The sequence below is a fragment of the Campylobacter sp. genome (assembly GCF_052170435.1).
Classification (GTDB): Bacteria; Campylobacterota; Campylobacteria; order Campylobacterales; family Campylobacteraceae; genus Campylobacter_A.
The window spans coordinates 1-57,671 of the sequence record NZ_JBQNAN010000007.1; the positions used below are offsets into that span (position 1 = coordinate 1).

Here is a 57,671-nt window from a genome sequence, read left to right on the forward strand (position 1 = left end):
TGCGCTTGCCCACTAGCGAGTTGTAGACCGAGATGACGATGAGCGCGAGAACGGCAATGATGCCTAGGACGATGTACATTTTACTCCTTTGATTTAACTTTTATTTTGATTATATCAAAAAACCGCTGAAGCCGGAAAATTATACTCGTTTTTGCCGCGCTAGATGCTAGGTCGCTCGGGGTTTGCTACCAAAATGCTAAATTTCTCTTGTCTTTGCAAAAGCCGCTTTGCGAGCAAATCTCGGATACAAGGGCCAGTTGCCGTAAAATAAAGACTTGCGGCCGATTTTTTCGCTTAAATTTAGGCTTAAAAACGCAAAATACGCTTTTAGCTTTGCGTTACGGGCTGTTAGACCTTATTTTAAACAAAAACCAAAGCAGGTACGCGTAGGCAAAACGGCTCGCAAGCCCTTGCCGAGCGGCGGGTAAAATCTAGCCTATAAATTTCGCCTGCACGGGCGACACGGCCTTTTGCCGCGGTAAATTCGTATCTTTTGAGGGCGATTTTACGCGGCCTAACGGCTAAATCATCGCAAATTTAGCGTCGTTTAAGTCGCAAGAGCAAAACTGGCTTTAAACGGCAAAATCGCCGAGCCACCAAATCCGTCCCGCGCGTTTTGCGTTTAGGCGAGGAAATTTACCGCTCGCGCCCTACGCGAAATTTAGCTATTTTGCCGATTTTGCCGGCCGCAAGTAGGCAAATTTACGCCCGCTAGCAAACCTAGAGGGCAAAGGCGCGGATTTGCGCCGCGCGCAAACGCTAAATTTGCGATTTTGCGCCGTAAGGCAAAAAACCAAAACCAGCCAAAAGGCGCAAATTTAGGGCGCGTATAAAAACTAAACCAAAGCGCTTTAGCCTTTTAAAGCTCGCAAATTTTGCCGCAAAAGCGCTTTTGCCGCGTCTTGCGCGGTAAATTTCGGGATAAATCCCGGCAAATCACCACTTCATACCCGCTTCCAGCCAAAAGTTGCGGCCAAGGCCGTATTCGTAGTAGTTGCCCTCGTTTGAGGCGATAAATTTTTTGTTTAAAAGATTATTTATATCAAGATTTACAAACGCTCGAAAATCGCCGGCCAGCCGCCTTTCGTAACCTATACGCATATCCCAAGTTGCGTATGCGGGTAGCTTTTGGCGCTCGTAGACGTACATCCCGCGCGTCCTATTCCAGCCGCCTAGTAGCGCGTCCGTTTTGCTCGTATAGTTTATGAAATTTGAAACGCTAAAGCCGCTAAATTTAGCCGAGTGGCGAAATTTGGCGGTAAAAGGCACATGGTAATCAACGACGGGCAGTTCGCTTTTTTTGATGGTTTTGCCGTTATACGAGACGTCGTCGTTCATCTCATCGTCTTCGTAATCCTCAAAACTCTTGCTTTGCTTCGTAAAGCTTAGCGAGCCTTCAAAATCGTTTTTTACACCCCAAATTTCGATCGGAGCGATGTTTGCCGCGCTTAAGGTTACGATGTCGCGCTTACTTTGCCCCTCGTTGGTAAATATATAATACCCGTTTCCGTAGCCTGATAGTGGCTCTCTTACGTATTTCATCGCTACTTCGTCGCGGCCTTGGCGTCTTACGTATTTGAGATTTAGCCTCGCGTTGCCGACGTCGCCGCGATAATACGCGCTAAATTCGTCGTCGTAAGGCGTCTTTAGCTCCCTGATAGGACGGCGGTTATTAGCCAGTCCGCCGCACGTATACGCCCCGCCGTACGAGCTTCTCTCGCAAGTCTCATACATCCTGTACACGCCGTTATACATCTTGTAAGCGAAAAAGTTTCGTCCGTAGTAGCGGTTTAGTCCGATTCCTACGAAGTTTTTATCCGCGAATTCATACTCGGCTAGCAGCCTCGGGGCTAAATTTACGTCGTTGTTATCGCCGTTTCGCTCGATGCGAAGTCCTGGACGAAATTTAAACGCACCAAACCTCATCTCGTCTTCGAGATAAAGGGCGAGATTGGTTTGCGTAGCCTTGGTTTTTACGGCGTAGTAGTAGGTTTTTTTCGATAGATATTGACCGACCGCGCCCTGGGAGGCGAAGCTGTCGTCTATGACGCATGTTTTATCGCCGGCGACGCACGTTCCGCTCATCAAAGGCTTTGGCGTGCCGTAGGATACGCGGGTGCGCGGTATCTCGTAGCTGCCGCTTTGTCTAGCTATCTCAAAGCCAGATTTTACCAGATGCGATGCGCCCAGAGCTTCAAATTCCTTCACGCTTGCGTCGAATTTATACGTTAGCTTGTTTTGGCGTTGTTCAAAATCGTTTAGTCCTCCTATGCCCGAGCCGAAATTCGGGCTAGGATTGGTTCCCCAGTTTTTGATGTTTGAGGGTTTGTAGCCGTAGTACTCGGTATCATGCTCATAGTCGCGGCTGTTTTGCGAGGCGGAGTAGCTAAGCGTCTGCTCTAAAAATACCCCCTCAAGATCGGCCTGCGCCTCGAGAGTCGCGACGTAACCGCCGTATTTTAGCGTAAGCTGGGAGTCTAGGTAGCGCTTGGCGGAGGTGTAGTTATCTAGCCTAGAGTACAAAAAGCTCGGCTTTAGCGTAAATTTATCGCTCACGCCCCAAACGCCTTTTACGAAAAGGTTATCATTAGTCTGCCTGTCGTTTGGAAACGAGTATAAATTTTGATTTATCTGTTTTTTGTTGTAGTGGTTTTCTATGACGGATCGGTGCCTCGAGTAGTCTAGCAAAAGGCCGAAATTGCGCGTCAGATACCCCTCGGCGCCGACTCTATACCTGCGCTTTTTAAAGTCGCTCATATCGGCTAGATCGCCGTCGTCGTATCTTTGCTCGGCGGAGGCGTCTTTATAAATTTTGCTCCAATCCCCGCCCGTATAAGAGTAGCTAAGCACGCCGTGAAAGCCGCTTTTGGGGTCTCTGGTTTTAGCGTTTACGGCGCCTCCTTGAAAGCCGCCGTATCTAGCCGAGACCGCGCTATCTAGCACCTCGACGCTACCTAGCAGATCCGTATCTACACTCATAGCCTGCGAGCCTATCGTGCTGTCGCTCCAGATGTTGTTGTGGTTATTCCACGTGCGTTTTTTAGGGTCTAGGTCGTTATTTATGCTTGCGCCGTCTAGGGTAAAGTTATTTTGATAGTAGCTCGCGCCGTTTATGCTGATATCTTGCGGAGCCAGCTCGCCCGCGCGCACGCTTTTGGCGTTTTTCGCGCTAAAGGCGACGTTTGGATTGCCTTTTAAAAGCTCGGTTATGCCGTGATTTTTAGACGTTATCAGATCCATATCCTCGCGCGTTAGTTTTCCGGGTTCTTTCGTAGCGTTGGCGTCGGCGCTGACCTCGACTTTATCTAGCACAACCTCCGCTGCGTTTAGCGTACTAAAATTTAACGCCTTTAAAGCGGTTAAATTTAAAAAGCCCTGATGAGCGTCGCGACTCGCGGCCCAATGCGAAAGCGGCAAATTTAACGCCGCGGCAGCTACCAAAAGACTAGCCGTTTTTTTCATAATTATCCTTAGTTAAATTTATTAGTCGGTTTTGGGCGTTTGCGTCAAAACCGCGCATTTTAGGCGGCAATAAATTTTACTCGCCTTACGTTTTAGCTTTAAAAAGTCGCTAAATTCGGCTAAATTTACGCCGCAAAATTTGTAAAAAGGCGGCTATCTGCGATTTACCCTCGCAGCGATTAAGCTTTGTTTTTAAACGCGCGTTTAAACCGCGAATTTAAACAAAAAACGCCGCCTAAATTTAGTCGCCGATTAAAAAAGCTACGCAAAGCCGCTTTTGCTAAAAATCCAAAAGCCGCGCTAAGAGTTAAATTTATCCCGCGCGGACGCTATTTTTCAGACTTTAAAACAGCTTGATAGCCCTGTTTTTTGAGCGCCTCTATGACCGTATTTTCCGCAAAATCGTCCTGAACGACGATGTCGGCCGTTTTAGCCTCCAAATTTACCTCGAATTTCTTAACGCCGTTAAGCGTATTTAGCGTCTGCGTGATGACCTCGTAGCAGCTCACGCAGGCCATATTGGGGATCTCGTAAACCAAAGTCTTGTCCGCAAATGCCGCCGCGCAAAGCGTCAACGCTAGAGCTAGCTTTTTCATTCTTTGATACCGACTTTGTATTTTTTGGCTTGGATCGCATGCACGATGTCCATCACGTTCACGCCGCTATCTGCGGTGATGTTTACGTCTTTGCTTTTTAGATCAAAGCTCACTCCGGTGACGCCCTTGACGCCCTTTGCGGCATCTTCGATTTTCTTAGCGCAGCCGCCGCAGTTCATATTCGGCACGTTTAGTTCGTAGGTTTGCTCTGCAAAAACAGCGCCGCAAATCGCCGCCAAAAGTAAAATTTTCTTCATCGTCGCTCCTTGAAAATAATATTTGATATGAAATTGTACCAATATATTTCTTATATATTTATTATTTTTATTTATATTAAAATGTAATATAATTTACTTTTTTCTTATATTTAAAACTAAAATTTGACGTCAAATTTGAGCTGATTTAAAGCGGACGTAAAAATATTGCAGGGAAATTAAGAGGGGAATTTAGCCCGCAAAAAGCGCAAATTTGCAGGCTAAATTTATAAAATTTATTCTTTTGTTTTTGCCATTCTGCGGCGCATAGTCGGATCGAGATAGCGTTTGCGCACGCGTATGTTTGACGGCGTGACTTCGACTAGCTCGTCCTCCTCGATCCACTCCAGAGCGCGCTCTAGGCTGAGCTTTCTAGGTGGTACGAGCTTGATAGCGTCGTCAGAGCCGCTAGCGCGTACGTTGGTTAGGTTTTTGCCTTTGATCGGGTTTACGTCCAGATCGTTTGGACGGCTGTGCTCGCCGATGATCATACCCACGTAGGTTTTGGTCTGCGGATCGACGAAAAGGATACCGCGATCTTGCAGGTTCCAGAGGCTATACGCTAGCGTCACGCCGTTTTCCATCGACACTAGAGCGCCGTTACTGCGGTGCTCGACGCTACCGATGAGCGGGCGAAACTCAAGGAAGCTGTGGTTCATGATGCCCTCGCCCTTCGTATCGGTCAAAAACTGGCTTCTAAAGCCGATGAGACCGCGCGCAGGGATCTCAAACTCGATCCTCGTCTGTCCGTCGCCGGTCGGGTTCATCGAGACCATCTCAGCCTTTCTGCGTCCGAGCTTTTCGATCACGGTGCCGCTAAACTCGTCCGGTACGTCGCATACTAGCAGCTCAAACGGCTCGCAGCGCACGCCCTCGATCTCCTTAACGATAACCTCCGGACGTCCGAGACAAAACTCAAAGCCCTCGCGGCGCATATTTTCGGCCAAAATCGTGATTTGTAGCTCGCCGCGGCCGCTAACCTTAAATTTACCCTCGCCAATGTTTTCGTAGCGCATCGCGATGTTTGTTTTCATCTCGCCGGATAGCCGCTCGTCGATCTTGTTCGAGGTTACGTGCTTGCCCTCTGTACCGGCTAGCGGACTGTCGTTTACGCTAAATACGACGCTAAGCGTAGGCTCCTCGATTTTTAGCGGATCAAGCGGCATAGGAGAGTTTGGATCTACGACGCTATCGCCGACATCTAGCGCCTCAAAGCCCGCTATCGCCACGATATCGCCCACCTGCGCCTCGTCTATATCGCGGCGCTCAAGACCCAAAAAGCCGATGAGTTTTGAAATCCTACCTGTCGTTTTCGTTCCGTCGGCTTTAGCGAGCATCACGTTTTGGTTTTTAGAAATTTTACCGTTAAAGATGCGCGCGATGCCGATTTTACCGACGTAGTTGTCGTAATCAAGCGTGAAAACCTGAAGCTGCAAAGGGTTGTTTATATCGCCGCTAGGAGCCGGAACGTGAGACAAAATCGTCTCGAAAAGCGGCTGCATATTTACGTTTTCGTCGGCCAAATTTAGCTTCGCGTAGCCGTTTCTAGCCGCTGCGTAAACTACGGGAAACTCCAGCTGCTCGTCGTTTGCCTCAAGCGCTACGAAAAGGTCGAAAATCTCGTTTATCACGCGGTCCGGATCGGCTGCGGGTTTGTCGATTTTATTTACGACGACGATCGGGCGAAGGCCGAGCGAGAGCGCCTTTTTCACGACGAATTTAGTCTGCGGCATTACGCCTTCTTGCGCGTCTACGAGCAGCAAAACGCCGTCGACCATCTTTAGCACGCGCTCTACCTCGCCGCCAAAATCGGCGTGACCCGGGGTGTCGATGATGTTGATTTTGGTGTCTTTGTAGCGGATCGCGGTGTTTTTCGAGAGGATCGTGATGCCGCGCTCGCGCTCGATGTCGTTGCTGTCCATCACGCGTTCGCCGACGGTTTGGTGCTCGTTAAAAGTACCCGATTGTTTCAAAAGCTCGTCAACCATCGTAGTTTTGCCGTGATCGACGTGAGCGATGACGGCGATGTTTCGTATCTTTTCCAAAATTTTTCTCCGTTATTAAAATAGGGCTGATTTTAGCCAAATTTTCCTTATAAAAATAATAAAGTTATTTTGGAACGTTTCTTGCATGGCTCATGAAAGTTAAATTTAAAGGGTTTTTATGCAGACTACTCAAAACGATATTTTATCATTTGACGCGAGCATCAAAGGCGGCGTGAAAAAACAGAGTAAAAACGCGCAAAAAGGCGGTAAAGAGGACGGCGAGTTTCTCTCTATGGTGCTAGATGCGACCGCTAAAAAAGGCGAAAATTTAAGCGAAAAAGATCTAAAAGAGATGGCAAAAGCCGTAAATTTATCCGCCCAAATGGCTCAAAATCAGCAAACCAAAGCGCCCATCCAAAGCACGGACGTAAAAGAAATTTTAGGCGAGGAAGCGGCGGAAAATTTATTTGAAAATGCGACCTTTATGCAGCTCTTGCAAATTTTAGAGATGCTTAGCGGCGGCGAGAAAATCAGCAAATTTCCAAATTTTGAAAACCGTCTTGCTAAAGCGCTATCAAACGAAGCTACGCTAAACGAGCTAAGGGGAGCTAAAAATCTAAACGAGCTCATTGAGATCGCAAACAAGCTAAATTTGGGTCTAGAAAATATCGAAGTGACGCAGGTTCAGGCCGACGAACTAGGCGAGAAATTTCCAAGTTTGGCGAAAAAAGATTTCTTTGAGCCCGTAACTCCTAAGAAAAATTTTGCATTTAGCGAGCTAAAAAACAAGGTCGAAGAGACGATAAACGCAAACGAACCAGAGCCTAAAGATACGCTAAATAAGCTACTAGTCGCCGTGCAAGAAGAGCAAACAAAACCGCAAAATAAGCCTGAAGCCGCGCCTACGAAAGCGGAAAACAATACACAAAATTTAGCCCAAAACGCCAAAATTTTACGCGATGCGGTAAAAAACACAAACGAAAGCACAGATGAAAACAAGCCGATTTCGCAAGATGAAAATGAGCAAAAGCCAAGCCCCAAAGCCGAAAGCGAGCTAAATTTAACCGCTACAAAAAGCGAAAAATCAGGGCTCGGCCAAGACTCTAAAAAGATAAATTTGCAAAATTTGCTATTTCCGGAGCGCAAGAGCGCCGAGGAGCAAGTTTTGACCGAGCCGCAAAGCGAAGGTAGCGAAAATAGCGAACTAAACGCGATGGTAAAAGACGTAATCTCAAATGCCAAAGCTCAAAGCAGGAATTTCCAAGCCGTACGCGAAACGTTTGATAACTTTAGCTCAAATTTAAAAGAGCAGGTCGCGGCCTACAAATCGCCTTTCATGCGCTTTAACATCACGCTAAATCCTCTAAATTTAGGCGAAGTCGAGATCACGATGGTAAATCGCGGCAACAATCTGCACATAAATTTTAGCTCCAACACGCAGACGATGAACCTCTTTTTACAAAATCAGGCCGAGTTTAAAAACAGCCTCGTAAATATGGGTTTTACCGAGCTTGAGATGAACTTTAGCGATCAAAATCAGCAAAAAAAAGAGCAAGGGCAAAAGAGTTACAAAGGCTCTAAATTTAATGCTGGCGGCACAGAGCAAGTCGAAGCGGCAGCGCCTCGTTTAGAGCTCGTCGTTCCGCGATACGTGTAAATTTGGAATCAAATTTGCTTGAGATATAAAAATTTAAAGGATAAAAGATGGCAAACGGACTAGAAACCAATAACTTCACGGTAAACAACCAAGCCGCTAAAAAATCGGCGGACGCCCTACAAAAAGCCGCAGGCACCAACCCAAACGCCCAGCTAGACAAGGACGCTTTTATGAAACTTCTTTTAACCGAGCTTCAGTATCAAGACCCGACAAGCCCGATGGATACGGAAAAAATGCTAACTCAAACTAGCCAGCTAGCCTCGCTCGAGATGCAAGAAAATACGAACAAAATGATGCAAAAGCTAGCCGATCAGCTAAAAAATAGCACCAATATGTATGCCGTCGGAGTGCTCGGCAAGATGGCTAAAATCGGCGATAGCGGCATCGTAAAAGAAGAGGGCTCGGGCGTCAAATTTGCGGGATTTTTAGAAAGCGCGGCAAAAGGCGGCATGATAAATATCAAAGACGGCACCGGCAAACTCGTAAGAAAGCTAGAATTCGGCCAAGCTAGCGCCGGAGCCAATACCTTCGAGTGGGACGGCAAGGATAGCGCCGGCAACGATGCTAGAGCCGGCTCATACACAGTCGAGATCAGCTACACCGATGCAGCGGGCAACGTTAAAAACGGCGGCGTAGGCAACTATCTCGTAGAAGGCGTCAAATTTATCGACGGTATCGCGCAGGTAAAGGTCGGCGGACAATACGTCAGCATCGACAAAGTAAAAGAATTTACCGAGCCGAAAAAAGGATAGGACGATGGTAAGAAGCCTGTATAACGGCGTTAGCGGCGTCAGAACCCAGGGGTTTAGTATGGACGTGTGGGCGAACAATATCGCCAACATAAATAACGTCGGCTTTACCGCTTCGATACCGGAATTTAAGAGCATTTTTTACCAAACCTCCTTTGCTGCGGGCAACAACCCGACCCAAGACCAAATCGGCCTCGGCGCCACCGGCATGACGACGGCGCTTAGCTTTTACAAGCAAGGCCCGTTTATGAAAACCGATAACGTCCTGGATATGGCGATCGGTGGCAAGGGATTTTTCGGCGTAACGAACGGCTCTGGCACCTACTACACGCGCGCCGGTAGCTTTGGCGTCGATAAAGAAAGATATCTCGTAACAAATCAAGGCAACTACGTCATAGGTACGCAAAATACGCTAACACAGGTAACTCCAAGCCAGGGCGCGATAGAGGCTTTCGGTAGAGTAAACGGACGAGCCGCCGTCACGCAGGCCTACACTTTAGGATCAGACACCACAGACCTTGACGTCGGCGACATCGGCTCTCAGGGCAAGATTCGCCTACCGGAGTTTTTGTATCTGCCGACCAAACCGACGTCGAAGGTGACTTTTAAAGGCAATCTCGACTCGTCTTTTAAAACCGAGCCTGCTACTTTGCCCGTAGACGCCGCAACCTATACGAGCAACATAGATAACGCCTCTAGAACTATAAATTTACGCGGACGAGTTACGCCTGACGCCGCAATAACTCGCCCTAGAAAAGGCGATCTCGTCACCGTAACGGCAACCGACGCAAACGGCAAAACGGCTGAATTTAGCGCTCCGATCGACGAAAACGGCAACTGGAGCATAAGCAGGAGCTTTGAGAGAGATTTTGATCTAACGACGGCGCCGAATTTGACCGCTAAGATAAATACGACCAAAGAAGCGGCGAATCAGGAAAAATTCGTAACCGAGCTTTTAAACGCGGACGGCACGAAAAATACTCTAGAACTAACGCTAACAAAACGCGTCCCCCAGGGCGCTAACGGCACGGTTTGGGAAGCGGCGGCAACCGTAAAAGACGCGAGCGGCGCAACGATCTCAAACGCTAACGGAGAGTTAAATTTCGACCACGAAGGCAGGCTTGTTAGCTCTACCTTAAGCACTCTAGATAATAACGGCTCGCAAGTCGAGCTAGACTTCGGTACCCCTGCGGCTGCGGGTCAAATTTACTCGGGCGTTACCAGTACGTCGCAAGCAAAAAGCATCTCGATCGCTCAAGACGGCGTGCGTGAAGGAATTTTAAAAGATTATTACACTAACGACTCGGGCAATATCTTGGCGCAATTTACAAACGGTCAAGTCCGCTCCGTCGGCAAGGTCGCGCTCTATCACTTCCAAAACGAGCAAGGCCTTGCAAAAATGGGCGATAATATCTATTCGCAAAGCGCGAATTCCGGTGCGGCCTTTTTCTACAAAGACGCGGGCGGCAAAAGTATCTACGGCGCCCAAATCGCCAGTCGTACGCTCGAGCAGTCAAACGTCGATCTAGCGCAGGCTTTAACGGAGATAATCGTCACGCAAAAGGCCTACGATGCTAATGCCAAGAGCATAACGACTAGCAACGAAATGCTCCAGCGCGCGATCGAGCTAAAACGCTAAATTTAACCCGCAAATTTAACGCGGGTTTTTAAATTTAGCCGCAACGGTAAAAGCCAAATTTAACGCGTTTAAATAGCTTGCTTCAAGATATCTAAATAAATTTTTAGCTAAAATCAGCCCCAAATTTTATAAATTAAAGAAAAAATTATGAACCGAAAACGAATCTACAACCCGAGCTCAAACGAAAATTTGACCGATCGCCGCGTATTTAACGGCAATCCGCACGGCATCTTAAATTTCACCAAGGCAAAATACCAGTGGGCGCTCAAGCTCTGGGACCTGATGGAAGCTAACACGTGGTTTCCAAAAGAGGTCGACACCACGGACGACGTACGCGACTACGCCTACAACCTCACGCAGGCCGAAAAGCGCATGTACGATCTAGTTTGGAGTCAGCTCATCTCGATGGATAGCTTCCAGACCAACAACCTAGCCGACAACATCAACCCGTACATCACCGCGCCCGAGATCAACGCCTGCCTAGCGCGCCAAGCCTACGAGGAAGCCAACCACTCCAAGTCCTACGCCGTCATGGTCGAGGCTATCTGCGACAACACCGATCTGATCTACGAGATGGAAAAGCACGACGAGGTTTTGCGCGAGAAAAACGACTACATTTCAAGCGTTTACGAGGAGCTGGCGGGCGAAGTGACGGACGAAAAGCTACTGCTAGCCATGGTGGCGAATCAAATTTTAGAGGGCATTTATTTTTATAGCGGTTTTACGGCGATTTATGCGCTGGCGCGTGCGGGCAAGATGCTAGGCAGCGCGCAGATGATACGCTTTATCCAGCGCGACGAGATCACGCATCTGCTGCTATTTCAAAACATGATAAACAGCGTCCGCGCCGAGCGTCCCGATCTTTTCACGCCTGAGACCGAGGCTAAAATTTACGACATGTTTGAGCGCGCGGGCGAGCTTGAGATCAAATGGGGCAAATACATCACGCAAAACCAGATCATGGGCTTTACCGACGACATCATCGAGCAATACATCCGCTACCTCATCGACCAGCGCCTAGTCGCCATCGGGCTAAAGCGCCGCTACAACGTCCCTCACCCGATCAAATGGGTCGATGATTTTGCTAAATTTAACGACCAGAAGTCAAATTTCTTTGAAGCAAAGGTGACGAATTACAGCAAAGGAAGCATCAGTTTTGACGACTTTTAGTCCAAATTTATGCCCTATCGTCCTAACTGCGCCCACTTGCCGGCAAAGACAAGACGAACTGCTAGAAAAAATCGCCGCCGCGCCCAGAAACTCGGTCATATTAGCCAGCGAGCTATGCGTGAGCGGGTATGATTTTGACGGATTTTTTAGCGGCGCAAACCGCGCGATGCTGGGCGGCTCGATCGGCAGCTTTGACGCCATACTTTTTGAAGCGCTACAAGAAGCGCTAAGCCCGGATAAATTCCTCGGGCTCACGCATCTAACGAGCCTAAACCGCGCCAAAGGTTTAGCGCAAATTTCAATCACGCAGGCGCAAAAAAACGAAATTTACAACGAATTTATCCTACTAAACAGTCAAAACGTCTTTTATACGCAAAATAAATCAAAGTTTTTTCGCCCAAATTTAGAGCACGAAATTTTCGCCGCAGGCGACGAGTCGGCGATAAAACCTTTTGATTTTAAAGGGCTAAAAATCGGCGTTCTCATTTGCTTTGAGCTTAGATTTGCCCATCTTTGGCAGCAGCTAAAGGGCTGCGACGTCATCCTAGTACCCGCCATGTGGGGCGAGGCGCGAGAGGACGCATATCTTACGCTTTGCAAGGCTCTAGCGCTTGCTAACAGCTGCTACGTCGTAGCCGCAAGCTCGCTTGATTTAGAGTTTTCGGGCGTATTTTTGCCGAGCGGCGAATTTGCGAAAGAGGCTAAATTCGACGCAAATTTGATTCTTGAAACCAAACGAAATTTGGGGCTTTTATGACCGCTCTTGAAAAATCAAAATGCGCAAACATGGCCGATGAGATCGGCGACATACTCACCCTGACGCCCTCGCTTTATAAGGCGCTTTGCGACACTCCGCGCGAGATCTTTGCGCCCGTCACTCGCCACGCGTACAGCCTAGACGCTCAGCCTATCGGCGGCAATCAATGGATCAGCTCGCCTCTAACGGTCGCCAAAATGACGCTAGCGCTCGAAGCCGAAGATATCGACAATGCCCTAGAGATCGGCTGCGGTAGCGGCTATCAGGCGGCGATTTTATCGCATTTGGCGCACAGGGTTTTTAGCGTCGAGCGCATCGAAAAGCTCGCAAGCGAAGCCAAAAAACGCTTTGAGGCGCTTAAAATTCACAACATCCACGTGCGCTTTGACGATGGAAACGTCGGCTGGAAAAGCTACGCGCCATACGACAGGATCTTGCTCTCGGCAGCTGCGCAACAGGTACCGCAGACGCTTTTTAATCAGCTAAAAAACGGCGGCATTTTAGTAGCTCCTATCAAAAAAGACGGCAAGCAGTTTATCGTCAAATTTACAAAGGACGCTCGCGGCGAGATAACGCAAAAAGCGCTTGACGAGTGCTTATTCGTACCGCTTTTAGGCGGGATAGAGTAGCGCGGACCGTCAAATTTGACGCCGTTAAATTTAACTATGCAAACTCGTTTATCACGTAAATTTAGCCATACGTTAAACCTAAAACTGTATAATCGTCATACAAATTCTTAGCAAAGGAGCTAAAATGGCAACAGATCGCGAGTTGGTTAATTTCTCAGAGGAACACGAGCTAAACACAGTGCTAGCAAGACACGGCAAGGCCCAAAGCATCGCAAACCGCGAGGTGCTTTGCGAGCTCGGTAAAGAGTGCAAGGAAAAACTAGGCAAAAGAGTGCTGACGCAAGATGAATTTGACGAGTTTTTAAAACCCGTTTTAAATCGCTTGGAGAATAAAAGAGCTTAAATTTCGGGGGACTTTCCCCGAAATTTCTATCCAAATTTCCCGCTTTTTAAATACTTATACTATTCTTTCGTTTTCAAATTTACGTTCTCGTCGTCGTTTATAGCCGTCAATTTTAGACTATTTTGCGATAAGTACCGCGCGGCAAGCTCGCCTCGTTTAAATTTGACTTCAAATTTAAACGCCAAGCGGCAAAAACGTACTCAAATTTACAAACCCAAAAACGGGCAAGATCCATAAAAGCCTGGCGCGTCAAATTTGACGTTAGTATAAATTCGGAGCGGCTTAAAAACAAAGCACAAAGCTAAAACCGCGCCGAATTTAACCGAGCTACGCCCTAAAAATGCACTTTAAATTTCGCCCAAAAGCTTCTGCCGGGCTCATAAAGCCTCGTGCCGTTTGGAATAGTCTCATAACCTGCGATACCGCCGCCGTAGCCGCCTTTTGAGTTATGATAGGCATATTTGGCGTCGTTTAGGTTTTCCGCCGCTAGCAAGAATTGATAATTTTTATATTTATAGCCCGCGCTTAGCCCCAGCGTCCAAAAGCTATCGCTCTTGCCCAGGTCCATGCCGCCCACGTCGCCGTAGCCTTTTTGCGCGCGGTTTTGCGACGCGTTAGCGTAGAAGTCGGCCTTGACGAACCAGTCGGGCTTTTCTAAACCGGCGCTTAGTTTAAACGCTAGAGGCGAAACCTTAGGCAGCGCGTCGCCGTCTTTTAGGCCGCCCGCGTTTTTAGTCACCTTGCCGTAGACGTAGGATACTCCCGCCCCTAGCCTAAACATATCGTCTAGCAGCGTAGTGCCCTCTATCTCGCCGCCGTATAGCAGGGCGTCGGTATTAAAGGCGTCTGAGGACATGCCCATAGTATTATACTTTAGCATGATATAATCATCCATCTTTGAGACGAAGAAATTCGCGTTTAGTTCGTAGTTTTTATCTTTTAGCACTGCGCCAAAATCCAGCTGCGTGTTTCTTTCTTTATGCAGCGCTAAGTTCGCGTCCTTATTTGTTTCCCAGTGATCGGGCATCCTTTGAGCGTGCCCTAACCCAGCATAAAGCGTTAAATTTTGCAGATATTTTTCGTATCTAAAAAAGCCTGAGAATAAATTTTCTTTCCTGCTCTTATGCGTTTTTAGCAGTTTTCTCTCGCCCGCGTCCAGCCTAAGTCCGCCAAAAAGCCCGTAGTCGTTTTCAAGGACGTATTCGTTTTGAGTGTATATCGTTTTATACGTTACCTTGCGCTCTTTTACGTGCGGCTTTGATACGGCGGCATCCATTTCGGCTTTAGATACGCCGGCTCCGCCCGTTCCGGCACCCCGCCATTTAAAGGAGTCTTGCGAATAACCGGCACCGATGAAGCTGGTTAGATTATCGAAATTTAACTCGCCTTCTAGCTTAAAGCCGTACATATCGCGTATCGGGTGACTGATGCTATATCCCTTGCCGCGCCCCGTGCCAGGCACCACCGGACGCATGGTGAAGTTGTCCATTATATGGTCGATTTGATGATAATACGAGCTTAGCCTGATCTTGTGCTCGCCGACGTCTTGTTCAAATTTGAGCCCGAAAGATTTACGGTCAAACTGTATGCCGTCCCTCATCCTATCGGCATACGCCGCTTCGCCCTCGCCCAGATCCGCGCTTAACTGCAAGGCGGTAGTTTCCGTGGGCGTTAGCGTACCTACGAGCGAGACGCTGTTGCGTTTATAGTGCGTATGCATTTTCTGTCCGTCGCCGCTTTTATAATCGCCGCTCTCGTAGTGTCCGCCGGAAACCTCTATGCTGCCCAGCTCGTTGCCCGCCGCTACGTCCGCGGTGGTTTCAAACCGCTTAAAACTACCGCCCAGCACGCTTACGTTTCCTCCGAAGCTCGGTTTTGACAGCCTTTCTATCTCTCTATCGAAAAATATACCGCCGCTAATGAGCGCGCCGTATCTGACGTCTTGCGGACCTTTTACGATACGAACCGAACTATAATTTTGCGCCGAGATGTAGGTGATTGGCGTATCCATTCGCATGCCGCAGCCACCGTTTAGCGTGCTACCGTCGATCAGCACCGGTAGCCTAGCCGCCGTCTGCGAACGATAATAAACCTCGCTGCCGCCTCCGCCCTTACGCTCCATCGTAAAGCCGTTCAAATTTGAAAGAGATTTGGCGATATCGCTGTTTTCCAGTATCGCTCCCTTGCCGACTATTTGGGCGTTGGTCGGCTCGTCGAGGGCTGATTTTTGCATTTTTGACGAGACGGTAACGGGACTCAAGCTTATCGCTTCCTCGGCGCTAAGCATCAAATTTGACGCCATGGCCAGCGCCAAAACGTAAGAAATTTTCATTTTAGCTCCTGCAAAATTAATATTTAATATTGAAATTAAAGCAAAAATCAACTTAAATAAAGTATGAATATTTATGTAATGTTAATTATTTTGTGTGAAATTTAGCTCAAACTCTGATATTTCGGTCGCTTGCGTTAAGTGTGTAGAAAAGTAACTTTAACGGATTAGAATTATAAATTTAAGTAATCTCGGTTTCATCAAATTTGAGTTTAACGAAACCGAGATTAAATTTACAAAATCTCTTTTACCAGTAGCTGCGGCGTGACGAGTCCTCGAAACGAGTTTTTCGATACCGAAAAAACTAGGTCTATGCTCTCGCCCGCATGCGGCTCGCGAGTGAAGTTAAAAAACAGCGCTTCAAGGCACTTGCCGTCTTTTTGCAGGATTAGTTTTAGGTGATTTTGCTCCCTGCCGATTAGTTTTTTGTTTTTGACGACGGCGGATTTGATCTCAAAGAGCGGGCGCGGATTTTTCTGTCCGTAGGGCTCGAAATGCTCCAAAATTTCAAGCAGCTCAAAGTCCACCTCGCCCGCCTCTATCTCACCCAAAGGCTCGTCAAACGCGCTAAATTCGTGCAAATCCATCAGCATACACGAGCTATTTATCGCGTTTTTAAACGCTTCTAAATTTGCCGGATCTATCACGATGCCGGCAGCCCCCTTGTGTCCGCCGTAGCCCGCGAGTAAATTTTCGTGGCTAGCGATGAGCGAGAGGATGTCTAGCTTGCCCACGCTTCTAGCGCTGCCTTTGGCGCGGTTTTCGTCGATACTAAAGACGATGGCGGGCTTTTTAAACTGCTTTGCCAGACGCGATGCGACGATGCCGATGACGCCCTCGTGCCAGCCCCTGCCCCACGTCACGATGATATGCTCGTCCTCGCGCACGTCCTTTAGCGAGCACTCAAAAAGCGTGCGCTCCTCCTCCTTGCGCGAGTTGTTAAAGCTCACGATGGTGTCGAGGCACTCACAAGCTCGGTCTAAATTTTTGGCGCGCAAAAACTCAAAAGACACGCTCGCATCGTCCATACGGCCCGAGGAGTTGATGAGCGGCGCGATGAGAAAACTGATGTCGTCGCACTCAAATTTATCCTTGCCGTAAAGCTGTTTTATCGCCGTAAATGCGGGCCTGCGCGAGCTGTTTAGGCGGTTTACGCCAAGCTTAACCAGGATGCGGTTTAGGTCGCGAAGCTCCATCATATCGGCGATTATCGCGATGGCTAGGAGGTCGAGAAATTTACCCATATCGTAGTTGATACGGCACACGTCTTTTAGCGCGCCCACTAGATACCACGCGACCTGAGCGCCGCAAATTTCGACGTTTGGAAAGTGACAATCCTTTTGCTTCGGGTTTATGATCGCATAGGCCTCGGGCAGGACGTCTGGAGGCATGTGGTGATCGGTGATGATGAGATCGATGCCTTTTTGTTTGCAAATTTGAGCCGCATCGTTTGCCGAGATGCCGTTATCTACGGTCACGATGAGCCCTGCGTCTGCTATCTCCTCGACGATTTGCGGATTTAGCCCATATCCGTCGCTAAAGCGATTTGGGATACGCACGAAATACTCGCTAACGCCCAAATCGTCGAAAAACTCGGCCATTATGACGCTAGCGATCACGCCGTCCACGTCGTAGTCGCCGACTATGACGATCTTTTCGTTTTGCTCGATCGCGCGCTTTATGCGCTCGGCACCCTTAAATACATCCTTTAACGCATCAGGCGTAGGAATTTCTGAAAGTTTTTTGTGGATATCCTTTTCAAATCTTTGGCTCAGTAATTCCTTTATCTTTTCCTTATTTAACATCGTTTTGACGGGCTTTTGCGTAAGCCTCGCCGTCAAATTTCGCCGCCTTGCCACCGTTTTTGCCTAAATTTTCGCTCGCCTCTGGAGTTAAATTTACCCCCGCCGCGCCGCAAAAAAGGCTAAATTTTGGTTCAAATTTCATCTTTTTCCTTCTTTTTTATTTTCTAATGCGCAAATTATAGCTTTTTGAAATTTAATTTCTTATAATTGTAAATAAAGCGGCGAATTTACGGGTCTAATGCGGGTTTAAGAGCTCTGCAGAATTGATACTCTTTACAAATTTAACGTTTTAAAATAATAAACGCGGCGTAAATTTTTAAATTTAAAGGAAAGAAATTTAGAGCCGAGCGGCTCTAAATTTGATTATTTCGATTTTTCTAGGCTAGCCTTGATAAAGCCCAAAACTACGGGATTTGGATTCGTCAGACGGCTGGTAAATTCCGGATGAAACTGCACGCCGACAAACCACGGATGCGAGTTTTTAGCGCCCGTCGCAGGCGAGCTAAGCTCGACGGCCTCGATCAGTCCGTCGCTCTCGCCGCTAACTATCAGGCCGTTTGCTTCAAATTCGGCTCTATATTTCGGATTTGCCTCGTAGCGGTGGCGGTGGCGTTCTTTGACGCATTTTGCGCCGCCGTAAATTTGGCTTAGTAGCGAGCCCGGCTTCACGTCGCAAGTATACGCGCCAAGCCTCATCGTGCCGCCGACCGGGCTTTGGTGCGTGCGGATCTGGGTCTGGCCGTGCGCGTCGATGAAACTATCGATGAGATAGATGATAGGATTTACGCACTCTGGCTTAAATTCGACCGAATTTGCGTCCTCGAGCTTTAGCACGTTGCGAGCAAACTCGATGAGCGCTAGCTGCATGCCTAGGCAGATACCAAGATACGGCACGCCGTTTTCGCGGGCGTATTTTATCGCCTCGATCTTGCCGCTCACGCCGCGCTCGCCAAAACCTCCGGCGACAAGCACGCCGCCCACGTCTTTAAGTAGCTCATCGACGTTTGAAGGCTCGATTTTCTCGCTATCTATCCACTTTAAATTTACCCTCGCATCAAGGCTCGCGCCCGCGTGTATGATGCTCTCGGTTAGGCTCTTGTAGCTCTCTTTTAGATCGACGTATTTGCCCACAAATGCTATCGTGGTCTCTTTCGTCGGCGCGATGATGCGCTTAACTAGGCTGTCCCAGTTGCGCATATCAAGCTTTAGCTCGCCCAAATTTAAAATTTCGGCGATCGGGGTTAAGACGTCTTGGTTATAAAACGCGAGCGGCACCTGATAGATGCTGGCCGAGTCGATGCTCTCGATGACGCAGTTGCGCTCTACGCCGCAGCTGGCGGCTATTTTATCCTTTAGCTCGCGGTTTAGCGGCTGCTCGGCGCGGCAGATGATCATATCGGGGCTAATGCCGATACGGCGCAGCTCGCCGACGCTGTGCTGAGTAGGCTTGGTTTTTAGCTCGCCTGCAACCTTGATAAACGGAACGAGAGTTAGGTGGATATTCATCGCGCGTTTGCGGCCTACCTCGACGCGAAGGGCGCGTATAGCCTCCAAAAACGGCAAGCCCTCGATGTCGCCTACCGTGCCGCCGATTTCAACGATCAGTATGTCGCGACCCTCGCCCGCCTTTTTGATGCGGTCAACAATCTCGCCTACGATGTGCGGGATGACTTGGATCGTTTTGCCCAGATAGTCGCCTCTGCGCTCTTTTTCGATAACGGAGCTATAAACGCGGCCCGTGGTGAAGTTGTTATCTTGGCTTAGGCTCTCGTCTAAAAATCTCTCGTAGTGTCCGAGATCCAGATCCGTCTCCGCACCGTCGTCGGTGACGAAAACCTCTCCGTGCTCGAGCGGACTCATGGTGCCGGGATCCACGTTAATGTACGGATCTGCTTTTAGCATGCTTACTTTTAGGCCGGTATTTTTAAGAAGCGTGGCGATAGAAGCCGCCGCGATGCCCTTGCCCAGCGAGCTTAGCACGCCGCCGGTTATAAAAATATACTTTGTTTCGTTTGGATTTTTTTGCATATCGCGCCTTTTAAATTTTTAGCGAGATTATACCTTATTTAAAATTTATAAACGCTTGTGAACATAAATAATTTTACAAGTCTAAAACTTTAAAATGATATTTTAAGTTAAATTTCTGTAGTATGTTAAGTTATGATTAAAAAATATATTAAAAACATCTCGTCTTTATATGTCGACGGCTTTAGGAACATGAAGCTCGGAAAGAGCCTGTGGCTGGTGATAGCCATCAAGCTGCTTATCATGTTCGGGATTTTAAAAGTATTTATCTTTGATGAAAGTTTAAATTCAAAATTTGAGAGCGACGAGGCTAAAGCGAACTTCGTCATTTCAAATTTGATAAAGGAATAAAATGTCTGAAATCGCTTCGGTCGATTGGTCGCGCGCGCAGTTTGCGCTCACCGCGATTTACCACTTTTTGTTTGTTCCGCTCACGCTGGGACTTAGTTTTATTATCGCCATTATGGAGAGCATTTACGTCAAAACCGGCAGCGACCAGTGGCTAAAAATCACTAAATTTTGGCTAAAACTCTTCGGTATAAATTTTGCCATCGGCGTAGCTACGGGCATCATAATGGAATTTGAGTTCGGCACCAACTGGGCGAACTACAGCTGGTTTGTCGGCGACATCTTCGGCGCGCCGCTAGCTATCGAGGGCTTGCTCGCATTCTTTATGGAGGCGACGTTTTTTGCCGTTATGTTTTTTGGCTGGGATAAGGTTAGCAAGAAATTTCACCTCATCTCGACCTGGCTCGTGGCTATCGGTTCAAATTTGAGCGCGCTTTGGATCCTCATCGCAAACGGCTGGATGCAGTATCCGATAGGTATGAAATTTAACCCCGCAACCGCCAGAATGGAAATGGAAAATTTCTTTGAAGTAGCGCTTAGCCCGGTAGGTATCATCAAATTTTTACACACCGTAACTAGCGGCTACGTCGCTAGCGCGCTTTTCGTGATAGGAATTTCGGCGTGGTTTATCCTAAAAGGACGCCACCTAATCATGGCTAAAAAATCCATCATCGTAGCGGGAAGCTTTGGCCTCGTTACGTCGCTATTTTTGATGTTTAGCGGCGACGAGAGCGCATATCAGGTCGCACGCACTCAGCCGATGAAACTAGCTGCGATGGAAGGCCTTTATAAAGGCGAAACAAACGCCGGCCTAGTCGCGATGGGCGTGCTAGATCCGTCTAAAAAAGTAGGCGACGACAAAGATCCGTTTTTATTCGAGATAAAATTTCCTTACGCGCTCGGAGTTATGGCTACGAGAGGGTTTAATAACTTTACGCCCGGTATCGACGACCTAGTGAACGGCAATGAAACTCACGGTATAGAAGGCGTCGCAAGCAAGATGGCCAAAGGCTCGTTAGCCGTTAGCGCGCTAACAACCTATAACGCCGCTAAAAAATCAGGCGATAAAGCCGCGATGGAGCAAGCCGAGCAAACTCTAGCTCAAAATATGAAATTTCTAGGCTACGGCTATCTTGAAAAGCCTGCCGACGCCGTGCCGCCCGTTGGCCTAACGTTTTATAGCTTCCACGTGATGGTTGCGCTTGGCACCTACTTTTTAGCGCTATTTTTCGTCGTACTTTATCTTTGCATGGCGAACAATATCGAAAATTTCAAAAAGTTGCTCTGGCTTTGCGTATTTACGATACCGCTTGGCTACGTAGCTATCGAGGCGGGCTGGATAGTAGCCGAGGTCGGTCGTCAGCCTTGGGTCGTGCAAGATCTCATGACCGTAGGCGTGGGAGCGACGAATTTATCTAGCACAAACGTCAAAATTTCGTTTATATTATTTGCGGTTCTTTTCACGGCTCTGCTCATAGCCGAGATAAAAATCATGCTAAAACAAATAAAAATAGGATTTGAAAACCATGCTTAGTTTAGAATTTTTACAAATTTACTGGTGGTGCGTAGTTAGCTTGCTAGGCGGTTTGCTAGTGTTTATGATGTTCGTTCAGGGCGGGCAGACGCTACTTTTTGGGCTTTGCAAAAACGAGCTTCAAAAGGACATGGTGATAAATTCTATCGGGCGCAAATGGGAGCTTACTTTTACCACGCTCGTAATGTTCGGCGGCGCGTGCTTTGCGGCATTTCCGCTATTTTACGCGACAAGCTTCGGCGGCGCGTACTGGGTGTGGTTGGCGATTTTGTTTTGCTTTATCCTCCAAGCCGTGAGCTACGAATACCGCAAAAAACCGGACAACTTTCTAGGTCAAAAAACCTATGAAATTTTCCTTTTCATCAACGGCTCTTTAGGCGTTATACTGATCGGTATGGCGGTTAGCACGTTTTTTTCGGGTAGCGACTTTTTACTAAACGAGCACAACTTCGTACAGTGGCAAACGCCGTTTCGCGGACTTGAAGCGCTGGGCAACATCATGCTCTATCCGCTAGGCATCGCGATGTTTTTCCTAGCTCGCGTGGGCGGAGCGCTCTACCTCATCAACAACATCGACGATGCGGAGATAAGAGCCAACGCTAGAAAAGCGGCGCTAAAAAATACGATTTTCTTTTTGCCGTTCTTTTTGATCTTCATCGCTTGGATATTTACCAAAGCCGGTTTTGCCTACGACGAGAGCGGCGTAGTGAGCCTAGTTGGCTTTAAATACGCTCTAAATTTACTCCAGATGCCGCTTGTGGCCGCGATGATAGTTATAGGCGTCGGACTCGTGCTTTTTGGTATATTTAAGGGTGCGTTTACGACTAGTATCTACGGCGTAGTGCCTTACGGCGCGGGCGTAGTGCTAACGGTTACGGGGCTATTTTTGATAGCCGGACTTGCTGACACGGCGTTTTATCCGTCGTTTTCAAATTTACAAAGCTCGCTCACGATCAAAAACGCAAGCTCCAGCCACTACACGCTAAACGTCATGGCCTACGTGAGCCTGCTAGTGCCGTTTGTTTTAGGTTATATTTTCGTCGTTTGGCGCGCGATGGATAGCAAAAAGATCACGGCCGACGAGATCAAGCACGATCATCACGCATATTAAGGATAAAAATGATAGAAGCGATAGTTTTTCTTTTTCTTTGGGTTTTGGCGCTTTTTGGCGGATATAAATTCGTCCATTTTAACATCAAGCACGTCGAGAAAAACGACGACAAATACTTTGGAAATTTGCGCGAATAAGCGCTGATCCGCAAATCTCGTTCTACTTAAATTTTAGCTTTTGTCGCTATAATGAAGCTAAAATTTTAAGGAGAACGAGATGTTTGACTTCACTTTTCACAATCCCACAAAAATACGATTCGGCAGAGGTAAAGAGCGAAATATCGGGCTTTATATGTGCGAATTTGACGCTAAAAGAACCCTACTGATCTACGGCAGCGATCGCATCAAAAAAGACGGACTCTTTGACGCAGTAGTAGCAAGCCTAAAAGAAAACGGCATAGAGTTTATAGAGCTTGGCGGCGTAGTTAGCAACCCCGTGCTAAGCAAAGTTTACGAAGGAATCGAACTAGCTAGGAAATTTAACGCCGATAGCGTGCTAAGCGTAGGCGGAGGCTCCTGTCTAGATAGCGCCAAAGCCATCGCTGCGGGCGCGCTATACGAAGGCGACGTGTGGGACTTTTTCACGGGCAAGGATCCAAGCCGCGCGCTAAAAATCTTTGACATTATAACCCTTGCGGCGACGGGCAGCGAGATGAACTCGGGCGCGGTCGTGACAAACGAAGCAACGAAGCAAAAATTCTCCATCCACGGCGACGTGCTATATCCGCTAGTCTCAGTGATAAATCCGCAGCTACAAGCCAGCGTGAGCCGCGAGTATCTGGCCTACTCCGCCGCCGACGTCATCGCGCACAGCATAGAGGGGTACTTCACAGCAAGCGTGCAGCCTAGCATCATCAACCTCTACGTCGAAGCCAATATCAAAACCGTGATGAAAACGACCGAAATTTTACTAGCTGACCCTGACAACTACGACGCCAGAGCCGAGTTTGCCTGGGCGGCGACGATGGCGCTAAACGGCCTAACCTACGTCGGCACGCACGGCTACTCCTACCCAAACCACATGCTAGAGCACGCCATGAGCGCTGTCGTAAACTGCGCGCACGGAGCGGGTCTAGCGGTCATAATGCCAGCGTGGATGAAGTGGTATAGGAGCCGAAATTTGGGCGCATTCGAGCGTTTTGCGCGGGAAATTTTCGGCGTAAACTCAGCTGACGAAGGTATCGCCGCCTTTAAAGCGTGGCTTAGCAAAATCGGCGCCCCGGTTAGCCTAAAAGCCATCGGCATAGAGGGCGAGACGCTAGATGAGGCCATAAATTTAGCCCACGACTACGCGGCAAACTGGCGCAAAGATAAGCTCTATACGAAAGAAAATATCAAAGAGATTTTTGAGCTGGCGAAGTAAATTTGCGGCTAAATTTAGCGCTAGCAAGATAATAAAATTTAAGGCTTATGCACCGATTTAAATTTAACCGCCGCGAGATAAATTGGGAAATTTGAGGTTTCAAATTTTGCGCTTTAAATTTGCTCCGAGTTTTTCCGGGTTGCAAATTCAAACGTAAAAATACGAAATACGTGCGCGGCGGGTAAATTTTCGGTATGACGAAAACGGCAACGCAAAACGCCGCACGAATAGCAAATTTAACCGCGTAAGATAAGCAAAAAGCGGCCGCGGCCGGGTAAGCAAAATTTGCTTTGTAAGCGGCAAACTTACCCGCCCGCCGTAGCAAAATAGAGCAGGGCGCGTCAAAATCCTGCGCCGCGCCGAAATTTAAACTAAGGCTTTTTGATGATAAATCTAAGCGTCGGGCCGTCTTGCTCGATTTTAAGCACCTCAAAGCCCCTATTTCTCGCGTCGTAAGGGATCGAGTTTATCGCCTGAGGGCAGTCGCAAAGTACTTCTAGCACCTCGCCGCTTTTCATTTTCGGCAGGATTTCTAGCGTCGCGACGGCTGGCATCGGGCAAGCCTCGCCTAAGATATCGAGCGTATAGCTTATTTCAAAATCGTCTTCATGCATCTTAGTAGCCTCCTTTGGCGAAGAAATTTCGTTTGTAGATAAACACCAGCAGTAGCGCCGAAACGAATAAACATAAATTTACCGCTAAGCCGCCCAGCGGACCGAATACCTCTAAAAGCTGGATTTTCGGGCCGTCTTTGATCCACGCGGGTATCGCGTCGTAGCTAAGGGCTAGCACCATGGTTCCTACGACGTTTGCGACGCCCACGATCATAAAGTGCAGCTGCCCCTCGGTGGCTCTATACGTCCAGCCGCACTCGCAGCCGCCCGCAAATACGATACCGAAACCGAACAAAAACGCTCCGATCGCGACCGCCGGCGAGAAATTCGTAACCTTGCCGACGTAGCCGTTTAGCATCAGTACGAAAACGATGAGCGTAGCGATGATCATACCGTAAAACGCGCCCTTCGTCGCGACGTCTCTGCCGAATAAAAACAGGTCGCGAAAGCACGAAGTAAAGCAAATTTGACCCTTTGAGATGATAAAGCCGAAAACTAGTCCAAAAAGTAGTCCAAGCGGCAAGATACTGGCTTTGACTTTTAGATCAAGTGCTGGCGCCTGCATCAAAAGATACGCAAACCAGATAATCGCTAAAATCGCGATAATCACGCCGATGGCGAAATTTCGGTCGGCGCGGCCTTTGTCGTGCGTCGTACCTTTGCCTTTCGGGCCGAAGTTTTTAAGCTCGGTTTTAGGCATAAAGACGGGCAGCATGCCGACCTTGACGGCGACGTAGATGCCAAGCACCATAAACACGGCAAAAAGCCACGTATGCAGCGAAAAATACGGCAGTCCGGTGAAAAAATCAAGCAAGTTGCAGCCAAAGGCTAGACGCGCGCCAAATCCCGAAAGCAAGCCGCCGACGATAGCCTGAAAAACGCGAATTTTGCTTGCAGGTAGGCGAAATTTGACTTTATTTGCCATAAATGCCGCGATCGTAGCGCCCACGAACATGCCTATTAGCATAAGCCCTTCAAAGCGCGTGAGCGGGTTACCGTCAAGGTTCGTGATCTTGTAGTAGGAATAGCCGCTAAGATCCATCCCGAAAAGCTCCAAAAACTCGCCGCCCCAGCGCGTCATCTCGCCGGTTACCGCCCATCCGCCGCCAAAAATCCCAAAATACACGGTCGCGACGATGGCTAAGATAATCATCGCCTGCCCGACGTTCCAGAAATTCGTTAGATATTTCGTTCTAAATTCTTTAAACATAAATTTTCTTTGTATTAATTTCCTCGCCCCGCGAGACTAAATTTGAGATTAAACGCGTATCTATGAGGTAGTCATCTAAATATCCTAAAAACGTGGTCGTCAAACTTGACGCTAAAAAGTAAGAATTGTAGCTAAAATATTATTAAATAAAATTAAAATGTAGCTAGATTAATTTGCGATATTTTTATCTAAAATATAAAATCTATAACCATCTTTCTTGTTTTCGTTTAGATCTTTTACCGCGACTTTCGGCCGGTATCTGCCGCCTGATTTTGCTTTTACGAGATGTTTTAAACGGTTCTCTTTAGTCGCTACCGCTTTGCGTGCATTTAGACCAAAGAGAACCTAGCGTTTTGACCAAAATATCTTAAATATAAAGTCCTACGCCTCCAAAATCGCTCCGTTGCTAGCGTTTGTTACCAGCTTGCGATACATTCGCAGCCAGCGATACGGCAGCGGTTTTTCGATCGGCTTAAATTTAGCTCTGCGCGCGGCGATCTCGGCTTCGCTTAGCCGCACGTTGATCGCGTATGTATCTACGTCGATGTCGATGATATCGCCGTCCTCTAGCAGTCCGATCATGCCGCCCTCGGCAGCTTCGGGGCTCACGTGCCCGACGCTTAGTCCTCTCGTAGCGCCGCTAAACCTGCCGTCCGTGATCAGCGCTACGTCCGCGCCCAGCCCTCGCCCCATGATGAGCGATGTCGGGCTTAGCATCTCCTGCATGCCCGGGCCTCCGCGCGGCCCTTCGTAGCGGATGACGACTACGTCGCCTTTGTTTACCTTGCCGCTTGAGATGCCTTCTATCGCCTCGTCTTGGCTGTTAAAGCACACGGCCTTGCCGCTAAATTTGCGCTCGCCGATGATGCCCGCAGTCTTGATGACGCAGCCCTGCTCGGCTAAATTTCCAAACAAAATCGCCAGTCCGCCCACGTCCGAATAGGCGTTTTCGACCTTATGGATGACCTCTTCGTCTTTTATGACGCTAGCTCCGACGCGCTCGCCTAGGCTCTCGCCCGTGACGGTCGGCGCACCTAGGTCCAGCAGGCCGTTGTCGCGGCGCGAAATCTCGTTTATCACGGCGCTTAGGCCGCCCGCGCGGTCGATGTCTTCCATGTGGATATTTGGCAAGCTCGGGCTGATTTTGGCGATGTGAGCGATCTTGCGGCTGATCTCATTGAGCCCCGCGATCTGTAAATTTACCCCCGCTTCGCGCGCTATAGCTAGGATATGCAGCACGGTGTTACTGCTGCCGCCCATCGCCATATCGACGACTAGGGCGTTTTGGATCGATTTTTCGTTCACGATGTTGCGGATTTTGTATTTTTCATCCAGCGCTATCTGGCAAATTCGTCGCCCCGCCTGCCTGATAAGCTCCTCACGCTCAGGCGTAAGCGCAGGCACCGTGCCGTTGCCTTTTAGCGCGATACCCATCGCTTCGCATAGCGTATTCATCGAGTTTGCCGTAAACATCCCCGAGCAGCTGCCCCCGCTCGGACAGGCGGCGCACTCGATCTCTTTTAACTCCTCGGCGCTGATCTCTTTGGTTTCAAATTTACCCACCGCCTCAAACGCAGTCGCAAGGTCGATAGGCTCGCCTTTTTTAGTGTAGCCTTTTTTCATCGGGCCGCCGCTAACAAAAACCGTCGGCACATTCACACGAAGTGCGCCCATCACCATACCGGGCACGATTTTATCGCAGTTTGGCATGCAGACGAGAGCGTCCAGGGCGTGCGCATTCATCACCGTTTCGATCGAGTTTGCGATGAGCTCGCGGCTAGGCAGGCTGTAAAGCATCCCGCTGTGTCCCATCGCGATGCCGTCGTCCACGCCGATACAGTTAAACTCAAAGGGTACGCAGCCGTTTTTGCGGATCTCGTCTTTTAAAATTTCGGAGTATTTGTTGAGGAAAAAGTGCCCCGGGATGATCTCGATGAAGCTGTTTGCCACGCCGATAAACGGCTTTTCAAAGTCCTCGTCCTTTAGCCCCGTCGCTCTTAGCAAGCTTCTGTGCGGCGCACGCGTATAGCCTTTTTTGATGATGTCGCTTCTCAAATTTGATCCTTTTAGTGGAATTTAGTCGATTTTATCAATTATTTAATTACATAAGTATAAAAATTTGAAAGGGTGTGCAAGACACGGCAATCATATGTACAATATCTAAAATTTACGTTTTATCGTGAAAAATTTGAGCCCGAAGGCTCAAATTTAAGCGCAAAGCGGAGCTTGCCTCGCGCTTATAAAACCTAGAGCGATTTTAGTCGCTCTAGCCTAGCGAAGATAAAATCAATCCGCTACTTTCATCGCGCCGCCCGCGCCAAGACCGCCTTTTACGGTTTGCATTTTGTAGTTTCTGACCGCGTCGATTAGGTTATTCATCGAGTCGGTGAAGGCCGCGACGATGACTTTGCCCTCAGGAGTGTTTGCATAGGCTCCTAGCGATCCGCCGGCTTTGCTGCCAAACAGGCTTCCAAGACCCGCAAAGTCCATATTTCTAGCGCTTCCCTCGGCTGCCGCTAACTGTACGCCAGAGCGGTTTTCGATGAGAGTTAGCATCGTGCTCACGTCGCTCGTGCTAAAACTGCCTGCGACCGAACCCGCAACCGAACCAAATAGCGCGCCCACGACGCCGCCTAGGCCGCTAGTGTTGCTCTCGCTAAAGGTTATCGTAGGAGTTAAGGTGTAGTCCGCAGCGACCATCTGACCTTTTTTGAAATTCGAGTTCTTTCTAAGCTCGCCCGACTCCATCAGCGCACGCTCTTCTAGCATTTGGTTAAATGCCTTGCTACGCTCGACGACGACGAAGCAGTTTGACTGCTGAGCCAAAAGTCTAAGAACCGGAACGGTGGATGTTAGCTTATACTGTTTAGTTACGACGGAGTACCAGTCGCTGTTTCTGTCCTCGTAAATCGTAAGCGTACCCATAGACTCGGTGCATCTGGTTAGTCCAGGATTTGCATTTTGGACGTTTGAGCCCGCAGCCGCGCCCGTAGCTGCCGTCTTAGCACCTGGCGAACCCATACTCATAGACGACATGCAACCCGTCAAAAGAAAAGGCAAAGCCAAAACCGCGATCTTCGATGCGCTAAAAAGCGATTTTTTCATTAATAACTCCTTGGGGAAATTTACAAAATTGTAATATATTTGCGCTAAAAATTTACTTTATTTTAAATTTGATGTTATAAAATGATTTAGAAATAACCAGAAAGGATTTGACATGAAAAAACTTGTTTTAATCGCTATTTTTTCAGCGCTTTGTTTAAATTTTGCAAACGCTTACGACAATTATTCAAACGAATCTTTAATAGTAATCCCGGATAACGGCTACAAATACAAAAAACGCCGCCACCGAGATAGATACGACGACGATGTAGTGATATATATGAACCCTCCGTACGGCCGCTACAAACAAACCGACCGAGGCAGAGACTACCGCGACAAGCTAGTCGATCAATATATCAAAAACAACAACATAAAAAAAGGCGGTTCGAGCAAATCCGACGACCGAAGCTACGAGAGAGGCTACGACGACGGATATGACGACGGATACCGCGACAGACGAGATGATTATTACTATTCGCCTCGCCCGCAAATAGGCATCCGCGTTAGATAAATTTGACGCCCGTTCGCGGCTAGTCGTCAAATTTGGCCTGCGGCAAAATTTGATTTACGAATTTGATTTACAAAAAGGAAAATAATGCTAACCAACCCCGTCGTGATCAGTATCCTCGTGATGACCGCGCTTTGTTTGCTGCGATTTAACATCCTGCTTTCCATCCTCGTCTCCGCCCTAGTCGCGGGACTCATCTATCACGGCGGATTTGCCGGCGTAGGGGCCTTTTTCGACGCGCTAACGGCCACCACCTCTACGCTGATAACGGGCATGAAGGGCAACCTAGAAACCTCGCTCAGCTACATCCTGCTCGGCGCGCTCGCAGCCGCGATAGCCAATACAAACCTAACCGCGATCCTCATAAACGCCGTTAGCAAGGCTCTAGCGAAAACCAGCACGTATTTTGCTCTGATAATCGCTTCTATCGCGTGCTTTTCGCAAAATTTGATCCCGGTTCACATCGCTTTCATCCCGATTCTCATCCCGCCGCTTTTGCCGCTGATGAACCGCCTAGGCATCGACCGCCGAGCCGTCGCGTGCGCTCTTACTTTCGGACTAAAGGCGCCGTACGTGAGCCTTAGCGTGGGCTTTGGACTTATCTTTCACGGCATCATCAAAAAAGAGCTCGCAAACAACGGCGTAGAGGTGCAGATGAGTGAAATCTCAAGCGTGATGTGGATCGGCGGCCTTTCTATGCTAGTGGGCTTACTTTTAGCGGTTTTCGTATTTTACCGCAAAAAACGCGACTACGCGCATACTAAATTTGAAACGAGCGAGGAACAAGAGGCGCAGATGGCCGCAAGCCTAAAAATGACGAAAAAAGAGTGGGCGGTGCTAGGCGGCGCGGTAGCGGCGTTTGGAGTGCAAATTTACACAGAAAGCATGCCGCTTGGAGCGCTTTTAGGACTGCTAGTTATGGTAGTTTTCGGCGGTATCGAGTACCGCAAAATCGACAAAATCATGGACAGCGGCCTAGCGATGATGGGCTTTATCGCATTTATCATGCTTGTTGCGGCAGGCTTTGGCTCGGTTTTGCGCGAGAGCGGCGGTATCGAACAGCTAGTGAGCTTTGCTAGCGCGGTCGCCGGCGGCAAAATGGGCGGCGCGATACTGATGTTAGCCATCGGTTTGCTAGTTACTATGGGCATCGGCACGAGCTTTGGCACGATACCGATCATCGCGGCGATTTACGTGCCGTTTTCGCTATCGCTGGGTTTTTCTCCGGCGGCGATCATCTTGCTAGTTGGTATCGCAGCAGCTCTAGGCGATGCGGGTAGTCCCGCTAGCGATAGCACGCTAGGGCCTACGAGCGGTCTAAATGCCGACGGACAGCACAATCATATTTACGATACGTGCGTGCCTACGTTTATATTCTTTAATATACCGCTGTTAATCGGCGGCGTTATAGGCGCGATGATTTTGTAAATTTTATGGCTTGTCTTTTTCCTTTATACGTCGTTGCAAATTTCGCCGAGGCTCGGTTACATACTACTTATATGCGCCCTCGCTCGGCTCATTTCCGCCTCGTCTAAAAAGGAGAAATTTTGAAGTCAAATTTTATAAATTTGAGTTGCCGAGACCCCCATCTTAAAATTTCTAAAAACCATTAATCTTTGCTCATATACACTTTTTCGCTACTACCTTCACAAATACTAAACCAAATTTAAAATTTGGAACGTCTTTTGCTTAAGTGATCTCAAAAATTTACTTTTCAAAAAGGATAAAGCTATGATGAGATCACTTTGGGCAGGCGTTACCGGGCTGCAAGCCCACCAGATCGCTATGGACGTCGAGGGCAACAACATCGCCAACGTCAACACAGTCGGATTTAAATACAGCCGCGCAAATTTCGACGACATTATATATCAAAATTCGCGTATCGCTACCGGCCCGCAAAATCGCCACGGCGGCGTAAATAGCATGCAAGTTGGCCTTGGCACGCAGATAAACTCGACGACTAAAATTTTTAAGCAAGGCTCTTTGCAAACTACCGACAAACAAACCGACATCGCGCTTCAGGGCGACGGATTTTTCATGGTTAGCCCGGACGGCGGCAAGACTACTTACTACACAAGAAACGGCGACTTTTCAAGAGATAGCGTAGGAAATTTCGTCGATAACGGCGGAAACATCGTACAAGGATGGATGAGAGACGAAGAAACCGGCGAGATAGATCCGACTAGACCTATCAGCGATATAAATATCCCTGCAGGTCTAACCGTCCCGGCTCGTGCCACGACAAATATTACGTTAAAAGGAAATTTAGACAGCGGTAACGACGTGGGCGCTAAAAAAATCCCTATCTACCAACTCGATCAATACCACAACTGGACCGATACGGGCAAAGACGGTATCAAAGTAGACGCTGAAAAACACGAAGAAAATAACGTCGGCGAAAATAGATTTTACGTCAACAAAAACGGCGAACAAAGGATGACAGAGCGCGGCGCAGACCTTGGAGTGCTATTTAACAACAACGGCGACGCGTATAATCTCCGCACCGGTCAAGGTATATGGGTCAGCTATGCAGACGCTAAAACTCAAGCTCTAAACGTAGGCGCTCAGCCGGACGGAAGATTTGGCGCTACAAAGCAGCTAGATATCACGCTAAACGGCGAAAAGATAGTTGCAAGCGTAACTAGCGTCAGCGAACTAGCGTCAGCTATAAATGAGAGATACACCAAAACCGGCGTAGAAGCAAGCGTTATCAACGGTAATCAGCTCGTTTTAACGAATAGAAATAATCTAGGCACGACTGTCAATACAAAAAATATAAAAATGACCGTAAATGGCGCAAACAACATAGGAAGTGATTTTGTAACGACCAACATCATCACGGCATATCAGTATATTTATAATAGCACTCAAGTTAATGCCACTCATATTAACGATGACTCTATGGCTAGAGAAGTAACAACTACTGAAGATTTGCGTGAAGCTATGCAAAAAGATGCAAGGCTATTTACAAACTATGGAGGAAGGAGTGTAGATAATGCTATCGCTGTAGCGAAAGCAACTAGAGAATCAGCGGCAGCGGCAGCGGCAGCGGCAGCAGATCCTGGTAATACAGGACTTGCGGCAGCGGCAGCTAAAGCGGCAGCAACTCTTGCTAATATTACTGCAGCTAAAGCGGCAAAAGACGCCCTTGATACGGCTAAAGGAAATCTAGACACGGCAATAGCGGGTGGTAACGCAGCTGCGATAGGTGCAGCACAAACAGCTTACGATACTGCTTTTGCGGATCATAAAGAAAAATTTGAAAAAGCTTTTAAAGGCTACAATAAAAATGATGGAGTAGAGATAACAGTCAACGAACATGGGCAGTTTCAGGTGAAAAATCCTAGCGGAGACGCCGTAAACAGCGACGACGGAGATCTAACTGATAATACGATAGAAACAGATCCTGGGTCTCCAAATTTTGGTAAACCTAGACCTATAAATTTGACCGTAGATACGTATGATGACGACCACAATATGAATTTAACAATCACTGGTCTTAGCAACGCGGCAAACAACATAACCGAAAACGTCAAATTTACGGCATCTATGGCGCCGCTTTCAGGCTCTATAAGCCCGGGTAACGCCGCAAGGGTAACAGATAGCCTAAACATGGCCGCTCACAGCTCTAGTACCGATCTTTTCGATAGCTTAGGCACTAAGCACAACATCAAAATGGACTTCGTAAAACGCGGCTACACGCCAAACGGCGGAACCGAGTGGACGATGGTTATCCAAGTAGCCGAGCCAAATCGCATCAATCAAAACGGCGAGCCTGCAAACGTGATAACGGGCTACGTGAGATTTAACCCGGACGGCTCGCTAGCGACATATAGCCCGGCTAGCATAACCTTCGGCGCACAAAACGGCTCGGCCGACGGCCAACATATCGAGCTAAAGCTAGGAACTACGGCTCAGATGGACGGTCTAGCCAGCACCGATAACGACTCAAGCACCGCCGACATCAGCCAGGACGGCTACGCTAGCGGCGAGCTAAACGGCATCAGGATAGATCAAAGCGGAACCCTAGTGGGCTCGTTTACGAACGGCCGAAGCCTAGGACTAGCGCAAGTGGGCGTGGCTAAATTTGCCAACAACGAGGGATTGGCTAGCGAGGGCGGAAATTTATTTTCTCGCACGGCAAACTCCGGCGATCCGATCATCGGCGCGGCTCAGACGGCTGGACGCGGCAAGATCTCAGCCTCGAGCCTCGAGATGAGTAACGTCGATCTATCTCGCTCGCTAACTCAGCTCATCGTCGTACAGCGCGGCTTCCAAGCTAACTCAAAGACGATCACGACTAGCGACGAAATGCTAAACACGCTGCTTCAACTAAAATAATTTATTTCTTCGGGCTTTAGTTTCGTCTAAAGCCCTTTTTATTCATTTTTAGCTAAATTTAGCGCTAAATTTAACTAAAAGAGTCAAAAATGCAAGTAACGCTTCTAAATTACACTCCGCTAAACATCTGCTCGCATGCGATCCGCACGTGTTGGCAAAGCTTTGAAAAAGGCGACAACGGCGGCGAAAAAGACATCGAGCTCATCGAGCGCGTCGGCAATAAATTTAAACACGCCAGTACGCTAGAGCACCTCTCCTACAACTTCTACATCCAAGGCATCTCGCGCGCCCTGCTGCAAGAGCTAGCCCGTCACCGCGTGGCGAGCCTCAGCGTCAAATCAACGCGATACACGCTAAAAGAGCTAAAAAAAGAGGCTAAATTTGAGCTTGGCGACTTTGAGCGGGCGGAGAGATTTATAGTATTGACGGGCGACGAAACGGTCGATAACGCAAGCGTCAAAGCGCTAGAAAACCTGCGCGAAATCCTCGCAAACACCACAAAAAGCCTCGACATCGTCAAGTACTGCCTACCCGAGTGCTACAAAACCGAGCTCACGTGGAGCGTAAACGCGCGCAGTTTGCAAAATTTCCTCTCGCTTCGCAGCTCAAAATCGGCGCTTTGGGAGATCAGAAATCTCTCGCTAAAGCTTTACGAGTCGCTGCCGCAGGAGCATAAATTTATATTTGAGGATCACGTAAATCAGGAATAATAGAGCGCTTTGTGCCGCCTGCAAGCTACAAACAAATGCCGTGTGTAAATTTTACGTGTTTTTGGAAAATTTAAGGCAAAACTAGGAGCGATAAATGGGACTGTTTGACATTTTTAAAAATCAAAGAATTGACATTGACGTGCGCCCAGACGGCGTTTTCATCGGCGGCGTAAACTGCGGGTTTGATCTAGCTAAATTTAACAAAGCCCTAGGTCAGCCGCGCGTGATTGATGACGGTGAGGGCAAAAGCCGTTATTTTTGGGATGAGGCGGGGATTTTCGCCTTCGTGCGCACAAATGAGCTCGCAGAGCCGAAGCTTGCTGAGATAAACTTGATGCTTGAGGTCGCAAAGGGCGTGCAGCACGAGGTTCCGCGCAAGCTCTACGGCGGCGCATTCGCGCTTGAGGGCAGGCCGCCGCTTGAGGCCGTGCCGGAGCAGGAGCTGCGCGGCGCATATATATTTTTGGAGCTTAGCCTAGGTAAATTCGAAGTCTCGCTAGCTCTAGCCGAGGCCGTGCAGGAGCGCATAGGCGCGATGGACTTCGCCGAGCGCTTCGCTAAGCGCGACACCGACGAGATCGCAGACATCGTGCGAGCTGCGAAAATGCCGATAGGGCGCGTCTGCATCAATCAAAAAGAGAAAAAGGTAAAGCGCAGGCCGAGCGATAAATTTAAGCTTCCGCGCGTGGCCGACGAGACGCTAGCGTTTAAAAATTTCAATTTCAAAAATCGCCGTGATGAACGAGCTGATGTATAAAAAAGCCCTGCTACAGCCCAAATTTGACGTGTTTGAGTACTGCTAGGAGCGCGGCATCGATCCGTACGCGGATTTCGGCGCGCTGCCGCAAGCCAAAAAGTGGTTTAAGGACTATCCGGTTCCTGCAAATCTGGCGGAGCAGGTGAGCGAGCTCTATCTTGACGGCGGAAACGAAATTTACCTGCAAATCGCGCCTGATTGGGACGGCGAGGACGAGCTTTTTGACATCAAAAACATCGATGCTGCCGAGCTTGCACCCTTCAAAAATCTTAAAAAAATCGAAACGACCGGCATCAGTATATCGAAAAAGGCGCGAAAAGTTTGCGCTGATGAGGGGATCGAGGTAGTTGATTGAGCGCGGAGATAAATTTTAAGCAATCAAATTTTACGCTCAAAAATGGCAAAATTTGAAGTCAAATTTTACTAAAAAATAAGCAAAATTTGAGCTTATTTTAAACGTAGATTATTCGCATGCGTTAGCGCGATAGCGATGGCATCGGTGATATCAAGCGGTTTGATCTCCTTTGTGATACCGAGAATTTTTTTAACCATAAAGGCCACTTGCTCTTTATCGGCCTTGGCTTTGCCCGTGACGGTTTTTTTGACCTGAAGCGGCGTATACTCGGCAAAATCGCCGTGAAGCTGCAAAATTTTAAGACTGAGCGCCCCTCGAAACTGCGCGAGTTTCAAAACCGTTTTTGGATTATAAGCGAAAAATATGTCCTCGATCGCCACTTCGTCAAATTTATGATTTTTAAAAATCAGGTCAAGTCCCTCGCAAAGTTCGGTGATTTGATACTGCAAAGAATTCGGTTTTATTTTGATTAGTCCCGCCTCGATCAAAACAGTTTTCACGGGCGTTTTTTCGACGATCGCATAGCCGCAATTTCGCGATCCCGGATCGATTCCTAAAATTTTCATCTTGTCCTTTTCAACGGTTTTTCACGCTTTTTTCACGGCGTGAAAAACGAATTTCAACGCCATTTTAACAAATTTAAGATAAAATCTAGCGAATTAATCTTAAAGGCAAAAATTTGGTCGCAAACGAGGTTTTGGAGCTACTTTCCAAAGAAATTTTACCGTCGGAATTTGAATGCTACATCAAGCAGCTTAAATTTAACGAAAAAAGCTCAAATTCGACGAACGTCGTATTTAACGCGCCAAACGAGATTATCGCCAAATTTATCCAGACCAAATACGCCTCAAAAATCGCTCATCTTTTTGAAGTAAAAACCGGACAAAAGCCCGTAATCAACGTCCTAGCCGCGACCAAAACGCAAAGCAAACCGGCTAAAAAAGTGGACGTCAAAGAGATAAAAGCGCAAAGCAGCCTGCTAAATCCAAGCTACACGTTTGAAAATTTCGTCGTCGGCGACTCAAATCAATTTGCATTTTTAAGCGCGAAAGCCGTATCCGAGCAGCTGGGTAAAATTTACAATCCGCTTTTTATCTACGGCCCGACGGGACTTGGCAAAACTCACCTTTTGCAATCAGTCGGAAATTTTTGCCTAAACGGCGGCAAAATGGTTATTTGCGTCACGAGCGAGCAGTTTATCACGGACTTTACTTATAATCTCAACAACCACTCGATGGAGCGATTTCGCGAAAAGTACCGAAACTGCGATGTTTTACTCATCGATGACGTACAGTTTTTAGGTAAAACGGATAAAATCCAAGAGGAGTTTTTCCATACGTTTAACGAACTTCACGCTAAAAACGGACAGATCGTGATGACTTCAGACCGTCAACCAAAGCTACTAAAAGGCTTTGAAGATAGGCTAAGAACGCGTTTTGAGTGGGGTATCATCGCCGATATCACGCCGCCCGAGCTTGATACTAAAATCGCAATCATCAAGAAAAAGTGCGAATTTGATAAAATTTATCTTGGTACCGACGTCATAAACTACATCGCTACAAACATGGGCGACAACATCCGAGAAATCGAAAGCGCGATAATTAATTTAAACGCTTACGCAAGGCTGATGAGGCAGGAAATCACTCTAGAATTTGCCAAAAATATCCTGCGCGATCAGATAAAAGAGAAACGTGAAAATATAAACCTAGAAAATATCGTTGAAATCGTAAGCAAAGAACTAAACGTCAAACCAAGCGAGATGAAAAGCAAATCACGCTCGAAAAATATCGTCGAGGCTAGACGCATCGTGATATATCTGGCTAAAAATTTGACGCCAAACTCGATGCCGCAGATCGCGCAGTTTTTTAACATGAAAGATCACTCCGCCGTAAGCCACAGTATAAAAAAAATAAACGAACTAATTGAAACGAATGAATATTTTAAAGTTCGCGTCGAAGAACTAAAGAATAAAATTTTAACCAAAGAGTAAAAACGTGAATAAAAGTGAAAAAATAAACCGTTTTTTTAACGCCGCAAACGTCCTATTTAAAGAAAATAAAAGCTATTTTAAACTTTTCACGCCCCCTACTAATGCTACTAAAAGAAATTTAAAAACAAAGGAAAAAAATGAAAGTCGCAATTAACAAAAATGCTTTAGAGAGCATCGTAACAAATACCAATCCTTACCTAGAAAAAAAGGATCTAAGCGCTATAACTTCGCATATATTTATCAGCGCTAAAGACGGTATCCTAAATATTAAAGCAACTGACCACGAGATCGGCCTAGCATATAAACTCTCAAACGTCAAAATCATGGACGAAGGAAATGCTACTGCTAACGGTAAAAAACTGCTTGACATCATAAGAAGCCTAAAAGACGAGGAAGTAACGCTAGAGACGCTAAATAACTATCTCTACATAAAGCAAAAAAACTCAAAATATAAACTTCCAATGTATAAATTTGAGGATTTTCCAAATTTTCCGACCATAAAAAATAAAAATAAATTTGAAATCGACGCAGTAATGCTTGGAAGAAGTTTAAAGAAAATTTTTCCAAGCATTGATAACAACAACCCTAAATTTGAGCTAAACGGCGCATTTATCGACATCAAGCAAAACTACATAAACATAGTCGGTACCGATACTAAAAGGCTTAGCGTATTTAGATTTGAAACGCCTACTCAGAGCGAATTTTCGCTAATAATACCAAAAAAAGCCATTAGCGAGATACAAAAACTATTTTTTGACAAGATCGAAATTTACTACGATGAAACGACTCTGATCGCTCAAAGCGCAAATTTCGAGTTTTTCACAAAGCTAATAAACGGCAGATTCCCCGACTACAACAGAGTAATCCCGCAAGAGATAAAACGAAGACTAAGACTAAGCAGAGATAAGATGATAGAAGGCATCAAAACCGTCTCAATCATCTCCGAGAGCACGAAAATCGTATTTGCGCCTCAGACCATAAGCTTTGAAAGTATCGTAGAAGATAACTCGGAGGCCAAAACTACGATAGAATTTGCAACGGGACTAGAAGAAGAAATCTACGTCGGCGTGAAAAATAGATACTTGCTTGATTTCCTACAAAGCATCGAAGAGGAACATTTCGAATTTGGATTTAACGACTCGAATTTAGCCTTTACGGTGAGCTCAAACGAGCTAAAAACGGTAATCATGCCGATAAATTTATAAAAATAAAAAAGGTAAATAATGCAGCAAAATTACGGCGCGGAAAATATTAAAGTTTTAAAAGGGCTCGAAGCGGTTAGAAAACGCCCCGGCATGTATATCGGCGATACTAACATAAGCGGCCTACATCACATGATCTACGAGGTCGTCGATAACTCCATAGACGAGGCGATGGCGGGTTACTGCGATACGATCGATATCGAGCTAACCCGCGAAGGCTCGGCGATCATCAGCGATAACGGACGCGGTATACCGGTCGATATGCACCCAACGGAGAAAATTTCAGCCGCAACGGTCGTTTTAACCGTACTTCACGCAGGCGGTAAATTTGACAAAGATACTTATAAGGTCTCAGGCGGTCTGCACGGCGTCGGCGTTAGCGTAGTAAACGCCCTTTCTAAAAAACTGGTCGTAAATATCAAACGCGACGGTAAACTACATAGACAAGAGTTTTCAAAAGGTATCCCGCAAAGCGACCTTGAGATCATAAAAACTACGAATAGAACGGGAACTCAGGTAGAGTTTTGGCCGGATGACAGCATTTTTGAAGTTACGGAATTTGACGATGAAATTTTAACCAAACGCTTTAGAGAACTAGCATATCTAAATCCGAAAATTACGATAAATTTTAAAGATCAAAGAAACGGTAGAAACGAGAGTTTTCACTACGAGGGCGGACTTGAAAGCTTCGTAACTGATTTAAATAAAAACGAGGCCGTAAGTAAAGCCATATCGTTTAGCGGCGGCGAAGAGGACGTTTTGGTCGATTTTGCCTTGATGTACAACGATACTTATAGCGAAAATTTACTAAGCTTCGTAAATAACATCAAAACCCCTGACGGCGGTACGCATGAAGCTGGATTTCGCGCGGGTTTAACTCGCGTGATAACAAACTACATAGCCGCAAACGCAGCAGCCCGCGAAAAAGACACGAAAATCACGGGCGAAGATATCCGCGAAGGACTCATCGCAGTTATCAGCGTCAAAGTACCGGAACCGCAGTTTGAAGGTCAAACGAAAGGAAAGCTAGGCTCAAGCTACGTAAAACCGATTGTTCAAAAGATGGTTTTTGAGGTACTTAGCAAGTATTTTGAAGAAAACCCGATCGAAGCTCGCGCGATAATGGAAAAAGCGCTGATGGCGGCGCGCGGACGCGAAGCGGCTAAAAAAGCTCGTGATCTAACTCGTAAAAAAGAGGGTCTAAGCATAGGAACGCTACCTGGCAAACTAGCCGACTGCCAGAGTAAAGATCCTACCATCAGCGAGCTTTATCTGGTGGAGGGCGACTCAGCTGGCGGCTCGGCCAAACAAGGACGCGATAGAGTATTTCAGGCGATTTTACCGTTAAAAGGTAAAATTTTAAACGTCGAGAAATCGCGCTTAGATAAAATTTTAAAATCAGACGAAATAAAAAATATGATAACCGCGCTAGGTTGCGGTATCGGCGACGAATTTGACGCCGAGAGGCTTCGCTACCACAAAATCATAATCATGACCGATGCCGACGTCGACGGTAGCCATATCCAGACGCTACTTTTAACGTTTTTCTTTAGATTTTTACACAAAGTCGTGGAAAACGGTCATATCTATCTAGCTCAGCCTCCTCTTTACCGCTATAAAAAGGGCAAAAAAGAAATTTATCTAAAAGACGAAAGAGCGCTGAATGAATTTCTAATCGAAACCGGTATCGAAGGGGTTGAGTTTGAAAGTATCGGAAATGCTGATCTTATAGACTTTTTAAAGATAGTCGCGGCTTATAGAAGCGTGTTAAAAGAGCTTGAAAAGCGATTTAGCGTGATTTCTGCGGTTAGATATATGATCGAAAATCCAGATATCGTTTCAAAAAGCTATGGCGAAATTTTTGAAATTTTGAAAAATTATTTAGAAGCGCAGGGACACAATATCCTAAACTCATACATCAGCGAAGAAGAAGCGCGAATTTACGTACAAACCGAAAGCGGTTTAGAAGAACTTTTAGTAAATGAAAATTTATTTACAAATCCGCTTTATGAGGAAGCGCTTTATATCAGTCAAAAGATAAAAGAGCGCGGCATCGAGCTAAAAGGCGACGTGATAGACGTGCTAGACGAGATCGAAAAAAATGCTAAAAAAGGTGCCTACATACAGCGTTATAAAGGCCTTGGCGAGATGAATCCTGAACAGCTGTGGGAGACGACGATGAATCCAGAAAACCGTCGTTTGCTAAAAATAAACATAAATGATGCCATAAGCGCATCGGATACGTTTAATCTCTTTATGGGCGACGAGGTCGAACCGCGAAGAAACTATATACAAGAGCACGCAAAAGACGTGAAACATTTGGACGTGTAAAATGCTAAAATCAGAACTAAAAGAACGATCAAACAGGTTTAAAACTGCGCTTGAAATTTCTTCTATTTTTATTTTAAGCATTATCATTTTGATGTATATTTTCGTTAAAAAAGATGATATAGATTTTGACGTCAACGACATCATTTTGATCACTATTTTGGTTCTATGTCAGGTTTATTTTACGGCTTATAAAATTTATCAGAGCTTTCAAACAAGCGTTCTTGATCAAGTTACGAAAGCCTATAATAGGGATGAAATTTTAAAACTTCTGTTAAAACAAGCTTTCAAATTTAAAGGCAAAAGCGGCGGCAATATGCTAATACTGAAGATCGAAAATTTAAACGATCTAAACGAACGTTATAGCTTTGTTAGCACCGATATTTTGCTAAAACGACTAGTCGAGCGGCTGGAGAAATTTCTAAACGAAAAAGTGTCTAAAAACACTCTCATCGGTAGATATTCAAACGAATATTTTCTAATCTTTTGCGAGAGTAAAAGTACAGAGCTAATCCATCTTTTAAACGTTTTTGAAAAGAGCATTTTAAGCGACGGAATCTACAATATCGAGCTAAAGATCAAATTTGACGCTATCGACATAAATCACTCCGCAAGCCTCAAAAATTCGGTTTCTTATCTCATCCAAAAGCTAAACGAGAGCGATAACGAAGATAAAGTAGATATCACCGACGATCTTGAAAAAGACGTCTGTAACTGCATCGATATGCAAAGATTTATCTTCCAAACTCAGCTCGTTAAAAGCCTTCGTTTCGGGCAAAATTTAAAAAATATCATCGTAAAAGTCTATACCGATAAACAAGGGCTAGTTTCAAAAGCAAAGGTGCAAAATATCGCGAACAAAAACGGCTATGAGGTACTTTTTGACATAAACGTCATCAAAAAGCTATCCGAGCTTAAATTTAAAGACGAAGATCCGCTCGTGGTCGAAATTTCGTCGGTTTCGATTAGAAATTTAAAATTTACGAATTTTATAAAAGAGTTCGTACAGCTAGGTAAAATCGATCCAAACCGCGTTATTTTCGAGTTTAGCGAGAAGTTAGTATATGACGAGATAAATAGATTTAGAGAGATTTTAACGGAGTATAAAAATCTAGGTTTTCGTTTCGCGCTTAATAAATTCGGCGGTAACAACGCGGGCTTTGAATATTTTAAATATTTGCCGATAGATTTTGTTATCTACGACATAGAATTTAACAAAAATATCAAAAACGACAAATTTAAAACTCTGTTAGAAAATCTAAATTTGACCGCAAAAAGATTAGGCGTGAAGACTATTGTGAGATTTGTGGAGAACGAGGAGTTCTTTAACGTCGCGGAGCGTTATCAGACCGACTTCGCGCAGGGCTTTTTCATAGAGAAGCCAAAAGAAATTTAAAGGAAAAAAATGCAAGAAAATGAGGTCGTAGAGCCAAAATACGGCGAGAAAATAATAAACGAATTTGATGTAGAAAAAGACCTGGAAATCTGGGAAAACAAGCACGAGCGCGACTATAAGATCAAGATCACGCTGCCGGAGTTTTGTTGCTTATGCCCGCGCTCTGGGTATCCAGACTTTGCGACGATATATCTTGAGTATGTGCCGGCTAAATTCGTCGTCGAGCTAAAGGCGATCAAACTCTACGTCAATAGCTTCATGACGCGAAACATCAGCCATGAAGATAGCATAAACGAAATTTACGGCGTTTTAGAGCGAAAACTGGCGCCAAAATGGATGAAGATCACAGGCGACTTTAACCCGCGAGGCAACGTCCATACGGTGATCGAAATTTGCTCGGACGAGATAATCAAAAAAACGCAAGATCAAAGCTTTGAAGCGCCGAAATTTGAGAAATTTACGCGAGATGGCGATCGAAGTTTTGGTATAGGCGGTTATGGAGCACGCGAGTCTAAATTTAGCAAAGACGGCTCTCGCGGTAAGAGTTTTGGAGCTGGTAAAAGAGATACAAAAACAGGCGATAAAAAACCTCGCGAGAGCAAAGATAAATTTGACGACAAGCCGCGAAAAACAGGCAATAAAGAGGGCTTTAAAAAGCCTGAATTTGCCGGCGAAAAGCGTGCTCGCGTCGTGAAAAAATCATCGGAAGATAAATGATAAGCGCGCAGCTGATCGAGCACATCTTTAAAGCCGCGTCCATCTCGCGCTGGAACGACTATCCGAAGATGACGAATTTAGTCGAGCTTGATAAGCAAGCGCATAAATTTATCATCGCGTATTTCATCGCAAAGCTCGAGTATAATGCCGATATGAACTACATCATCGAGGCGGGTATTTTCGAGTTTCTCGCGCGAGTAGTCGTCACGGATATACGCCCGGACGTGTTTCATCAGATGCAAAAAACCAAAAACGAGCAGATAAACGCCTGGGTGCTAACGATCCTAGAAGGGCTCGTAAAGGACGTCGAGGGCGGTAAATTTTTAGAGCGGATGCGCCGCTATCTCACGCATAAAGACAAGGCTCACGCCAAAGAGCGCCTGATCCTAAAGGCCGCTAGCTATCTCGCGACGCGCTGGGAGTTTTCGATCGTTTATCAAACGAGCAAATTTTTAAGCGACATAGACGAGCTAAAAGCGCGCGTGGAGGAGGAGCTGGAGGATTATTACGAGCTAATAGGCGTGCGCAAAATCGTCATGAATCAAAAGCTAGCCAAGCTAGTAGATCTAGCCGGCAGACTGCGCTTTCAAAAGCGCTGGGCACAGACGCCTCGCATCCCTGAAACGGCAGTGCTTGGTCACATGCTAGTCGTGGCGATTTTGAGTTATTTTTACTCTCTTGAGGTTAAGGCCTGCAAAACGAGGCTAGAAAATAACTTCTTTTGCGCGCTCTTTCACGATCTGCCAGAGTCGCTAACGCGCGATATCATTAGCCCCGTAAAATACGGTATCGAAGGGCTAAACGAGATAATCAGCGAATACGAAATGCGCCTGATAGACGAGAAAATTTTGCCTTTCGTGCCTGAAAATTTTAGAGACGAGTTTAGCTATATCCTCGGTATCCGTATGGAAGGCGGCAAATTTATCAAAAACGAGTTTGAAAACAGGATCTGCGAGAAAAAGCCTCTGCACCACGAGGGCACGATGGAGAACGTAAACGAGGATAAATTTAACGCAATCGACGGCAAAGCGCTCAAATTTTGCGATAAGCTCGCTGCATTTTTCGAGGCGGGGATCTCGATCAGCTACGGCGTGAAGTCGAATGAACTAACCGAAGGCTTTAATAATATGGATAAATTTTTTCAGAAAAATCAGAGCTTGGACGGAGTGAATTTTTTAAAAGTTTGCGATGATTTTAAGGAGCATTTTTCGCTTTTGCAGGTTTAAAAAACCCTCTCTCAGATGACTGCGGCACACGCCTAGCCTAAGTGCTCTGCTGTGTTCCCACCCTGAAGCGGTGCCTAGAAGAGACATTGCACAGGTCTAAGAAAGGGCAAGAGCGATTTTACTCAAATTTTACTTAAATATATTTTAGGCGGCAACATGGGATTTGATATAAAATGTAAATTTTTGTCGTTGTTTAGGGAGTTTTTGGTCTATCACCACCGCTCGCTGGAGTTTCGCGCTAAGGTCTTTGCGGCTATCATCTCAGCCAAACTCAATCCCGAAGAGGACGATTTTGAAAATTTATACGATATCTCGAGCGAAATTTACGGCGGCGACGAGAACCGCAAACGCGTACTTATAGAAACCACCAAAGAATACGTCTCCCGTATCAAACGCAAAGACCCGATGACGCTTGATAGCTTGCTCTTAGCGATCGATCAGGCCATCAGAGCGAACAAAAACTACGCGCTAAAGATCGACTTCGAGCACCTACGCAGGCTCATAGACGCCGACGAATACGAAGGTCTCGTACAGCAACGCGTGTATGATTTCTTGTTATACGAGGTAAAAACCTACGCGCCAAACAGATAAAACGTTAAATTCGAAGGTCAAATTTTGCCTATTTTTGCTACTTTTTTGCGGCGTTTTTTATACTGCTTTTTATTACGGATCTGATTTTTTGGGAGGCGATGCGCTTGATGACGGCATTTATAAAGAGATCGATATGTCGGAGGCCGGCAGCGCGACTGATATAAATTTTACCGTCAAAAAGGCCGGTATTTACGAGATAAGTTTCATCTACGCGCAAGATCCGCAAAAGCAAAAAGAGGAAGAAAAACTTAGCGAGGAGGTCTTCCCGGGATACGGCAGCGACGAGTTTACGAAGTGGTTTTGCCGGAAAACTACAGCTGCTAAGCTAGCCGGCTACTACGGTTATACGACTCAAGGCGCCCCTGAGGCCATTGGCACGAGCGAAGAGGAAAAAGCAGCCTGCATGGGCGAAAAAATATTACTAAAAGTTATGCTCAAATCTCTACAAAACCGCAAAATAAGCTACATAAAAGGCGGCGAGGCGAACGATCTAAAACAAAATTTAAGCGCCCTAACCGAAACCTTTGATCTGTCAAAATACGGCGCGACTTCATGGTACAGCGCCCCAAACGGAGGCTTTGCGCACGATAAAGTTTTGCTCCGAGCAGAGCTTGAAAAAGGCGAATATAGCGTAAAAGTACAGGCTGTAAGCGACGCGCCCGAGCTAAAAAAGATCGTAACGTTTATTAAAATTAGCAGATATCGCAACTGGAAGTGATGATTTGCGAGATTTTGCATGTCAAATTTGACTAAATTTACTAAAAATTCCTAAGCCCTATTTCCAAATTTGAACGTATCAAATTTGGATCAAATTTAGCCTTCGTCTGCGTCAAATTTCCGAAATTTTCGCCAGTATCTAGGAAATTTTGCAAGTAATAAACGCCCCTATATCCGTGCTCGTACAAAATCTCGCTCATCTCTGAGATATCGGCCTCGTCTAGCAAGTCCGCGTGCACCGTCGTTCTAACCTCAAATTTAAAGCCGGTTTGCAACAAAAACTCAAGCGTTTGCAAGAAATTTTTATACAAATTTGAGCCCGCAACCTTGATAAATTTCTCCTTCGTCGCCTTAAAATCAAGCGCGATATAGTCGATCAAATTTAGCGAGATAGCCTGCTCAATCGCGGTCAAATTTGAGCCGTTGGTATCGACCTTGAGTGAAAAGCCGCGCGACTTTACCTCATGAGCTAGCAGTAAAAACGCCGGGCTAAGCGTACATTCGCCGCCGCTAAAAACCACGCCGCTAAGCTTGCCTTTGCGCTTGTCTAAAAATTTGATAAACTCGGCGCAGCTGATCTGTCCGGCGCCCGTGACGATAGGGACGTTGTAGCAGTAGGCACAGCGCATGTTGCAGCCCGCAAACCACGCTATACAGGCCGTTTTGTCGGGGTAGTCGAGGGTCGTAAAGGGGGTGAGCGAGTAAAGCGGAAAATCAGCGTCTTTCACGTTTTACTCGCAGGAGTTTAGCGGGATTTTGGCTCGCAAAATTTGACGCGCTCTTTATGCTCGCCTTTTTTGCCGAGGTTAAAGCTCTCTACAGGGCGGTGGTAGCCCATTACGCGGGTATAAACGACGCATTTCGTGCGTTTTGCTTCAAGCGAAGCTAGGATTTCTTTGTCGCTCATTTGTCACTCCTTGATAATTGATGTCAAGTAGTATAGCACTTTATAGATAACTGCCGTCTTAAATTTTACGTGATTTTTTGTTTTTCAGCCGTTGTTAAAAGTATGGTAATATCCGCGTTACGATTAAATTTAAAACAAAGGAAAAACATGACAAAAGTCAAATTTCACGGCGCAGACGTCGCGCTAAAAGGCGAAGAGGTATTCGTGGGCTCATATGCGCCCGAAGTCGCACTCGTAGGGCAGGATCTAGGTGAGTTTAAGGTCGGCGGTAACAACGGCATTGAGATATTAGTCGCCGTTCCGTCGCTAGATACGGGCGTTTGCGCGACGGAGACGCGTAAATTTAACGAAAAAATGGCGGCCAAAGAGGCGATCAAACTAAGCGTGATCTCGATGGATCTGCCGTTTGCGATGGGTAGATTTTGCTCTACGGAGGGCATTAAAAATTTAAAAGTCGGCAGCGATTTTAGAGCTAGAGAGTTCGGCGAAAAATACGGCGTAATCATCGGCGAAGGGCCGCTTGCGGGTCTTTTAGCTAGAGCCGTTTTCGTCATCAAAGACGGCGTCATCATCCACAAACAAATCGTCCCTGAGATCGCGAACGAACCCAACTACGACGCGGTATTTGACGCGATAAAATCAAGCGGAGGCTGCGGCTGCGGGTGCATGTAAGCCGCGAAATTTAAAGGCCGCGAGTGCGGTCTTTTTACTAAAATTATAAAAAGATACAGGGTTAGTAACTTATTATCTTACTTTTCACTATCCAGTTTATTTTCGATCTTTTTAATAAAGTCAAAATATTCTTTTTTTATATTTTCTTTTTTAGCATTAATTGCTAGTGCATTTTTTATCTCTTGCCTTTTTTCTTTATCTTGACTTACGGCTTTATCTATATTGTCAATGCTAGATTTCTTTTTATCGTATTCATAGTTTTCATTGTACTGTTTGATTTTAGCTGACAAATAATCTACTTCATAAAAATCTTCAAGTGTTTTTATTTTATTGGATTTATCGCAAACCTCATCATACTCAAGCCAATTTTCTTTTAAATCAGGAAAATCTTTTTCAAAATCTTTTCTTTTGTTCTTTGAAGTTTCATCACTGTCGGATACTATAAGGAATTTTTTGCCAGTTAGCATTATCATTGTAGTTATTGTATTAACTTCTTTTATACCTCCCATATAAACTAGACCACAATCTTTAAAATCCTTATTTTTATAAGTGTTTTTAAACACTTTATAGTCCGTATATCCTTCAAAAATAATATTTTTTGACTGTATACTTTCAAATATATGACTTCCAATTGCTCTTTTTAAAAGTTCGTCTTCTTGAAATTGTGATTTACCTTGTGGGACTATTTCTGAAATATCATCCTTTCTTTCTATAACCAGATGTCTTTCTATGCACTCGTTGTCTATCATAAAAGGGGAATGTGTAGAATATATTACAATAGAATTCTCTGAAATTTTTAGCAACTCTTCTTTTAAAAATCTCGCACTGGTTGGATATAAAAAAGCATCTGGTTCATCAAATAAAATTAATCTATTATCGGCTTCTTGTGTTCTAGATTCAATCGATAACATAAGCAATATTGCTATAAACCTTTTAAAGCCATCGCTTCTATCCTCATTAGAATAAAACTCTTTTTCTTTTATTCGTATATCAAACTCTTCGCCATCTTTTCTTATAATAAACTCTATATTGTTTAAGTCAGGCCATATTTTTCTAAATTCTTTTGTAGCCTCTTTAGATATTCTTTCTAAAAAACTATGCAATCCTTTATCTTTTTTACTGGCATTTTCAATATCTTGCTCTATATCTGTTATATTATTTAGATAAAAAATATTTTTTAGGGGTATACATATGTCCGGATCATTTTTAAAATCTTCAATATTTAAACTTGATGGTAATAGATATTGATCATTGTATTCCCAAAAAATCATATTATTATACAGTTCTTCTATGTTGATAATATAGTTTTTAATGTTCGTGAATATAATATTTTTAAGATCATCAATTGAAAATTCGCTCCCAATCGCATTTTCTTTGCTGGAAACTATAATTTGTTTATTATACTGTTCATAATAGACTGAATCTAAAATTTTATATTCCTTATCCAGCTCTTTATTGTTCCAATATGTTAATCTGGGTTCTTCATTATCATCTATTTTTATAGTCAATAATATTTCACCAAAGTATTTTCTTATAAAATCTTTAATATCTAAGTTATTTTGAAATATGTTAGTATCTTCTATATTATATTCTTCAAACAACCCTGCTTCTAAGACATTGAAATCGTTCTCCTCTAACTTAAATATCGCATGAACATAATATTTATTATCTGAGGCATTTTTATTTTGATCTTTGATGCTAACTCTATATTGACCAAATACTGCCGATAGAGCCTTTAATATATTACTTTTTCCAGCCTCGTTTTTGCCTACTAAGATTAAACATTTTTTTCCATTTTTTTCTTCGATATTTATCTTTATATCTTCTATAGAACGAAAATTTTTTATTTCAAATCTATCTAGTTTCATATGTTAATCCTTTTGCTCTCTACTGACACCCCTCGCACTCGATCGAGCGATCGGCTACGTTGTTTAGTTTTTCACTATCAGGGCTTTCGGAGCGTAGATAGTAGGTCGATTTTAGTCCCAGCTCCCACGCGAGCGTGTAAATTTCGCTCAGATATCCGCCGCTTGCTTTGTCTAGGCTCATGAAAATATTTAGGCTTTGGCCTTGGTCGATCCACTTTTGGCGGATGGCGCCGGCACGCACGAGCACGCGCTGATCTAGCTCATAGGCAGGCGTGTAGAACTGCCACGTCTCAGGGCTGAGATTTGGCACGACGTTTGGTATCATGCCGCTTAGGTTGTGCTCGAACCACTTGCGCTTATACACGGGCTCGATCGTCTGCGTGGTGCCTACGAGTATGCTGATACTCGATGTCGGCGCGATCGCCATCAGATAGCCGTTTCGCATACCGTCTTTTTTGACCTTTTCGCGCAGTTTGCTCCAGTCGCAGGCGTTCTCGTCAAATAGCCCGCCTCTGTCGTTTAGAAGCGCTTTGGCGTTTGCGTTTGCCGTGTCGATAGGCATCACTCCCCTGCTCCACTTCGAGCCTTCAAAGAGCGGATACACGCCCTTTTCTACCGCCAAATTTGAGCTGGCGTAGATGGCGTTGAAGCTAATATTTTCCATCACACTGTCGATCAGCGCTAGGTGCTCGTAGCTGCCCCATTTCACGCCGCGTTCGGCTAGCATCTGCGCTTCGCCCATGACGCCAAGGCCGATCGAGCGGGAGGCTAGGTTGGTGTGTTTGACCTTTTTGTGCGGGTAGAAATTTAGATCGATGACGTTATCTAGCATGCGTACGGCGATCGGCACGACGCGCTCGATGTCCTCTTTTTTGTTGATTTTGCTTAAATTTATGCTCGCGAGGTTGCACACGGCGGTTTTGCCCTCGACGCTTTCTTTTTCGACGATGAAAATTTGCTCGCCGCCGATGCTATCGAGCGCACTTAGCTTTTTGGCCTTTTTGGTTATACCGCTATCAACCGTGACGTCTTCTTCCTCGTCAAATAGCCGCTCGGAGCCGCCCTCAAACGTGATCTTGATCTTGTAGTAGTTTGGTTGCGTATTTTGGAAAATTTCGGTGCATAAATTTGAGCTTCTGATGATGCCGTCGTGGTCGTTTGGATTGGCTTTGTTTGCGTTATCTTTAAAGCACAAAAACGGCATGCCCGATTCAAAATAGCTAGTTAAAATTTTCTTCCACAGTTCTTTTGCCATGACGACGTTTTTTTGGATCTTTTCGTCGTTTTCGTATGCTATGTAACGAGCCTCGAACTCATCGCCGTATAGATCGCACAGATCGGCGACCTCTGCGGGGTCAAATAGGCTCCAGCGCGCGTTTTCTTTGACGCGTTTCATGAAAAGGTCGTTTATCCAAAGCGCAGGGAACAGCTCGTGCGCTCTGCGGCGCTCTTCGCCCGAGTTTTTGCGCAGATCCAGGAAGTCGCTCACGTCCATGTGCCACGGCTCGACGTAGACGGCTATCGCGCCCTTTCTCGTGCCTAGTTGATCGACGGCGACGGCGATGTCGTTCGTGACTTTTAGAAACGGTATGATGCCGCCGGCTGCGTTTTTATGTCCGTCGATGCTACCTCCCATAGCGCGTACCTTGCACCAGTCCCAGCCGATACCGCCGCCAAATTTGCTAAGAAGCGCCATCTCTTTGTAGCTATCGAAAATTCCCTCGATATTATCGGGCGTACTTCCTACGTAGCAAGAGCTTAGCTGATGGCGCGTCGTGCGGGCGTTTGAGAGCGTCGGAGTGGCGAGCATGACTTCAAATTTAGATATGAGGTCGTAAAATTTCTTCGCCCAGCCTTGGCAGTCTAGTTCATTTTGCGCGAGGAACATCGCGATCGCCATAAACATCTGCTGCGGTAGCTCTATCGGCGCGCCGCTACGGTCTTTGATGAGGTAGCGGTCGTATAGTGTCTTGATGCCTAGATAGGCAAACTGCAAGTCGCGCTCTGGCCTGATGTAGTCGTTTAGGTCGTCCAGGTCGTATTTTTCTTTTAGTCCAGGGATGACGCGGCCCGCTTTTTCGCCTTTTTGCAGATAGTCGCGTAGGTGGTTGTAGCCGCTAAAGCCCGTGACCTTGTGATAAAGGTCGTATAAAAACAGCCTCGCCGCGACGAAGGTCCAGTTCGGTCGGTCGATATCGATCTTTTCGACGGCCGTTTTGATGAGGGTTTGCTGTATCTCCTCGGTCGTTATCATATCGCGAAATTGAATTTTCGCATCCACCTCAAGCTCGCTTAGGCTCACGTTTGCTAGCCCCGCGACCGCCTCGCTCGTGTATTTTTTGATCTTGCTTACGTCAAGCTCTTCCGTGCGTCCGTTTCGTTTTAGTACTTTCATTAAATTTCGTCCTGCTTTCCGAATACTCTCGCGAAAATCCCATCCACGTGCCTGGCGTAATACGCGTAATCAAAGCACTCTTTTATCTCTGCTTCGTCTAGGCTTGCGCGTAGCTCCTCGTCGGCGAGCAAATTTTGTAAAAATAGGCTCTCGCCGTTTTCGTTTATCGCTTTTTTGCCCTCCTGTAGATCCGCCCAAACTTTCATCGCGTTGCGCTGTACGATCTTATACGCGTCCTCGCGCGAAATCCCGCGCTGCGGAAGCTGTAAAAGCACGCGCTGAGAAAAGACGAGCCCGCCCGTTAAATTTAGATTTTTCATCATATTTTCCGGATAAACTACCAAATTTGCGATCAAATTCGTAATGCGCGCGAGCATGAAATCGGCCGTGATAAAGGCGTCGGGTAGGATAAATCGCTCGACCGAGCTGTGGCTGATATCGCGTTCGTGCCAGAGCGCGACGTTTTCGAGCGCAGGCGTCACGTATGAGCGCAGCATCCTGCAAAGGCCGGTGATGTTTTCGCTAAGCACGGGATTGCGCTTGTGCGGCATCGCGCTAGAGCCCTTTTGACCGGGGCTGAAATACTCCTCAGCCTCGTAAACTTCCGTCCTTTGGAAGTGGCGCACGGCGACGGCGATCTTTTCGCAGGTGGCGGCCAGAACGGCGATCGCGCTGATGACGTGGGCATAGCGGTCGCGCTGGATGACCTGATTTGACGCTGGGGCGGGCTTTAGGCCGAGCTCGGCGCAGGTTAGCTCCTCAAACTCGAGCGGTGCGTGAGCGAAATTTCCCATCGCGCCGCTTAGCTTGCCGTATGCGGCGACCTCTTTGGCATCTTGTAGCAGCTTTAGCGCGCGCGCGACCTCGTCGTACCAGACCGCAAGCACGAGCCCGAAGGTGATCGGCTCGCCGTGGATGCCGTGGCTGCGGCCGACCATCATCGTATTTTTGTGCTCCTGCGCTCTGGTTTTGATCGCGCTCATTAGGCCTTTTACGTCCTCTATGATGAGCTCCATGCTGCTTTTGATCTGAAGCGCGACGGCGGTGTCGATGCAGTCGCTACTAGTCATGCCATAGTGCACGAAGCGGCTCTCATCGCCCAGACTCTCGCTCACGCTCGTTAGAAACGCGATCACGTCGTGTTTGGTCGTCTTTTCGATCTCGTCGATGCGCGCTACGTCAAATTTAGCATTTTTGCAAATTTTATCGCAATCCGCATCGCTGATAAAACCCAGTTTATTCCACGCTTTGACCGCAGCCTTTTCGACCTCCAGCCACGCGCCGTATTTTGCCTGTGTGTTCCACTTCTGCGCCATCTGCTCGCGCGAATATCTCTCTACCATCTCTTTAGCCTTTTTTATGCGAATTTTTGTATAATTTTTTAAGGAAAGATTATATAAAAACTGGGCTGAAATCGCGGTTAGTATCCGCTAAATTTGCCCTTAAATTTTAGATTTAAAGAGTAAAAATTGCCTTATATTCATAAATTTATCGCGCATGCAAAAGGCCAAAAAGCGTATGAAATTTTGTTGCAAAACGGCTATAAGATGCGCGAAGCTCAGCGCCTAATCGACAAAGGTAGACTAATCTGCGACGGTACGGTCGTCAGCGAGAAAAATGCCTTGCTAAGCGGCGAAATTTGCCTAATAGATTATAAAACAAATCCGCGCGGGCTAAAGCCGATTTTTGAGTGCGAGAAATTTGCGGTTTTTGATAAACCTAGCGGCGTGCTCAGTCACCCAAACGGCAGACACTGCGAGTACTCGTTAAATGACGAAATTTGGTCGCTCTACGGCCGAGAGGCGTCAGTTGCACACCGTCTAGACTGCGAAACGAGCGGACTCATCGTCGTAGGCAAAGACAAAAATGTGGTCGTAAATTTGAAAAAACTTTTTGAAAACAGACAGGTTTATAAAAGTTACGTCGCACTCGTGCAGGGAAAGATAAGCGAAAATTTGCGTATCGAGGCAAATATGGATCTGGCAAACGATTACGACGACGTAAAAATGCGAATGCGAATTTGCGAGGACGGCAAAAGCGCTGTGACGGAGATTTCGCCGATAGAGTATTTTGCCGATATCGATGCGACTCTGGTGCGAGCCGTACCGCTCACGGGCAGACAACATCAAATTCGTTTGCATTTGTTCCACGTGGAACATAAGATTTTGGGGGAACCGCTTTACGGTCTAGCTCGACCGCAAATCGAGAAAATTTTAGATAAAGAGATGAGCGAAGCCGAGCGAATTTTAATAACCGGCGCGCCGAGATTGCTGCTGCATTCGGATGAAATTTGCTTTAAATTTGATGGTATAGAGTATAAAATTAAATCCAAATTTGACGCTAGAAAAAAGTTTTATAACCTCGTAAAATCAAAGTAAAATATAAGCAATGAAGTTAGATATCGAGCAATTAAAATCAGAATTTAAAAAGCGGACTAAATACGCAAAACCGGTTTAACAGCGTTGGCAAACACTCGCTAGATGTCGATAAAATTTTTGCTCCGTTTAGCGTCAAATTTACAAAATTTGAGCAGCTATCAAAGCTACTAAATCAAACGAGTGGAGCGATATCGATCTTGATGTTTTTGCCGAAATTTGCCCTTTTAGCGATCAAATTTTACGACAATACTCGCTTACGGATGATCTCGTAGCTACTGCACGAGAGATTTTGTCAGCTAGAAAAGCGCGTTTGATTCAAGATATTCAGACATGCGGTTTGCCGGCCGAAACTTATGATTATTCGGTGCTTCCGATTGTTTTGCGCGCATTTCAAGAGTGCGGCATACGTAAAATTTGTCCGAATTTCCGCATTGATTTCAATACAAATTTACTAAAAATATTAAATTTAGGCCACCTTCCTTGCGGCTGGAAGCATAATACGCCAAAGCTCCGCCAGGTTTATAATCCAATTACATTTGCGGGCGATAGCGTAAGGCAGCGGGATAAATTTAGCTACGGCGACGGAGTGTTGTATGTTTATTAAAAGTAAAATTTAACCATAATTAATAAAATCTAGGGTTTTACTTTTATCGCTATTGTGTTATAAATTTTCTACTGATTTGCCTAATAGTTTGAAAATAATCGCCGAATTTTTTCTCTACTTTTTTAAAGTTTTTTATCTTGTATACGTCCTTTTTGTCGCGATGACAAAGCATTAAATAGGTCGTAAAGAGCAGAATATCTAAAATTTCGGCCCTCAAATTTCTATCTTCTATCTCGGTTTGCTGACAGATTTTTAGGATTTTTTTGAAAATTTTCTTATCGAAATAGCAAAAATCATAGAGCAAAACGAAAAACGAGTCGTCGTTATTTCTGTCTGTCTGCTCTCTTAAGAATGCTATTTCATCGGTCGCGTTTGTCATAAAAAGCCGTTTTTATAATAAGTCCGAGCCCTATAAAAACCACAACGCAGACGAAAACTATCTGTGATATATCAAGTAGCGTCATTTTGCCGTCTTAGCTATCGTTTTGCCGCTCGTTTGGTTGTCGCGCTCTTTTAGCTGACCGCACGCCGCACTGATGTCAAGGCCCTTGCTCTGTCTGATGGTGCAGGTCACGCCGTGGTCGCGCAGGTATGTCTGAAATGCCTCCATATTGGCGGTGTTCGGGCGTCCGTATTCGCTGCCCTCATGCGGGTTAAAGTAGATCAAATTTACCTTTGCCTTGATACCGTGCAGCAGTGAAACCAGCTTTTTGGCGTCTTTTATGCCGTCGTTCATGTCCTTTATGACGAGATACTCAAACATCACTCGTTTGCGCATATCGATCGGAAAGCCTCTTACCGCTTCCATAACGGACTCGATTTTGTAGGCGTTATTTATCGGCATTAGTTTGCTGCGGAGCTCGTTAGTAACGGCGTGCAAAGATATCGCTAACAGCACGCCCAGATCCATCTCGCCGAGCTTTTTTATCTGGCTACCTAACCCGCTCGTACTAACGGTCTGGCGGCGCGGTGCGATAGCTAACCCATCGTTTTCTTTTAAAATTTTTATGGCTTTACTAACGTTTTCTAGGTTATCTAGAGGCTCGCCCATGCCCATATATACGACGTTTACGCGGCGTTCATAGGGGATTTTGTTTTCTCTTTTTATCCACAAAATTTGCCCCACTATTTCACCTGGCGTTAGGTTTCTAGTTAGTCCGCTCTTACCCGTTAGGCAAAACGAACAGCCCATGCGGCAGCCAACCTGCGAACTAACGCAGATCGTATAACGAGCGTGACGCGCTACTTCGCCGTTTTCATTGCTGAGCTCCTCTTTCATCGGCAGCAGCACGCTTTCTATCCGTAGACCGTCTTTGAGCTCAAAAAGATATTTGATCGAGCCGTCGCTGCTCTGCTCAAATTTGACGCATTTTAGCGGGTCGAGGTAAAACTCCTGCGCTAAATTTGCACGCAAATCCTTTGGCAAATTTAGCATTTCATCGAAACTAGTTGCGTTTTTTTTGTATATCCACTCGAAAATTTGCTTCGCGCGAAACGGCGGCGAGAGCTGCTCTTTTAGCTCATCTAATGTAAAATCAAGCAAATTTTTCAAATGATTTCCTTTTGTTTTAGGTATTTTTCGAGCTCTTTTTTGGCTTGCTCGTGGTTTTTTATAAAATCGGCATGCGCGTTTTTATCGCAAAAATTCGTCGCTACGAATATTCCATAAGCCGGGATTTGAAATTTTTGCGCGACTTTAAGGACGGCAAAAAATTCCATATTTTCTAAAAAGTATCCGCGCACAAAAAGCTTGTGAGCTAAATTCTGATCGGTCGTGATGAAATTTGATGAATTTACCTTGCATGTTCCACGTGGAACAACAGAAGTGATCTCACTCTCTATCGGCGAATAGCTTTTGTTTTCTAGGCTTGAAATTTCGATATTTGCCGCGGCCGAGCTCTCATAAATTTTAAAAACTTCGCCGTCTTTGTAAAGTCCTGCCGAGCCTACAAAAATAATTTCACTCGGCAGTGCATTTAAAATTTTATCCAGATTTTGAGAGGCTTTTGCGCTTTGCAAAATAGGCGAATCTATCAAATTTAGCCTCTCGTCAAGTTGTCGGTTAGCCGTCAAATTTTGTTCATACTTACCGCCGTTATCAACCATAGCTCTTTTTCGCAAAAGCGCCGTCAAATTTATGCTCATATCCACTAGTCCCACGCCCATAGGTAGAGCGAATGCAAATACTTCATTTCGTCCGGCTGAAATAATCACGCCACACCCTTTTGTGCACTAAATTTGAGTTCAAATTTCACAGCCTAACCTCAATGCCTTGCTCTCGCAAATATCTCTTAAGCGCCTTTATCTCTATCTCTCTAAAGTGGAATATAGATGCTGCCAGACATGCGTCCGCGCCCGCTAAAAATGCATCTTTAAAGTGCTCCATCTTGCCCGCACCGCCGCTTGCGATGACGGGGATATCAAGCGAGCTAAAAATCCGCGTCAAATTTAGCTCAAAGCCGTTTTTGACGCCGTCGCAGTCCATCGACGTGAGTAAAATTTCGCCCGCGCCGCGCTCCTGGGCTTCTTTTGCCCAGGCAAGAGCGTCTTTGCCGGTATCTAGCCTGCCGCCGTTTATAAACACGCTATAGCCGCAAGGCTCGCTATTTTTGGCTAAAATTTCATCCTGCGGAGCGCTCGGAATTTCACTCGAATTTTGTTTCGCATCGATCGCGACTACAACGCACTGCGAGCCGAATTTATTTGCCGCTTCGTCTATCAAATTTGGATTTTTTATCGCGGCTGAGTTAAGGCTTATTTTGTCGCATCCGACGTTTAGTAGGCGCGAGATATCGTCGATCGTGCGTATGCCACCGCCTACTGTTAGCGGGATAAAAAGCTCGCGCGCGACCCGCTCTACGACATCCACGATCGTATCGCGCTCAAGGTGCGACGCCGTGATGTCGAGGAAGCACAGCTCATCCGCGCCCTCCTCGTTGTAGCGTTTGGCTATCTCGACCGGATCGCCCGCATCTACGAGACCTACGAAATTTACGCCTTTTACCACGCGTCCGTCTTTGACGTCTAGGCACGGGATTATGCGTTTTGCAAAATGATTCATCGCTCTTCTTTAGCTAAAATTTTGCTTTATTTTAGCTAAATTTGACTTATCTAATCATTACATAAGATATTTTTGGGTAAAATCGGCGAAATTTAGGAAAAAAATGGAAAATATTAAAGCAAAAAAATGCTTCGGACAAAATTTTTTACACGACGAAGCGACGCTAAACAAAATCATCCAAGCGATTCCCAAAGATACGCAAAATATCGTTGAAATTGGGCCTGGCTTAGGTGATTTGACATTTAGAATTTTGCGGATTTGCGGCGT

Annotated in this window: 52 protein-coding genes, 1 other RNA gene and 1 pseudogene (1 of these 54 running past the window's edge); 30 read left to right on the forward strand and 24 right to left on the reverse strand. The window is 46.2% G+C overall.

Annotated elements, in window-relative coordinates; genetic code table 11:
* Positions 1-936 precede the first annotated feature (936 nt).
* The 4 genes from ACTTJF_RS04215 to typA form a co-directional block, all read right to left on the reverse strand.
* A complete protein-coding gene (locus tag ACTTJF_RS04215) occupies positions 937-3,462 on the reverse strand; it encodes a TonB-dependent receptor plug domain-containing protein (RefSeq protein ID WP_442550895.1) in 2,526 nt (841 codons plus the stop codon).
* Between the two features lie 329 nt (positions 3,463-3,791).
* The gene (locus tag ACTTJF_RS04220; RefSeq protein ID WP_442550896.1) at positions 3,792-4,058 is read right to left on the reverse strand and encodes a heavy-metal-associated domain-containing protein; all 267 of its coding nucleotides are present in this window, start codon (positions 4,056-4,058) and stop codon (positions 3,792-3,794) included.
* Complete coding sequence (locus ACTTJF_RS04225; RefSeq protein ID WP_122862304.1) at positions 4,055-4,315, reverse strand: heavy-metal-associated domain-containing protein; 261 nt, start codon at positions 4,313-4,315, stop codon at positions 4,055-4,057. The genes ACTTJF_RS04220 and ACTTJF_RS04225 overlap by 4 nt, the downstream gene beginning before the upstream one ends.
* A gap of 233 nt (positions 4,316-4,548) precedes the next feature.
* Positions 4,549-6,357: a translational GTPase TypA gene (typA, locus tag ACTTJF_RS04230; protein ID WP_442550897.1), complete on the reverse strand. Its 1,809-nt coding sequence runs from the start codon at positions 6,355-6,357 to the stop codon at positions 4,549-4,551.
* Between the two features lie 118 nt (positions 6,358-6,475).
* On the opposite strand from typA, the gene fliK reads away from it, so the two are divergent.
* The 7 genes from fliK (at position 6,476) to ACTTJF_RS04265 (ending at position 13,241) form a co-directional block, all read left to right on the forward strand.
* Positions 6,476-7,954 (forward strand): flagellar hook-length control protein FliK, encoded by a 1,479-nt coding sequence (fliK, locus tag ACTTJF_RS04235; protein WP_442550898.1) that lies wholly within the window; start codon positions 6,476-6,478, stop codon positions 7,952-7,954.
* A 47-nt stretch (positions 7,955-8,001) separates the two neighbouring features.
* The gene (locus ACTTJF_RS04240) at positions 8,002-8,706 is read left to right on the forward strand and encodes a flagellar basal body rod modification protein (protein ID WP_442550899.1); all 705 of its coding nucleotides are present in this window, start codon (positions 8,002-8,004) and stop codon (positions 8,704-8,706) included.
* A gap of 4 nt (positions 8,707-8,710) precedes the next feature.
* Positions 8,711-10,342 carry a flagellar hook-basal body complex protein gene (locus ACTTJF_RS04245; RefSeq protein ID WP_442550900.1) on the forward strand — a complete coding sequence of 544 codons (1,632 nt, stop codon included), beginning with the start codon at positions 8,711-8,713 and terminating at the stop codon, positions 10,340-10,342.
* Positions 10,343-10,489: 147 nt separating this feature from the next.
* A complete protein-coding gene (locus tag ACTTJF_RS04250) occupies positions 10,490-11,512 on the forward strand; it encodes a ribonucleotide-diphosphate reductase subunit beta (RefSeq protein ID WP_442550901.1) in 1,023 nt (340 codons plus the stop codon).
* Positions 11,499-12,269 (forward strand): carbon-nitrogen hydrolase family protein, encoded by a 771-nt coding sequence (locus tag ACTTJF_RS04255; protein WP_442550902.1) that lies wholly within the window; start codon positions 11,499-11,501, stop codon positions 12,267-12,269. The genes ACTTJF_RS04250 and ACTTJF_RS04255 overlap by 14 nt, the downstream gene beginning before the upstream one ends.
* Positions 12,266-12,898 (forward strand): protein-L-isoaspartate(D-aspartate) O-methyltransferase, encoded by a 633-nt coding sequence (locus ACTTJF_RS04260; protein ID WP_442550903.1) that lies wholly within the window; start codon positions 12,266-12,268, stop codon positions 12,896-12,898. Before ACTTJF_RS04255 ends, ACTTJF_RS04260 begins: the two co-directional genes overlap by 4 nt.
* A gap of 124 nt (positions 12,899-13,022) precedes the next feature.
* Entirely contained in the window at positions 13,023-13,241 is a 219-nt protein-coding gene (locus ACTTJF_RS04265) for a hypothetical protein (protein ID WP_002950945.1), read from the forward strand.
* Positions 13,242-13,575: 334 nt separating this feature from the next.
* Here the strand turns inward: ACTTJF_RS04265 and ACTTJF_RS04270 are convergent, their stop codons facing one another.
* The 4 genes from ACTTJF_RS04270 to ACTTJF_RS04285 form a co-directional block, all read right to left on the reverse strand.
* Positions 13,576-15,573, reverse strand: coding sequence for a TonB-dependent receptor domain-containing protein (locus ACTTJF_RS04270; RefSeq protein ID WP_442550904.1), 1,998 nt, complete (start codon positions 15,571-15,573; stop codon positions 13,576-13,578).
* A gap of 230 nt (positions 15,574-15,803) precedes the next feature.
* Positions 15,804-17,375, reverse strand: coding sequence for a single-stranded-DNA-specific exonuclease RecJ (recJ, locus tag ACTTJF_RS04275; protein ID WP_442550963.1), 1,572 nt, complete (start codon positions 17,373-17,375; stop codon positions 15,804-15,806).
* On the reverse strand, positions 17,365-17,517 hold the full coding sequence (locus ACTTJF_RS04280; protein WP_442550905.1) for a hypothetical protein: 153 nt from the start codon (positions 17,515-17,517) through the stop codon (positions 17,365-17,367). The genes recJ and ACTTJF_RS04280 overlap by 11 nt, the downstream gene beginning before the upstream one ends.
* A gap of 221 nt (positions 17,518-17,738) precedes the next feature.
* Positions 17,739-19,403 carry a CTP synthase gene (locus ACTTJF_RS04285; protein WP_442550906.1) on the reverse strand — a complete coding sequence of 555 codons (1,665 nt, stop codon included), beginning with the start codon at positions 19,401-19,403 and terminating at the stop codon, positions 17,739-17,741.
* 132 nt (positions 19,404-19,535) lie between these two features.
* Between ACTTJF_RS04285 and ACTTJF_RS04290 the strand changes: the two genes are divergently transcribed.
* From ACTTJF_RS04290 to ACTTJF_RS04310, 5 genes are all read left to right on the forward strand, one after another.
* Positions 19,536-19,751 carry a DUF4492 domain-containing protein gene (locus ACTTJF_RS04290; RefSeq protein WP_442550907.1) on the forward strand — a complete coding sequence of 72 codons (216 nt, stop codon included), beginning with the start codon at positions 19,536-19,538 and terminating at the stop codon, positions 19,749-19,751.
* Between the two features lies 1 nt (position 19,752).
* Positions 19,753-21,282, forward strand: coding sequence for a cytochrome ubiquinol oxidase subunit I (locus ACTTJF_RS04295; RefSeq protein ID WP_442550908.1), 1,530 nt, complete (start codon positions 19,753-19,755; stop codon positions 21,280-21,282).
* The gene (locus ACTTJF_RS04300) at positions 21,275-22,393 is read left to right on the forward strand and encodes a cytochrome d ubiquinol oxidase subunit II (protein ID WP_442550909.1); all 1,119 of its coding nucleotides are present in this window, start codon (positions 21,275-21,277) and stop codon (positions 22,391-22,393) included. The genes ACTTJF_RS04295 and ACTTJF_RS04300 overlap by 8 nt, the downstream gene beginning before the upstream one ends.
* An 8-nt stretch (positions 22,394-22,401) precedes the next feature.
* Positions 22,402-22,530 carry a hypothetical protein gene (locus ACTTJF_RS04305; protein WP_002943393.1) on the forward strand — a complete coding sequence of 43 codons (129 nt, stop codon included), beginning with the start codon at positions 22,402-22,404 and terminating at the stop codon, positions 22,528-22,530.
* A 79-nt stretch (positions 22,531-22,609) separates the two neighbouring features.
* Complete coding sequence (locus tag ACTTJF_RS04310; protein ID WP_442550910.1) at positions 22,610-23,755, forward strand: iron-containing alcohol dehydrogenase; 1,146 nt, start codon at positions 22,610-22,612, stop codon at positions 23,753-23,755.
* A gap of 371 nt (positions 23,756-24,126) precedes the next feature.
* Here ACTTJF_RS04310 and yedF read toward each other — a convergent pair whose 3' ends face one another.
* From yedF to ACTTJF_RS04330, 4 genes are all read right to left on the reverse strand, one after another.
* Positions 24,127-24,369, reverse strand: coding sequence for a sulfurtransferase-like selenium metabolism protein YedF (gene yedF, locus ACTTJF_RS04315; protein ID WP_004323059.1), 243 nt, complete (start codon positions 24,367-24,369; stop codon positions 24,127-24,129).
* Between the two features lies 1 nt (position 24,370).
* Complete coding sequence (yedE, locus tag ACTTJF_RS04320) at positions 24,371-25,579, reverse strand: selenium metabolism membrane protein YedE/FdhT (RefSeq protein WP_442550911.1); 1,209 nt, start codon at positions 25,577-25,579, stop codon at positions 24,371-24,373.
* A 381-nt stretch (positions 25,580-25,960) separates the two neighbouring features.
* The gene (ilvD, locus tag ACTTJF_RS04325) at positions 25,961-27,634 is read right to left on the reverse strand and encodes a dihydroxy-acid dehydratase (protein WP_442550912.1); all 1,674 of its coding nucleotides are present in this window, start codon (positions 27,632-27,634) and stop codon (positions 25,961-25,963) included.
* A 231-nt stretch (positions 27,635-27,865) separates the two neighbouring features.
* Entirely contained in the window at positions 27,866-28,684 is an 819-nt protein-coding gene (locus ACTTJF_RS04330) for a CsgG/HfaB family protein (RefSeq protein WP_185898255.1), read from the reverse strand.
* A gap of 112 nt (positions 28,685-28,796) precedes the next feature.
* On the opposite strand from ACTTJF_RS04330, the gene ACTTJF_RS04335 reads away from it, so the two are divergent.
* The 6 genes and pseudogenes from ACTTJF_RS04335 to ACTTJF_RS04360 all read left to right on the forward strand — a co-directional run bounded on the left by ACTTJF_RS04335 (position 28,797) and on the right by ACTTJF_RS04360 (position 35,352).
* Positions 28,797-29,192 (forward strand): hypothetical protein, encoded by a 396-nt coding sequence (locus ACTTJF_RS04335; protein ID WP_442550913.1) that lies wholly within the window; start codon positions 28,797-28,799, stop codon positions 29,190-29,192.
* 84 nt (positions 29,193-29,276) lie between these two features.
* Positions 29,277-30,617 carry a Na+/H+ antiporter family protein gene (locus ACTTJF_RS04340; protein WP_442550914.1) on the forward strand — a complete coding sequence of 447 codons (1,341 nt, stop codon included), beginning with the start codon at positions 29,277-29,279 and terminating at the stop codon, positions 30,615-30,617.
* A gap of 303 nt (positions 30,618-30,920) precedes the next feature.
* On the forward strand, positions 30,921-33,530 hold the full coding sequence (locus ACTTJF_RS04345) for a flagellar hook-basal body complex protein (RefSeq protein WP_442550915.1): 2,610 nt from the start codon (positions 30,921-30,923) through the stop codon (positions 33,528-33,530).
* Between the two features lie 89 nt (positions 33,531-33,619).
* Entirely contained in the window at positions 33,620-34,240 is a 621-nt protein-coding gene (thyX, locus tag ACTTJF_RS04350; RefSeq protein WP_442550916.1) for an FAD-dependent thymidylate synthase, read from the forward strand.
* 94 nt (positions 34,241-34,334) lie between these two features.
* On the forward strand, positions 34,335-34,997 hold the full coding sequence (locus ACTTJF_RS04355) for a DUF7738 domain-containing protein (RefSeq protein ID WP_442550917.1): 663 nt from the start codon (positions 34,335-34,337) through the stop codon (positions 34,995-34,997).
* Positions 34,990-35,352: pseudogene (locus tag ACTTJF_RS04360) on the forward strand (DUF6892 domain-containing protein). The gene ACTTJF_RS04355 and the pseudogene ACTTJF_RS04360 overlap by 8 nt, the downstream one beginning before the upstream one ends.
* A 92-nt stretch (positions 35,353-35,444) precedes the next feature.
* Here ACTTJF_RS04360 and ruvC read toward each other — a convergent pair.
* Positions 35,445-35,918: a crossover junction endodeoxyribonuclease RuvC gene (gene ruvC, locus ACTTJF_RS04365; RefSeq protein WP_004321710.1), complete on the reverse strand. Its 474-nt coding sequence runs from the start codon at positions 35,916-35,918 to the stop codon at positions 35,445-35,447.
* Positions 35,919-36,031: 113 nt separating this feature from the next.
* On the opposite strand from ruvC, the gene dnaA reads away from it, so the two are divergent.
* From dnaA to ACTTJF_RS04395, 6 genes are all read left to right on the forward strand, one after another.
* Positions 36,032-37,342, forward strand: a complete 1,311-nt coding sequence (dnaA, locus tag ACTTJF_RS04370) for a chromosomal replication initiator protein DnaA (protein ID WP_442550918.1) — start codon at positions 36,032-36,034, stop codon at positions 37,340-37,342.
* A gap of 137 nt (positions 37,343-37,479) precedes the next feature.
* Positions 37,480-38,547 carry a DNA polymerase III subunit beta gene (gene dnaN, locus ACTTJF_RS04375; protein WP_442550919.1) on the forward strand — a complete coding sequence of 356 codons (1,068 nt, stop codon included), beginning with the start codon at positions 37,480-37,482 and terminating at the stop codon, positions 38,545-38,547.
* 18 nt (positions 38,548-38,565) lie between these two features.
* Positions 38,566-40,875 (forward strand): DNA topoisomerase (ATP-hydrolyzing) subunit B, encoded by a 2,310-nt coding sequence (gyrB, locus tag ACTTJF_RS04380; protein WP_442550920.1) that lies wholly within the window; start codon positions 38,566-38,568, stop codon positions 40,873-40,875.
* Between the two features lie 91 nt (positions 40,876-40,966).
* On the forward strand, positions 40,967-42,268 hold the full coding sequence (locus tag ACTTJF_RS04385; RefSeq protein WP_442550921.1) for an EAL domain-containing protein: 1,302 nt from the start codon (positions 40,967-40,969) through the stop codon (positions 42,266-42,268).
* Positions 42,269-42,277: 9 nt separating this feature from the next.
* Positions 42,278-42,985 carry a preQ(1) synthase gene (queF, locus tag ACTTJF_RS04390; RefSeq protein ID WP_442550922.1) on the forward strand — a complete coding sequence of 236 codons (708 nt, stop codon included), beginning with the start codon at positions 42,278-42,280 and terminating at the stop codon, positions 42,983-42,985.
* Positions 42,982-44,211 carry an HD domain-containing protein gene (locus ACTTJF_RS04395; protein ID WP_442550923.1) on the forward strand — a complete coding sequence of 410 codons (1,230 nt, stop codon included), beginning with the start codon at positions 42,982-42,984 and terminating at the stop codon, positions 44,209-44,211. The genes queF and ACTTJF_RS04395 overlap by 4 nt, the downstream gene beginning before the upstream one ends.
* 5 nt (positions 44,212-44,216) lie before the next feature.
* On the opposite strand, the gene ffs is transcribed toward ACTTJF_RS04395, so the two are convergent.
* An RNA gene (gene ffs / locus ACTTJF_RS04400) (signal recognition particle sRNA small type) lies at positions 44,217-44,314 on the reverse strand.
* Positions 44,315-44,367: 53 nt separating this feature from the next.
* Between ffs and ACTTJF_RS04405 the strand changes: the two genes are divergently transcribed.
* On the forward strand, positions 44,368-44,802 hold the full coding sequence (locus ACTTJF_RS04405) for a hypothetical protein (protein WP_122863124.1): 435 nt from the start codon (positions 44,368-44,370) through the stop codon (positions 44,800-44,802).
* An 88-nt stretch (positions 44,803-44,890) separates the two neighbouring features.
* Complete coding sequence (locus tag ACTTJF_RS04410) at positions 44,891-45,520, forward strand: hypothetical protein (protein WP_442550924.1); 630 nt, start codon at positions 44,891-44,893, stop codon at positions 45,518-45,520.
* A gap of 40 nt (positions 45,521-45,560) precedes the next feature.
* On the opposite strand, the gene ACTTJF_RS04415 is transcribed toward ACTTJF_RS04410, so the two are convergent.
* Both ACTTJF_RS04415 and nrdD read right to left on the reverse strand, forming a co-directional pair.
* Positions 45,561-46,247, reverse strand: a complete 687-nt coding sequence (locus tag ACTTJF_RS04415) for an anaerobic ribonucleoside-triphosphate reductase activating protein (RefSeq protein WP_442550925.1) — start codon at positions 46,245-46,247, stop codon at positions 45,561-45,563.
* A 17-nt stretch (positions 46,248-46,264) separates the two neighbouring features.
* Positions 46,265-46,426, reverse strand: a complete 162-nt coding sequence (nrdD, locus tag ACTTJF_RS04420) for an anaerobic ribonucleoside-triphosphate reductase (RefSeq protein ID WP_004321737.1) — start codon at positions 46,424-46,426, stop codon at positions 46,265-46,267.
* A 147-nt stretch (positions 46,427-46,573) separates the two neighbouring features.
* Between nrdD and tpx the strand changes: the two genes are divergently transcribed.
* Positions 46,574-47,098 carry a thiol peroxidase gene (gene tpx / locus ACTTJF_RS04425; protein ID WP_442550926.1) on the forward strand — a complete coding sequence of 175 codons (525 nt, stop codon included), beginning with the start codon at positions 46,574-46,576 and terminating at the stop codon, positions 47,096-47,098.
* Between the two features lie 77 nt (positions 47,099-47,175).
* Here tpx and ACTTJF_RS04430 read toward each other — a convergent pair whose 3' ends face one another.
* The 3 genes from ACTTJF_RS04430 to purB are packed head-to-tail and all read right to left on the reverse strand — an operon-like array spanning position 47,176 to position 52,704.
* The gene (locus ACTTJF_RS04430; protein ID WP_442550927.1) at positions 47,176-48,966 is read right to left on the reverse strand and encodes an ATP-dependent nuclease; all 1,791 of its coding nucleotides are present in this window, start codon (positions 48,964-48,966) and stop codon (positions 47,176-47,178) included.
* Between the two features lie 19 nt (positions 48,967-48,985).
* A complete protein-coding gene (locus ACTTJF_RS04435; RefSeq protein ID WP_442550928.1) occupies positions 48,986-51,361 on the reverse strand; it encodes a ribonucleoside-diphosphate reductase subunit alpha in 2,376 nt (791 codons plus the stop codon).
* A complete protein-coding gene (gene purB, locus ACTTJF_RS04440; RefSeq protein ID WP_442550929.1) occupies positions 51,361-52,704 on the reverse strand; it encodes an adenylosuccinate lyase in 1,344 nt (447 codons plus the stop codon). Before purB ends, ACTTJF_RS04435 begins: the two co-directional genes overlap by 1 nt.
* Positions 52,705-52,830: 126 nt before the next feature.
* On the opposite strand from purB, the gene ACTTJF_RS04445 reads away from it, so the two are divergent.
* Complete coding sequence (locus ACTTJF_RS04445; protein WP_442550930.1) at positions 52,831-53,739, forward strand: pseudouridine synthase family protein; 909 nt, start codon at positions 52,831-52,833, stop codon at positions 53,737-53,739.
* Positions 53,740-54,049: 310 nt separating this feature from the next.
* Positions 54,050-54,343: a hypothetical protein gene (locus tag ACTTJF_RS04450; protein ID WP_442550931.1), complete on the forward strand. Its 294-nt coding sequence runs from the start codon at positions 54,050-54,052 to the stop codon at positions 54,341-54,343.
* A gap of 49 nt (positions 54,344-54,392) precedes the next feature.
* Here the strand turns inward: ACTTJF_RS04450 and ACTTJF_RS04455 are convergent, their stop codons facing one another.
* The 5 genes from ACTTJF_RS04455 to hisF are packed head-to-tail and all read right to left on the reverse strand — an operon-like array spanning position 54,393 to position 57,404.
* Positions 54,393-54,722 (reverse strand): hypothetical protein, encoded by a 330-nt coding sequence (locus ACTTJF_RS04455; RefSeq protein ID WP_442550932.1) that lies wholly within the window; start codon positions 54,720-54,722, stop codon positions 54,393-54,395.
* Entirely contained in the window at positions 54,703-54,807 is a 105-nt protein-coding gene (gene bcsF, locus ACTTJF_RS04460) for a cellulose biosynthesis protein BcsF (protein WP_081451819.1), read from the reverse strand. The genes ACTTJF_RS04455 and bcsF overlap by 20 nt, the downstream gene beginning before the upstream one ends.
* Positions 54,804-55,895 carry a 23S rRNA (adenine(2503)-C(2))-methyltransferase RlmN gene (gene rlmN, locus ACTTJF_RS04465; RefSeq protein WP_442550933.1) on the reverse strand — a complete coding sequence of 364 codons (1,092 nt, stop codon included), beginning with the start codon at positions 55,893-55,895 and terminating at the stop codon, positions 54,804-54,806. The genes bcsF and rlmN overlap by 4 nt, the downstream gene beginning before the upstream one ends.
* Positions 55,892-56,557, reverse strand: a complete 666-nt coding sequence (locus ACTTJF_RS04470) for a purine-nucleoside phosphorylase (RefSeq protein WP_442550934.1) — start codon at positions 56,555-56,557, stop codon at positions 55,892-55,894. Before ACTTJF_RS04470 ends, rlmN begins: the two co-directional genes overlap by 4 nt.
* Before the next feature lie 37 nt (positions 56,558-56,594).
* On the reverse strand, positions 56,595-57,404 hold the full coding sequence (hisF, locus tag ACTTJF_RS04475) for an imidazole glycerol phosphate synthase subunit HisF (protein ID WP_442550935.1): 810 nt from the start codon (positions 57,402-57,404) through the stop codon (positions 56,595-56,597).
* A 103-nt stretch (positions 57,405-57,507) separates the two neighbouring features.
* On the opposite strand from hisF, the gene rsmA reads away from it, so the two are divergent.
* On the forward strand, positions 57,508-57,671 hold the 5' end (the start) of the coding sequence (rsmA, locus tag ACTTJF_RS04480) for a 16S rRNA (adenine(1518)-N(6)/adenine(1519)-N(6))-dimethyltransferase RsmA (protein ID WP_442550936.1). It continues 700 nt past the right edge of the window; 164 of the gene's 864 nt are visible here — the first part of the coding sequence; its start codon is at positions 57,508-57,510; its stop codon lies off the right edge, out of view.

Bases quoted from the DNA above. Each gene is read 5' to 3' on its own strand.
- ACTTJF_RS04240 (WP_442550899.1), top strand. From the start codon at position 8,002: ATGGCAAACGGACTAGAAACCAATAACTTCACGGTAAACAACCAAGCC.
- ACTTJF_RS04285 (WP_442550906.1), bottom strand. From the start codon at position 19,403: ATGCAAAAAAATCCAAACGAAACAAAGTATATTTTTATAACCGGCGGC.
- ACTTJF_RS04295 (WP_442550908.1), top strand. From the start codon at position 19,753: ATGTCTGAAATCGCTTCGGTCGATTGGTCGCGCGCGCAGTTTGCGCTC.
- ACTTJF_RS04305 (WP_002943393.1), top strand. From the start codon at position 22,402: ATGATAGAAGCGATAGTTTTTCTTTTTCTTTGGGTTTTGGCGCTTTTT.
- ruvC (WP_004321710.1), bottom strand. From the start codon at position 35,918: ATGAAAATTTTAGGAATCGATCCGGGATCGCGAAATTGCGGCTATGCG.
- yedF (WP_004323059.1), bottom strand. From the start codon at position 24,369: ATGCATGAAGACGATTTTGAAATAAGCTATACGCTCGATATCTTAGGC.
- ACTTJF_RS04280 (WP_442550905.1), bottom strand. From the start codon at position 17,517: ATGAAATTTGAACCAAAATTTAGCCTTTTTTGCGGCGCGGCGGGGGTA.
- purB (WP_442550929.1), bottom strand. From the start codon at position 52,704: ATGGTAGAGAGATATTCGCGCGAGCAGATGGCGCAGAAGTGGAACACA.
- hisF (WP_442550935.1), bottom strand. From the start codon at position 57,404: ATGAATCATTTTGCAAAACGCATAATCCCGTGCCTAGACGTCAAAGAC.
- ACTTJF_RS04345 (WP_442550915.1), top strand. From the start codon at position 30,921: ATGATGAGATCACTTTGGGCAGGCGTTACCGGGCTGCAAGCCCACCAG.
- ACTTJF_RS04395 (WP_442550923.1), top strand. From the start codon at position 42,982: ATGATAAGCGCGCAGCTGATCGAGCACATCTTTAAAGCCGCGTCCATC.
- fliK (WP_442550898.1), top strand. From the start codon at position 6,476: ATGCAGACTACTCAAAACGATATTTTATCATTTGACGCGAGCATCAAA.
- ACTTJF_RS04265 (WP_002950945.1), top strand. From the start codon at position 13,023: ATGGCAACAGATCGCGAGTTGGTTAATTTCTCAGAGGAACACGAGCTA.
- dnaN (WP_442550919.1), top strand. From the start codon at position 37,480: ATGAAAGTCGCAATTAACAAAAATGCTTTAGAGAGCATCGTAACAAAT.
- ACTTJF_RS04430 (WP_442550927.1), bottom strand. From the start codon at position 48,966: ATGAAACTAGATAGATTTGAAATAAAAAATTTTCGTTCTATAGAAGAT.
- thyX (WP_442550916.1), top strand. From the start codon at position 33,620: ATGCAAGTAACGCTTCTAAATTACACTCCGCTAAACATCTGCTCGCAT.
- gyrB (WP_442550920.1), top strand. From the start codon at position 38,566: ATGCAGCAAAATTACGGCGCGGAAAATATTAAAGTTTTAAAAGGGCTC.
- ACTTJF_RS04270 (WP_442550904.1), bottom strand. From the start codon at position 15,573: ATGAAAATTTCTTACGTTTTGGCGCTGGCCATGGCGTCAAATTTGATG.
- ACTTJF_RS04435 (WP_442550928.1), bottom strand. From the start codon at position 51,361: ATGAAAGTACTAAAACGAAACGGACGCACGGAAGAGCTTGACGTAAGC.
- tpx (WP_442550926.1), top strand. From the start codon at position 46,574: ATGACAAAAGTCAAATTTCACGGCGCAGACGTCGCGCTAAAAGGCGAA.
- ACTTJF_RS04245 (WP_442550900.1), top strand. From the start codon at position 8,711: ATGGTAAGAAGCCTGTATAACGGCGTTAGCGGCGTCAGAACCCAGGGG.
- ACTTJF_RS04355 (WP_442550917.1), top strand. From the start codon at position 34,335: ATGGGACTGTTTGACATTTTTAAAAATCAAAGAATTGACATTGACGTG.
- ACTTJF_RS04335 (WP_442550913.1), top strand. From the start codon at position 28,797: ATGAAAAAACTTGTTTTAATCGCTATTTTTTCAGCGCTTTGTTTAAAT.
- bcsF (WP_081451819.1), bottom strand. From the start codon at position 54,807: ATGACGCTACTTGATATATCACAGATAGTTTTCGTCTGCGTTGTGGTT.
- ACTTJF_RS04290 (WP_442550907.1), top strand. From the start codon at position 19,536: ATGATTAAAAAATATATTAAAAACATCTCGTCTTTATATGTCGACGGC.
- ACTTJF_RS04455 (WP_442550932.1), bottom strand. From the start codon at position 54,722: ATGACAAACGCGACCGATGAAATAGCATTCTTAAGAGAGCAGACAGAC.
- ACTTJF_RS04340 (WP_442550914.1), top strand. From the start codon at position 29,277: ATGCTAACCAACCCCGTCGTGATCAGTATCCTCGTGATGACCGCGCTT.
- recJ (WP_442550963.1), bottom strand. From the start codon at position 17,375: ATGTTAAATAAGGAAAAGATAAAGGAATTACTGAGCCAAAGATTTGAA.
- ACTTJF_RS04300 (WP_442550909.1), top strand. From the start codon at position 21,275: ATGCTTAGTTTAGAATTTTTACAAATTTACTGGTGGTGCGTAGTTAGC.
- ACTTJF_RS04260 (WP_442550903.1), top strand. From the start codon at position 12,266: ATGACCGCTCTTGAAAAATCAAAATGCGCAAACATGGCCGATGAGATC.
- ACTTJF_RS04330 (WP_185898255.1), bottom strand. From the start codon at position 28,684: ATGAAAAAATCGCTTTTTAGCGCATCGAAGATCGCGGTTTTGGCTTTG.
- ACTTJF_RS04215 (WP_442550895.1), bottom strand. From the start codon at position 3,462: ATGAAAAAAACGGCTAGTCTTTTGGTAGCTGCCGCGGCGTTAAATTTG.
- yedE (WP_442550911.1), bottom strand. From the start codon at position 25,579: ATGTTTAAAGAATTTAGAACGAAATATCTAACGAATTTCTGGAACGTC.
- ACTTJF_RS04310 (WP_442550910.1), top strand. From the start codon at position 22,610: ATGTTTGACTTCACTTTTCACAATCCCACAAAAATACGATTCGGCAGA.
- ACTTJF_RS04225 (WP_122862304.1), bottom strand. From the start codon at position 4,315: ATGAAGAAAATTTTACTTTTGGCGGCGATTTGCGGCGCTGTTTTTGCA.
- ACTTJF_RS04220 (WP_442550896.1), bottom strand. From the start codon at position 4,058: ATGAAAAAGCTAGCTCTAGCGTTGACGCTTTGCGCGGCGGCATTTGCG.
- queF (WP_442550922.1), top strand. From the start codon at position 42,278: ATGCAAGAAAATGAGGTCGTAGAGCCAAAATACGGCGAGAAAATAATA.
- ACTTJF_RS04250 (WP_442550901.1), top strand. From the start codon at position 10,490: ATGAACCGAAAACGAATCTACAACCCGAGCTCAAACGAAAATTTGACC.
- ACTTJF_RS04385 (WP_442550921.1), top strand. From the start codon at position 40,967: ATGTATATTTTCGTTAAAAAAGATGATATAGATTTTGACGTCAACGAC.
- ACTTJF_RS04405 (WP_122863124.1), top strand. From the start codon at position 44,368: ATGGGATTTGATATAAAATGTAAATTTTTGTCGTTGTTTAGGGAGTTT.
- nrdD (WP_004321737.1), bottom strand. From the start codon at position 46,426: ATGAGCGACAAAGAAATCCTAGCTTCGCTTGAAGCAAAACGCACGAAA.